Annotated in this window: 50 protein-coding genes, 5 tRNA genes and 2 pseudogenes (1 of these 57 running past the window's edge); 32 read left to right on the plus strand and 25 right to left on the minus strand. The window is 41.8% G+C overall.

The window, feature by feature from the left end:
* The 3 genes from V7L07_RS26440 to V7L07_RS26450 form a co-directional block, all read left to right on the plus strand.
* Positions 1 to 702, plus strand: a 702-nt coding sequence (locus tag V7L07_RS26440; protein WP_335061852.1) for a transposase, incomplete at its 5' end; no start/stop codon positions are given.
* Between the two features lie 391 nt (positions 703 to 1,093).
* The gene (locus V7L07_RS26445) at positions 1,094 to 2,155 is read left to right on the plus strand and encodes a DMT family transporter (RefSeq protein ID WP_335061853.1); all 1,062 of its coding nucleotides are present in this window, start codon (positions 1,094 to 1,096) and stop codon (positions 2,153 to 2,155) included.
* Positions 2,156 to 2,340: 185 nt separating this feature from the next.
* Complete coding sequence (locus tag V7L07_RS26450) at positions 2,341 to 3,507, plus strand: peptidoglycan-binding protein (protein WP_442936088.1); 1,167 nt, start codon at positions 2,341 to 2,343, stop codon at positions 3,505 to 3,507.
* Positions 3,508 to 3,614: 107 nt separating this feature from the next.
* On the opposite strand, the gene V7L07_RS26455 is transcribed toward V7L07_RS26450, so the two are convergent.
* A complete protein-coding gene (locus V7L07_RS26455; protein ID WP_335061857.1) occupies positions 3,615 to 4,070 on the minus strand; it encodes a DUF2141 domain-containing protein in 456 nt (151 codons plus the stop codon).
* A gap of 672 nt (positions 4,071 to 4,742) precedes the next feature.
* Between V7L07_RS26455 and V7L07_RS26460 the strand changes: the two genes are divergently transcribed.
* Positions 4,743 to 7,862: a PAS domain S-box protein gene (locus V7L07_RS26460; RefSeq protein ID WP_335061858.1), complete on the plus strand. Its 3,120-nt coding sequence runs from the start codon at positions 4,743 to 4,745 to the stop codon at positions 7,860 to 7,862.
* Between the two features lie 671 nt (positions 7,863 to 8,533).
* Here the strand turns inward: V7L07_RS26460 and obgE are convergent.
* On the minus strand, positions 8,534 to 9,562 hold the full coding sequence (gene obgE / locus V7L07_RS26465) for a GTPase ObgE (protein WP_334697803.1): 1,029 nt from the start codon (positions 9,560 to 9,562) through the stop codon (positions 8,534 to 8,536).
* A gap of 113 nt (positions 9,563 to 9,675) precedes the next feature.
* Positions 9,676 to 10,353, minus strand: coding sequence for a Mo-dependent nitrogenase C-terminal domain-containing protein (locus V7L07_RS26470; RefSeq protein WP_335061860.1), 678 nt, complete (start codon positions 10,351 to 10,353; stop codon positions 9,676 to 9,678).
* 260 nt (positions 10,354 to 10,613) lie between these two features.
* Here V7L07_RS26470 and V7L07_RS26475 point away from each other — a divergent pair, with 260 nt between their 5' ends.
* From V7L07_RS26475 to V7L07_RS26485, 3 genes are all read left to right on the plus strand, one after another.
* Positions 10,614 to 11,714 carry a glutamate--cysteine ligase gene (locus V7L07_RS26475; protein ID WP_335061861.1) on the plus strand — a complete coding sequence of 367 codons (1,101 nt, stop codon included), beginning with the start codon at positions 10,614 to 10,616 and terminating at the stop codon, positions 11,712 to 11,714.
* 528 nt (positions 11,715 to 12,242) lie between these two features.
* Positions 12,243 to 12,602, plus strand: a complete 360-nt coding sequence (locus tag V7L07_RS26480) for a hypothetical protein (RefSeq protein WP_335061863.1) — start codon at positions 12,243 to 12,245, stop codon at positions 12,600 to 12,602.
* Between the two features lie 767 nt (positions 12,603 to 13,369).
* Positions 13,370 to 13,909, plus strand: coding sequence for a Dps family protein (locus tag V7L07_RS26485; protein WP_335061864.1), 540 nt, complete (start codon positions 13,370 to 13,372; stop codon positions 13,907 to 13,909).
* Positions 13,910 to 13,966: 57 nt separating this feature from the next.
* On the opposite strand, the gene V7L07_RS26490 is transcribed toward V7L07_RS26485, so the two are convergent.
* Positions 13,967 to 14,137 (minus strand): hypothetical protein, encoded by a 171-nt coding sequence (locus V7L07_RS26490; protein ID WP_335061865.1) that lies wholly within the window; start codon positions 14,135 to 14,137, stop codon positions 13,967 to 13,969.
* A gap of 88 nt (positions 14,138 to 14,225) precedes the next feature.
* Here V7L07_RS26490 and V7L07_RS26495 point away from each other — a divergent pair, with 88 nt between their 5' ends.
* The gene (locus V7L07_RS26495; RefSeq protein WP_335061868.1) at positions 14,226 to 14,993 is read left to right on the plus strand and encodes a ChaB family protein; all 768 of its coding nucleotides are present in this window, start codon (positions 14,226 to 14,228) and stop codon (positions 14,991 to 14,993) included.
* A gap of 183 nt (positions 14,994 to 15,176) precedes the next feature.
* Here V7L07_RS26495 and V7L07_RS26500 read toward each other — a convergent pair.
* The 7 genes and pseudogenes from V7L07_RS26500 to V7L07_RS26530 form a co-directional block, all read right to left on the minus strand.
* Positions 15,177 to 15,287 (minus strand): annotated as a pseudogene (locus tag V7L07_RS26500) (TIGR02588 family protein); the annotation flags it as partial.
* Positions 15,275 to 15,682: pseudogene (locus V7L07_RS26505) on the minus strand (DUF2391 family protein); the annotation flags it as partial. The pseudogenes V7L07_RS26505 and V7L07_RS26500, both read right to left, overlap by 13 nt.
* Before the next feature lie 207 nt (positions 15,683 to 15,889).
* Positions 15,890 to 16,744 (minus strand): formyltetrahydrofolate deformylase, encoded by an 855-nt coding sequence (gene purU, locus V7L07_RS26510; protein WP_335061870.1) that lies wholly within the window; start codon positions 16,742 to 16,744, stop codon positions 15,890 to 15,892.
* 26 nt (positions 16,745 to 16,770) lie between these two features.
* Entirely contained in the window at positions 16,771 to 17,394 is a 624-nt protein-coding gene (locus V7L07_RS26515) for a DUF4340 domain-containing protein (RefSeq protein ID WP_335061872.1), read from the minus strand.
* 84 nt (positions 17,395 to 17,478) lie between these two features.
* The gene (locus tag V7L07_RS26520) at positions 17,479 to 19,242 is read right to left on the minus strand and encodes a GldG family protein (protein WP_335062227.1); all 1,764 of its coding nucleotides are present in this window, start codon (positions 19,240 to 19,242) and stop codon (positions 17,479 to 17,481) included.
* Between the two features lie 297 nt (positions 19,243 to 19,539).
* Positions 19,540 to 20,352 carry an ABC transporter permease gene (locus V7L07_RS26525; RefSeq protein WP_335061874.1) on the minus strand — a complete coding sequence of 271 codons (813 nt, stop codon included), beginning with the start codon at positions 20,350 to 20,352 and terminating at the stop codon, positions 19,540 to 19,542.
* Positions 20,353 to 21,363, minus strand: a complete 1,011-nt coding sequence (locus V7L07_RS26530) for an ABC transporter ATP-binding protein (protein ID WP_335061875.1) — start codon at positions 21,361 to 21,363, stop codon at positions 20,353 to 20,355. It abuts the gene before it with no gap.
* 343 nt (positions 21,364 to 21,706) lie between these two features.
* Between V7L07_RS26530 and V7L07_RS26535 the strand changes: the two genes are divergently transcribed.
* A complete protein-coding gene (locus V7L07_RS26535; RefSeq protein WP_335061876.1) occupies positions 21,707 to 22,099 on the plus strand; it encodes a hypothetical protein in 393 nt (130 codons plus the stop codon).
* 192 nt (positions 22,100 to 22,291) lie between these two features.
* Entirely contained in the window at positions 22,292 to 23,551 is a 1,260-nt protein-coding gene (locus V7L07_RS26540; RefSeq protein ID WP_335061878.1) for a tetratricopeptide repeat protein, read from the plus strand.
* A 198-nt stretch (positions 23,552 to 23,749) separates the two neighbouring features.
* Here V7L07_RS26540 and V7L07_RS26545 read toward each other — a convergent pair whose 3' ends face one another.
* Positions 23,750 to 24,163 carry a transposase gene (locus V7L07_RS26545; RefSeq protein ID WP_335062228.1) on the minus strand — a complete coding sequence of 138 codons (414 nt, stop codon included), beginning with the start codon at positions 24,161 to 24,163 and terminating at the stop codon, positions 23,750 to 23,752.
* A gap of 637 nt (positions 24,164 to 24,800) precedes the next feature.
* Positions 24,801 to 24,873 (minus strand) — tRNA-Val (locus V7L07_RS26550).
* A 143-nt stretch (positions 24,874 to 25,016) separates the two neighbouring features.
* Here V7L07_RS26550 and V7L07_RS26555 point away from each other — a divergent pair.
* Together V7L07_RS26555 and mazG are read left to right on the plus strand one after the other, a co-directional pair.
* Entirely contained in the window at positions 25,017 to 25,604 is a 588-nt protein-coding gene (locus V7L07_RS26555; protein WP_335061880.1) for a metal-binding protein, read from the plus strand.
* Between the two features lie 51 nt (positions 25,605 to 25,655).
* On the plus strand, positions 25,656 to 26,480 hold the full coding sequence (gene mazG, locus V7L07_RS26560) for a nucleoside triphosphate pyrophosphohydrolase (protein WP_335061882.1): 825 nt from the start codon (positions 25,656 to 25,658) through the stop codon (positions 26,478 to 26,480).
* Positions 26,481 to 26,766: 286 nt separating this feature from the next.
* Here the strand turns inward: mazG and V7L07_RS26565 are convergent, their stop codons facing one another.
* A complete protein-coding gene (locus V7L07_RS26565; protein ID WP_335062230.1) occupies positions 26,767 to 27,963 on the minus strand; it encodes a transporter substrate-binding domain-containing protein in 1,197 nt (398 codons plus the stop codon).
* 330 nt (positions 27,964 to 28,293) lie between these two features.
* Here V7L07_RS26565 and V7L07_RS26570 point away from each other — a divergent pair, with 330 nt between their 5' ends.
* Together V7L07_RS26570 and V7L07_RS26575 are read left to right on the plus strand one after the other, a co-directional pair.
* Complete coding sequence (locus V7L07_RS26570; RefSeq protein ID WP_335061884.1) at positions 28,294 to 29,355, plus strand: PAS domain-containing protein; 1,062 nt, start codon at positions 28,294 to 28,296, stop codon at positions 29,353 to 29,355.
* Between the two features lie 111 nt (positions 29,356 to 29,466).
* On the plus strand, positions 29,467 to 30,666 hold the full coding sequence (locus tag V7L07_RS26575) for a hybrid sensor histidine kinase/response regulator (RefSeq protein WP_335061886.1): 1,200 nt from the start codon (positions 29,467 to 29,469) through the stop codon (positions 30,664 to 30,666).
* 449 nt (positions 30,667 to 31,115) lie between these two features.
* On the opposite strand, the gene V7L07_RS26580 is transcribed toward V7L07_RS26575, so the two are convergent.
* Positions 31,116 to 33,104: a zinc metalloprotease HtpX gene (locus tag V7L07_RS26580; protein ID WP_335061888.1), complete on the minus strand. Its 1,989-nt coding sequence runs from the start codon at positions 33,102 to 33,104 to the stop codon at positions 31,116 to 31,118.
* Positions 33,105 to 33,510: 406 nt separating this feature from the next.
* On the opposite strand from V7L07_RS26580, the gene V7L07_RS26585 reads away from it, so the two are divergent.
* Entirely contained in the window at positions 33,511 to 34,827 is a 1,317-nt protein-coding gene (locus tag V7L07_RS26585; RefSeq protein ID WP_335061890.1) for a glutamate-5-semialdehyde dehydrogenase, read from the plus strand.
* Positions 34,828 to 34,928: 101 nt separating this feature from the next.
* Here the strand turns inward: V7L07_RS26585 and V7L07_RS26590 are convergent, their stop codons facing one another.
* Positions 34,929 to 36,344: an isochorismate synthase gene (locus V7L07_RS26590; protein ID WP_335061891.1), complete on the minus strand. Its 1,416-nt coding sequence runs from the start codon at positions 36,342 to 36,344 to the stop codon at positions 34,929 to 34,931.
* A 311-nt stretch (positions 36,345 to 36,655) separates the two neighbouring features.
* On the opposite strand from V7L07_RS26590, the gene menA reads away from it, so the two are divergent.
* The 3 genes from menA to V7L07_RS26605 are packed head-to-tail and all read left to right on the plus strand — an operon-like array spanning position 36,656 to position 39,931.
* On the plus strand, positions 36,656 to 37,552 hold the full coding sequence (gene menA / locus V7L07_RS26595) for a 2-carboxy-1,4-naphthoquinone phytyltransferase (protein WP_335061892.1): 897 nt from the start codon (positions 36,656 to 36,658) through the stop codon (positions 37,550 to 37,552).
* A 13-nt stretch (positions 37,553 to 37,565) separates the two neighbouring features.
* Complete coding sequence (locus tag V7L07_RS26600; protein ID WP_335061893.1) at positions 37,566 to 38,564, plus strand: o-succinylbenzoate synthase; 999 nt, start codon at positions 37,566 to 37,568, stop codon at positions 38,562 to 38,564.
* Positions 38,549 to 39,931 (plus strand): 2-succinylbenzoate--CoA ligase, encoded by a 1,383-nt coding sequence (locus V7L07_RS26605; protein WP_335061895.1) that lies wholly within the window; start codon positions 38,549 to 38,551, stop codon positions 39,929 to 39,931. The genes V7L07_RS26600 and V7L07_RS26605 overlap by 16 nt, the downstream gene beginning before the upstream one ends.
* On the opposite strand, the gene V7L07_RS26610 is transcribed toward V7L07_RS26605, so the two are convergent.
* The 4 genes from V7L07_RS26610 to V7L07_RS26625 form a co-directional block, all read right to left on the minus strand.
* On the minus strand, positions 39,924 to 40,370 hold the full coding sequence (locus V7L07_RS26610) for an acyl-CoA thioesterase (protein WP_335061897.1): 447 nt from the start codon (positions 40,368 to 40,370) through the stop codon (positions 39,924 to 39,926). The genes V7L07_RS26605 and V7L07_RS26610 overlap by 8 nt on opposite strands.
* 16 nt (positions 40,371 to 40,386) lie before the next feature.
* Positions 40,387 to 40,845, minus strand: coding sequence for a type II toxin-antitoxin system VapC family toxin (locus V7L07_RS26615; RefSeq protein WP_335061899.1), 459 nt, complete (start codon positions 40,843 to 40,845; stop codon positions 40,387 to 40,389).
* Positions 40,842 to 41,108: a FitA-like ribbon-helix-helix domain-containing protein gene (locus tag V7L07_RS26620; RefSeq protein WP_335061901.1), complete on the minus strand. Its 267-nt coding sequence runs from the start codon at positions 41,106 to 41,108 to the stop codon at positions 40,842 to 40,844. Before V7L07_RS26620 ends, V7L07_RS26615 begins: the two co-directional genes overlap by 4 nt.
* Before the next feature lie 117 nt (positions 41,109 to 41,225).
* Positions 41,226 to 41,441: a hypothetical protein gene (locus V7L07_RS26625; RefSeq protein WP_335061903.1), complete on the minus strand. Its 216-nt coding sequence runs from the start codon at positions 41,439 to 41,441 to the stop codon at positions 41,226 to 41,228.
* A 160-nt stretch (positions 41,442 to 41,601) separates the two neighbouring features.
* Between V7L07_RS26625 and V7L07_RS26630 the strand changes: the two genes are divergently transcribed.
* Entirely contained in the window at positions 41,602 to 43,881 is a 2,280-nt protein-coding gene (locus V7L07_RS26630) for an NACHT domain-containing protein (RefSeq protein WP_335061904.1), read from the plus strand.
* 76 nt (positions 43,882 to 43,957) lie between these two features.
* Complete coding sequence (locus tag V7L07_RS26635; protein ID WP_335061906.1) at positions 43,958 to 44,311, plus strand: four helix bundle protein; 354 nt, start codon at positions 43,958 to 43,960, stop codon at positions 44,309 to 44,311.
* A gap of 51 nt (positions 44,312 to 44,362) precedes the next feature.
* Here the strand turns inward: V7L07_RS26635 and V7L07_RS26640 are convergent.
* Together V7L07_RS26640 and V7L07_RS26645 are read right to left on the minus strand one after the other, a co-directional pair.
* A tRNA-Ser gene (locus tag V7L07_RS26640) sits at positions 44,363 to 44,447 on the minus strand.
* Between the two features lie 131 nt (positions 44,448 to 44,578).
* Positions 44,579 to 45,499: a TIGR04168 family protein gene (locus V7L07_RS26645; protein WP_335061908.1), complete on the minus strand. Its 921-nt coding sequence runs from the start codon at positions 45,497 to 45,499 to the stop codon at positions 44,579 to 44,581.
* Between V7L07_RS26645 and V7L07_RS26650 the strand changes: the two genes are divergently transcribed.
* From V7L07_RS26650 to V7L07_RS26665, 4 genes are all read left to right on the plus strand, one after another.
* Positions 45,479 to 45,634: a hypothetical protein gene (locus V7L07_RS26650; RefSeq protein WP_335061909.1), complete on the plus strand. Its 156-nt coding sequence runs from the start codon at positions 45,479 to 45,481 to the stop codon at positions 45,632 to 45,634. The genes V7L07_RS26645 and V7L07_RS26650 overlap by 21 nt on opposite strands.
* A gap of 14 nt (positions 45,635 to 45,648) precedes the next feature.
* Positions 45,649 to 46,623, plus strand: a complete 975-nt coding sequence (gene nadA, locus V7L07_RS26655; protein ID WP_335061910.1) for a quinolinate synthase NadA — start codon at positions 45,649 to 45,651, stop codon at positions 46,621 to 46,623.
* Between the two features lie 124 nt (positions 46,624 to 46,747).
* Positions 46,748 to 46,833 (plus strand) — tRNA-Tyr (locus V7L07_RS26660).
* A gap of 87 nt (positions 46,834 to 46,920) precedes the next feature.
* Positions 46,921 to 46,992 (plus strand) — tRNA-Thr (locus V7L07_RS26665).
* Between the two features lie 174 nt (positions 46,993 to 47,166).
* On the opposite strand, the gene V7L07_RS26670 is transcribed toward V7L07_RS26665, so the two are convergent.
* Complete coding sequence (locus tag V7L07_RS26670; protein ID WP_335061912.1) at positions 47,167 to 47,862, minus strand: group I intron-associated PD-(D/E)XK endonuclease; 696 nt, start codon at positions 47,860 to 47,862, stop codon at positions 47,167 to 47,169.
* A gap of 39 nt (positions 47,863 to 47,901) precedes the next feature.
* Positions 47,902 to 47,974 (minus strand) — tRNA-Arg (locus V7L07_RS26675).
* Between the two features lie 358 nt (positions 47,975 to 48,332).
* Here V7L07_RS26675 and V7L07_RS26680 point away from each other — a divergent pair.
* The 3 genes from V7L07_RS26680 to V7L07_RS26690 all read left to right on the plus strand — a co-directional run bounded on the left by V7L07_RS26680 (position 48,333) and on the right by V7L07_RS26690 (position 51,008).
* On the plus strand, positions 48,333 to 48,992 hold the full coding sequence (locus V7L07_RS26680) for an Npun_F0813 family protein (protein ID WP_334733798.1): 660 nt from the start codon (positions 48,333 to 48,335) through the stop codon (positions 48,990 to 48,992).
* A gap of 141 nt (positions 48,993 to 49,133) precedes the next feature.
* The gene (locus V7L07_RS26685) at positions 49,134 to 49,985 is read left to right on the plus strand and encodes a hypothetical protein (RefSeq protein ID WP_335061914.1); all 852 of its coding nucleotides are present in this window, start codon (positions 49,134 to 49,136) and stop codon (positions 49,983 to 49,985) included.
* A 21-nt stretch (positions 49,986 to 50,006) separates the two neighbouring features.
* The gene (locus V7L07_RS26690; RefSeq protein WP_179065213.1) at positions 50,007 to 51,008 is read left to right on the plus strand and encodes a transposase; all 1,002 of its coding nucleotides are present in this window, start codon (positions 50,007 to 50,009) and stop codon (positions 51,006 to 51,008) included.
* 297 nt (positions 51,009 to 51,305) lie between these two features.
* Here the strand turns inward: V7L07_RS26690 and V7L07_RS26695 are convergent, their stop codons facing one another.
* Positions 51,306 to 52,247 carry an ADP-ribosylglycohydrolase family protein gene (locus V7L07_RS26695; protein ID WP_335061915.1) on the minus strand — a complete coding sequence of 314 codons (942 nt, stop codon included), beginning with the start codon at positions 52,245 to 52,247 and terminating at the stop codon, positions 51,306 to 51,308.
* Between the two features lie 394 nt (positions 52,248 to 52,641).
* Here V7L07_RS26695 and V7L07_RS26700 point away from each other — a divergent pair, with 394 nt between their 5' ends.
* The 5 genes from V7L07_RS26700 to V7L07_RS26720 form a co-directional block, all read left to right on the plus strand.
* Complete coding sequence (locus V7L07_RS26700; RefSeq protein ID WP_335061916.1) at positions 52,642 to 53,181, plus strand: hypothetical protein; 540 nt, start codon at positions 52,642 to 52,644, stop codon at positions 53,179 to 53,181.
* A gap of 239 nt (positions 53,182 to 53,420) precedes the next feature.
* Positions 53,421 to 55,337 (plus strand): sulfite reductase, ferredoxin dependent, encoded by a 1,917-nt coding sequence (sir, locus tag V7L07_RS26705; protein WP_335061917.1) that lies wholly within the window; start codon positions 53,421 to 53,423, stop codon positions 55,335 to 55,337.
* Positions 55,338 to 55,644: 307 nt separating this feature from the next.
* Positions 55,645 to 56,289 carry a Uma2 family endonuclease gene (locus V7L07_RS26710; RefSeq protein ID WP_335061919.1) on the plus strand — a complete coding sequence of 215 codons (645 nt, stop codon included), beginning with the start codon at positions 55,645 to 55,647 and terminating at the stop codon, positions 56,287 to 56,289.
* A gap of 13 nt (positions 56,290 to 56,302) precedes the next feature.
* Complete coding sequence (locus tag V7L07_RS26715) at positions 56,303 to 57,010, plus strand: 16S rRNA (uracil(1498)-N(3))-methyltransferase (RefSeq protein WP_335061921.1); 708 nt, start codon at positions 56,303 to 56,305, stop codon at positions 57,008 to 57,010.
* 64 nt (positions 57,011 to 57,074) lie between these two features.
* A protein-coding gene (locus V7L07_RS26720) for a tetratricopeptide repeat protein (RefSeq protein WP_335061922.1) crosses the window boundary here: on the plus strand, positions 57,075 to 57,671 show its 5' portion. Its footprint extends 468 nt past the window's final position; 597 of the gene's 1,065 nt are visible here — the first part of the coding sequence; the start codon lies at positions 57,075 to 57,077; its stop codon lies off the right edge, out of view.

A 57,671-nucleotide genomic window follows, 5' to 3' on the forward strand; every position in this document is an offset into this window, starting at 1 on the left:
TGGAAATCTTTATTATCAATTCTGCCAGTAAATGGTTTGTTATTAGTAGATATGGGTTTCTATGGATTTGAGTGGTTTGATGCTTTAACTGATGCTGGTAAGTATGTTTTAACAAGACAAAAATCGAAAGTTGTTTATCGGACTGTGCGTGTATTATGGCGTACCTCTGATTACAAAGATGAGATTATTCAAATGGGACTGCATCATACTAACCCATGTCGCCATCCAATGCGACAAGTATCAGTGTTGTGGGGTAATACTTGGTATAACTATTTAACCAATGTGATTGACCCGGATCTACTTTCAGCACAGCAAATATGTGATTTATACAGACGACGTTGGCGTATTGAAGATGCTTTTTTACTTACAAAACGCTTGCTGGGTCTATCTTACCTCTGGGTTGGGGGAGCTAACGGGGTCAAAATGCAACTCTATGCAACTTGTATTTTTTACGCTGTACTCAACGATCTATGTGCCGATGTTGCTATCGCTCTACAGCAGCCTGTAGAACGTATTTCTATTGAGATGGTGTTCCGCAGTTTGTATTTCTTTAACCGTGCATGCTTGCAGAACCCACAGTTAGAACTTATACCTTGGCTTATCGAAAATCATCGCTCAATGGGACTTGTTAAAGCTGTTCGCAAACGGCATAGGGATAATGCCAAAAGGTCACTTGACATTTGGGAACCAGCCTTAACTTGACGCCAATGGCATCTTGGCTACCCCACAATATTGGGTAATTTAACGTGAGTTCGACTGGTCATATCATGTCCACCCAAAAGACCTCTCCCTGGTTTTACTAAGCAAAACCTGTCCCTCTCCGAGTCGGAGAGGGACAGACTTGAACTAAAGTTCAAGGCAGGGAGAGGTCTGTCGAACTCACGTTAATTTATTTGTGGGAAGTCCCTTGCACCTCAATTTTTTCTTAGTCTGCGGAGGGATAGGGATGCAGAGGTAAGCGCAGAGAATTCGTTACGACACCTGAGTATTCTTTCCTTCTCTCCAAGACGCTATGCGATCGCAAAACTACATAATTCGGTAAGATTGGGTAAAGCAATTTTTGCGCTTGTTAAACAAAGGCATCAGCAAACCCATGCAACTGAAACTCAGTGCATCTCGACTTCCCTTCGCCTCACTCCTGTTAATCGCCCCCTTTTTTCTATGGGGAACGGCAATGGTAGCCATGAAAGGAGTGATACCCCATACCACACCGCTATTCATGGCAGGAGTGCGTTTGATACCAGCAGGGGTGTTAATTCTGATTGCAGCAGCATTTATGGGTAAACCCCAGCCGAAAGGTTGGGCTGCATGGCTGTGGATTGCCTTATTTGCCCTAGTTGATGGGACGCTATTTCAAGGGTTTTTGGCAGAGGGATTAGTTAGAACCAGTGCAGGGTTAGGGTCTGTGATGATTGACTCACAACCCTTAGCTGTTGCATTGATGTCGTTGTGGTTATTCCAAGAACACATTGGTTTTTGGGGATGGCTGGGGCTAGGCTTGGGAGTCACAGGTATTAGTTTAATTGGTTTACCTGATGAGTGGATTTTACATTTTCTCGACTCAGGCGCAAATATTACAATAGGCAACTGGCAAGATTTGTTTGCTAGTGGTGAGTGGTTAATGCTGTTAGCAGCGCTATCAATGGCAGTGGGAACAGTGTTGATTCGGTTTGTGTGCCGATATGCTGACCCAGTAAGCGCTACAGGATGGCACATGATTCTGGGTGGATTGCCACTATGGGGGGTTTCATCAGTTGTCGAATCCCAGCAATGGGAGAATCTGGGAGGATCTGATTTAGCGGCTTTGAGTTATGCTACTGTATTTGGCAGTGCGATCGCCTACGGTTTATTTTTCTACTTTGCCTCTAGTGGCAGTCTCACTAGTCTTAGTTCCCTCACCTTCCTCACACCCGTCTTTGCGCTACTATTTGGCAATCTTTTTCTATCAGAAGTCCTTAGTCCGTTACAGTGGATAGGAGTATTTCTCACTTTAATCAGCATCTATCTAATTAACCAACGTGATGCTTTAGCAGGACAAAACAACACAATTACCGTCGGCGAAATAGCTAATATACAGCAACCAGTTTTAGAAAAATCTCTTAACAAATTGAACCCCATAAGTCTAGTAGTCAGAGAATCTGAACCAGAAACTTAGTGCTGAGTAAAGAAGTGAGATTCCCTACTCAGCACTCGGAACGGGCTAAACCTTAGCTATCCGCTAACGGAACTCGGAACTGTTTTGCCCAATGCCCAATAAAAAATAACAGTTAACATTTGGTCATCAAGAAGCTATTGTGGTATCGAAGACTTCAAAAGCACGTTTAGGCTGAAACTTGCAATATGAGGCTATGCCGTTCCTCAATTCTGATATTTACCTGTTTTTCTTGTGTGGGTTTTTACCCAAGTCGCTCAAGTATAGCCACACCTAACCTAGCACCTAAAATTTTAGAACTTGCACAAGCGAGTTCGATAGTTACTGCTAGTCCGGCTGTTTTGAGATATGGTAGCCGAAAATCAGATGTGCAGAGACTACAAACCCAATTAAAGCAGTTGGGATACTACAGTGGTGCAGTAGATGGACAGTACACTATCAGTACGGAAATCGCTGTAGCTAAATTCCAGAAAGCAAAGGGTTTAGAAGTAGATGGTCTTACAGGTTTGGAGACTAGTAAAAAACTGCAAGCTGCTTTGGCTACCAAAAATCAGATTATCACCTCTCCAATATTTGCCTCTCCTATTGCAACTATTCCAACTTCTAAACCAACTGCAAAACCCAAGCCAAGCGAGAGAGGCTTTGTCTGGTGGTTAATATTTGCCATCGGAGTTATGGGATGTATAGGCGCACTTTTTTACCTACTGAGATGGTTTCGTCAGGTCAAATATGGCAATTTAACCAAAGTTCAAAAGTACGAGATATCTAATACTAAAAGTTTAAGTGAAGCTAACAAAAAACAGATGACACCACCTTCACCAGAGACTATAAGTAACCCACAAATAACTACGCCACCACCTCCCCCACAATTGCTGCTACCAGAAAAAACTTCCCGTCTTGCTAAACTCAATATCGTTGACGAATTAATTCAAGACTTACGCAGTTCTGACCCCACGAAACGGCGTAAGGCTATTTGGGATTTGGGTCAGCAGGGAGATTCGCGGGCAATTCAACATCTAGTTGATCTGATGATTGATGCTGATTCTCAAGAAACCAGTTTAATTTTGGCAGCTTTGGCAGAAATTGGTACTCGCATACTCAAACCGATGAACCGTGCTTTAGCAATTTCAATCCAAGACGAAAGCCCGCAGGTGCGGCAAAATGCGATCCGTGACCTGACACGCGTTTATGACATGATGGGTCAAATGACTCAGATGTTGCGCCATGCGCTGGAAGACCCAGACCCAGATGTGCAAGCAACAGCACGATATGCTTTAACTCAGATGAATCGAATGCGTGGCTTACCAGAACAACAAAGTCTACCGGAAAATTCAGACAAAGATTCACCACAATAGAGTCACGTCGCTTTGCTCCGAATTCAAAATTCAAAATGACGCTTGTGACGCTCGATGACTCGCTAACGCTCTTATGACAGTGGAGTAAGTTTAAATCTGCTGTCAGCCTAAAAATATTTTAACTGGATTTGGATATTGGTATTCGGGCCTGCGACTAAAAATGCTGCTTCGCTAAATTTGGGCGCTCTGGTACGAATTTCTGGGTTGCTAGAAAATCCAAAGCCTTCGCTTGGTATACCCAAGATATTGCGATTAAGAATGCGGTCATTATTTTGATCGTGGAAGACAGCAACGGCGTAACTACCTGCTTTTAAGTTGTCAAAGGTAATTGTTAAGGGATTGTCAGTAATTTTGGTACACTGCTTTTGTAAGACGCGATCGCGATCGCTAGGAAATCCTTCACTGCTTGCAAAGATACTCGCACAGACTTGTCCTTCTTTATTCTTCAAGCCATCTATTTCCACAGTAAGTTTACCGTTAAAATTTGCCTTGGCACTAAATGACCATGCCAGATTTCCCAGAACTGCTAATAGTAGCAGACTAACTCTCAATCCTTTAAGCATAAAATTTTCACAGAATAAAATAAGTTTTTCTGAAATTAAGTTTTCACTTGTATGAAGAGCGCGCAGACTCATCCTGACATTATTCAGTCAATACTTGCAAGCATCTAGCCATATTTCATCTCTTGGCACATCTGTAAATATAAAATGAGTAATGAGTAATACCCATTACTTATTACTTATTACTCATTACTTCAAAATCAAGACAGACACAACGGGAAGAGGGGTTTTTACCTACCTTCAGATACAAGGACTGTTTCGCCCACAAGGGGCGAGGTTTTGAACCTTCACTTTTTCGATAAATATTCTTTGGAAATATTATTCAGAAAGTATTATATGTACTTTTTCAAACAGTCACGTTGCAACTATTGGAGACGCTGCGCGTAGCAAGATCCCCAAAGAGGTACGCTCTACTTGTGGGTCTGACCCCTGACTAATTCGCTAACAACATCATCAATTTAGGGGCTTGTATCATGAGTCGTTTTCGGTCACAGTCGATGAATGCGTTGGCGTAGCCCATCTTTTTGTTCCCAAAGAAAACAAAATTTTCTCAATCCCCAGCCCCAATCCCCTGTTGCATTTGTAGCTAGTCTGGGAATAATAAAGACTACTCATGCTGACACACACACCGCTAAACAAAAGCTGTTTAGCTTGATTTTAGAGATAAATTCGGGTATGAACCATCCTAGATTCTTAGATAACTCTGCGCCAAAACAAAACACGCAGCAGCAAAATTTCTGTCTGGCGTTTCTGCATCAGATAATCAATGGCATATCTGACCCAATTTTTGTCAAAGACCGTCAACATCGCTGGGTATTACTTAACGATACCTACTGTGATTTCGTCGGTTATAGCCGAGAAGAATTAATTGGTAAGTCAGACTATGATTTTTTGCCGCAAATGGAAGCTGATGTGTTTCGGGAAAGAGATGAACTGGTTTTCACCACAAATATTACTAATGAGAACCAGGATATTTTTACCGATCCTCAGGGTGTAACCCATCTCATCTCTACAAAAAAGTCTTGCTTTGAGGATGAGACTGGTAATAAATTTCTGGTGGGTAGTATTCGAGACATCATTTTGCAGAATGAAGTCTGTAAAATTCTCGGTGTGAGTGGCAGAGCTAGTGATATTACTGAACAAATACAAAATAGCGAGGCATTTCGGGAAACCCTCGAAGAACTCCAGATAGTTGAAGAAGAACTGCGCCAACAAAACGAAAAATTTGCGATCGCTCACGAAATGGCTGAATTAGAGCGGCAGCGTTACCAGGATTTGTTTGATCTGGCCCCAGATGCTTACTTGGTGACTGATGTCGCCGGCATCATCAAAGAGGCTAACTATGTAAGTGGAGCCTTACTGTCTGTGAGACAAAACTATCTCATCGGTAAACCATTCATCCTCTTTGTCGCTGAAGCAGACCACCAAATTGTCATGGCCAAATTGGCAAATTTGCAGCAGGTGCAGGATTGGGAAGTCCATCTAAAGTTACGAGTAGGTACAGTTTTCCCTGCTAGTATCAAGATGGTTGCTATGTATGATTCAGAGGGTCAGCAGGTCGGCTGGCGTTGGTTGCTTCGAGACATCAGCGAACAGCAAGCTATGTTGCGCTTACGCCAACAAGCAGAGAAAAACCTACACCGTACTAATGCTTTACTCCAAGCTCAACAAGAAGCTTCCATAGACGGAATTCTGATTATTGATGAAAATCGTACAGTTATATCATCCAATCAGAAATTCTCCCAGCTATGGCAAATTCCTGCCGCATTACTCCAAACACGCGATGCTCGTCAAATTTTGAGATGGGTGCTAGACCAACTAGTAAATCCAGACGAATTTCTCGCTAAAACAGAATATCTTTACCAGCATCCAGAAAAAAGCAGCCGTGATGAAATTTTCCTGAAGTCTGGAAAGATTTTTGAACGCTATTCTGCACCTGTGCATAAACAGCTAGGGGCTTGTGATGACACATCACCTTTAGGAGACTATTACGGTAGAATTTGGTACTACCGCGACATTACCGAATACAAGCAAGCAGAGGCAGAACTCAGGGCTTCACAGCAAAAACTAGCATTGCTGATTGAGCAAACACCTTTAGCCATTATTGAATGGAATACCAAATTTGAGGTTCAGACATGGAATCGGGCGGCAGAAAAAATCTTTGGATACACCACAGAGGAAATGCTGGGGAATTGTTTTGAGGTCATAATACCTGAAAATGCCAAAAAGCACGTAAATGAGATTATCACCGCCCTGCTAACACAACGCGGAGGAAGCTTTAGTATTAATGAAAACATCACTAAAGATGGCAAAGTAATAGTTGGTGAGTGGTATAACAATCCGTTAGTGGCTCCTGATGGGCAGGTGATTGGCGTTGCTTCAATGGTGTTAGATATCACAGAACGCAAACGCGCCGAAGAGGAACAACAAAAATTTGTCGCCTTGATTGAAAACAGCAGTGACTTTATTGGCATTTCTTCAATGGAAGGGCAAGTTACTTATGTGAACCCAACCGGACTCAAGATGTTGGGACTTAGTAACTTGGAAGTAGCCAAAACAAAGTCAGTGGTTGATTTTCATTCACCAGAAGCTTTTGCCGAGTTTCAGCAACAAATTATTCCTTTGATGTTGCAACATGGTTTCTGGCAAGGCGAGTTTCGCCATAGACATTTTCAAACAGGTATAGAAATTCCCACTGATTGCAGCCTGTTTATAGTTAAACATCCTGAAACAGGAGAGCCTTTCTGTCAGGTAGCTGTTGCTAGAGACATTACAGAACGCAAACAAGCCAAGGAAGCCCTCTTAAAGTCGGAAGCGCAACTCCGACAACAAGCCGAAGAACTTAAAGTTGCACTCCAGGAACTTCAACATACCCAGACTCACTTAATTCAAAGTGAAAAGATGTCCAGTTTGGGGCAACTAGTCGCAGGAGTGGCACATGAAATTAACAACCCGGTCAATTTTATCTATGGCAACCTCACGCCTGCCCAGGAATACACCCAAGATTTATTTTTGCTTTTAGAACTCTACCAAAGTCATTATCCTGAACCTGTACCAGAAATTGAGGATTTTGTAGAACTAATCGAATTGGAATTTTTGAAATCAGATTTGCCACAAATAATCAACTCAATGAAAGGTGGGGCCAACCGGATTCGAGAGATTGTGCTTTCCTTGCGAACTTTTTCGCGCTTGGATGAAGCCGAAATGAAAGTTGTTGATATTCATGAAGGAATCGACAGTACTCTGATGATTTTGCAAAGCCGCCTCCAGGGTAATGACCAACGCCCAACAATTAAAATCATCAAAGAGTATGGCAAATTACCCCTGGTTGAATGTTACGCTGGGCAGCTAAATCAAGTATTCATAAATATTTTGTCAAATGCGATCGATGCTTTAGAAGAGGGAGCGGGGAGTGGGGAAGAAGCAGGGGAGCAGGGCGCAGGGGGTAAGGGGGAGAATAAAAAATTACCTCTTTCCCCTCTGCTCCCTGCTAAGTGCCCCTCTGCCTCTTCTCAATGCCCAATTCCGACAATTTACATTTGTACCCAACTACAAGAGCCAAATCTGGTAACAATTAAGATTGCCGACAATGGATTAGGAATAACAGAAGATGTTCAGAAACAACTATTTAATCCTTTCTTTACCACCAAGCCCATCGGCAAAGGTACGGGAATGGGACTTGCCATCAGCTATCAGATTGTTACACAAAGACATGGCGGTTTCTTAGAATGTATTTCGCAGCCAGGACAAGGCGCTGAGTTTGTGATTAAGATTCCCTTGAGCCAGGATACTTAAAAAAGTAAAAAGTAAAAAGTAAAAAGTAAAAAGATAATTCCCATAAATAAATTTAACGTGAGTTCGACAGACCTCTCCCTGCCTTGAACTAAAGTTCAAGTCTGTCCCTCTCCGAGTCGGAGAGGGACGGTTTTGCGTAGTAAAACCTTCTTAGAGGTTTTTTGATTGAGCAAATTGTGTAGATACAGCGCTTCCCGCTATTATGCAATACAGTTTTTATCCTTGCCCCCTCCTAGCATAGCTTTTAGTTTTGAGGATGTACCTCATAGCTGCCGGAAGTGCTGTATTATATGAGCAATCGAATTCACGTTAAATTTAGAGGATTTAAGAAAGACGTATTAGGGAGACATCGACTTTTGGCGGATCGCCCTGCGCTAAGACCCACGCTACGCGAACAGACTAGAAGTCTGGGGCTATACAAACTAAACCCGCGCAGACGGGTTTCAGAGAGTCCGCGTAGGCGGACTTCGTTTGTGTAGCCGCGATTTCCAATCGCCCGGTGTTTCTTCCAAAAGTGGATGCTCCCACGTATTATTTCTCGCGCTGCACGTCTCGAAATAAATGTTTTTATTTCGTTCCATAAATAAATTTAGGGGCTTCTCTACGAGACGCTACGCAAACAAACCATTTTTCTTTTTTTTCTTTTGCCTTTTTACTTTTGCCTTGTTCGGTCAGCTAAATACCTCCACTGCTTCAGGAACTTTCATTTGGTCGAGAATTCCCCAAATTTCCTGTAACATCGGCTCTAATCCGGTGCGAGTAACCGCTGAAATTACAAAAACTGGGGCGTAGGAGAGATGATTTAGTTGGGTGGCTAACGCCTCCAAATCAACAGTTTCCCGATCGACTGCATCAATTTTATTCAGTGCCAAAATTTGCGGACGTTCTGCTAAACCCTGTCCATAAGCTTTTAATTCTTCCTTGATTGTGTTGTAATCTCTAACCACATCATCACTAGTGGCATCAATCAAGTGAAGTAGCACCTGTGTGCGCTCGATATGGCGCAAGAAATCATGCCCCAGCCCAGCCCCGTGAGCTGCTCCCGCAATTAATCCGGGAATGTCGGCGAAAACAGTACCATCGCCAGTAGGTTTCCGCACTACACCCAAATTCGGGATGAGGGTAGTGAAGGGGTAGTCTGCAATTTTTGGTCGTGCTGCTGATAAAGATGAAATTAGAGTGGATTTACCAGCATTGGGTAAGCCAATAATTCCCACTTCTGCCAAAAGTTTTAACTCTAGGCGCAGCTGCTTTATTTCCCCTGGTAATCCTGGAAGGGCGTATTCTGGGGCGCGGTTACGGTTACTCAAGAAATACTGATTTCCTAGTCCGCCTTTACCACCTTGGGCAATCAATAAAGTCTGCTGAGGTTCAATTAAATCCCCCAGCAATTCACCAGTTTCAGCATCATAAATGGTTGTACCGCAGGGAACTTCGATCATTAAATCCTTTCCTGCGGCTCCAGTGCAGTTCTTTGGCCCACCACGAGTACCTTTTTCTGCCTGAAAACGATGGTTATATCTGAAGTCCAGCAAGGTTTGTAGGTTTTCATCGGCAACGAAAAACACCGAACCACCTCGCCCCCCATTACCACCAGAGGGGCCACCAGTGGGCACGTACTTCTCTCGCCGGAAGGCGACAATACCATCGCCACCTTTGCCAGCTTCAACTTCAATTTTTGCTTGGTCGATAAATTGCATATTTTTAGAGTGCTGAGTTTTGAGTTTTGAGTTATAAATTATAAGTTTTTAATTAACTTTAACTCCTTACTCTTTACTTTTAACTCCTAACTCTCCAACTCAGCACTCAGCACTCAAATATATGCTGAAATATCTTCACCACATTTGTCTGCTAGATAAGAGAGGGCACGAAAACGTAAGCCTACCAGTTGCTCATACAAGGGGTTAATTTTACACATCGGTGGAATATGCACAATCTTGCGTCCAAATAAGGTGACATCCCGCTCAAAGGGACATTGGGAGGGAATCATTTTACACAAAAAGCGGGCTACTCTTGGGTCTTGGATATCTAACCCATCCAGCCAGTCACGGAGGGGGTGTAGTGCATTTATTTGACGCTTTGTAAGTCCAGTGCTGGGGATAGTGGAGGTGATTCGCTCTGGGTGTTCTAGGGTGTGGCGAAGGGCTTCCAGAAAATTCTCTGGTTGTTCTAAGGCTTGGCAGAACTGTTGCAGAACCTCATCTTCGCTGGGAGAATAAGTACCATCTGCGATCGCTACCATCACTGCTGTCCTTAAAAAATTTTCCGCTGCTGGCGTACCTTTACCCAACACTGCGGCTAATTCCTCTGGCGTAATTACCTCTAGTGAGTCCCATTTTATCCCAAGAGCTAATTCATCTTTAGTGATGCTGGCAATTAATTCCTGTTCTTGATCGTCAAAATTACCATCTGCCCAAGCAATGGTTAGCAGTCCACGCAACCAAGCGGCAATCTGTTCGCTGCTGTAGGGGGATTGAACGGTACTTGTCATAAACTCACGTCTCAAGCTTTCCTCAGTCACTACTAAGCTACCCTAACCAGTGACTATGAAGGTAGTGGGAGGAGTAGGGAAAATTCACAATTGAAAAATAAATAAGATTCAAGACTGAAATTTGCGTAACACAGTGATGGAAGTTTGTCAGGATACAAACCTGCTTGTTATTTCCTCCTGTATCGCAATCCTATCTGATTTTCACAAATGATTTAGGATTACTATTATTAGGTTAACTCTAAACAATTAAGGTATACATAATGTTTTTCTTTGGCATTGAGCATGAAGTCGCTTTCTTAAATAAAGAAGGAAAATTTGCTGATTTTTCTCACACAAAATTTGCTGATTTCAATCAAATTATTGAAAGGCTACCTACATACCCCAGCGACTATCCTCAATTACGTGTCGGGGATGCGGGGATTAAGATGAAGAGATGGTATATTGAGGGATTTGAAAGATTTGCAGATTCCGATGAGGTGATAGACTGTCATGTTAAAGGTATTGAAATTAGAACAACTATCCATTCTCATATTCAAGGCGCTATTAACGAATTATCAGAAAGTTTTAACTTACTACGTGAGGTTGCTACTGATTTTGGGTTATTACCAGTTTTGGTTAGTTTCAATCCCTACAATCCAGCCTTTGAGCCTCAACCCCCATTAAACAATTATGAAATCAAACAGCTAGAAGCTTATCCTGACGAACAAACTGCTAATATTCACATGGTATCTTATGGGCCAGACTTAAATATTTCAGTGGCAGATTTGTCTATAGAAAGAGTGATTGATATTGGTAGAAAATTAACTTATTACAGCCCATATATTGTTCCTTTTAGTTATAGTTCTCCTTTTTATCAGGGAGGTTTATGGAATGGTTTATCAGTACGAACATTTATCAGAACTGGAAAAAGACCAGCAACTTTAGTTTTTGTTCCGAAACAGGAACAACTGATTAAGAGCATACCTTCTTTGACAAAAATCGCCCGCATTCCGGCTGAAGTAGGACGTATTGAATTTAAGGCTTGTGATAGTTGTGATGATTTTTTAATCTATGCGGCTTTGCTGACATTATTGAAAGGCTTGGTTTTAGATGAAACTTTGCTGGGTAGAGCAACTGTACCTGATGCTGCACTACATCAACTTTCTGCAAAAGAAGGTTTTGACAACGAGGATATTTTCGTAAATGCGACAAAAATCTTACAAGCAGCCGAAGTCGCTTTGGGAGATGATTCAGATGTTCATTATTTAACACCACTAAAAGTGCTGCTGGCAAAGCGAAAAACAAGATCCCATGAATTAATAGAAATGTTCCATCGCGTAAGTTCAATAGAAGAGGTAATAAGGCAGACTTATCAAGTTTAAAGGAAAATATTTTGTGTATAAATTAATACTTCAAAAGAAGTGTCTCAGGTGCATAATCCTTAAAGCAATACGCTTGGGTTAAGAATTTGTAGTACTGATTTGAGACTTTTAGAGACGCAAAGCTTCGCTTCATCAAGCTAACGCGTCTCTAGCAGGGATTTTGGGTTTAACTGAACCGGATTAATCCAAAAAGTTCTTTGATTGGATAAAGTTGAGCGAACTGAACATCAATAGCAGAGCCATGAAAGATTAAGTCGATATACCTAGAGATTGATTTTATTATAACTAAAGATGTAGTAAACTTCATTCTAGAGATTGATGCAGACATTCGCATTCTCAAAGTAAAAGTATAAGCATGGAACCTGAAAGGAAGAGCTTAAATTTGAACTTCAGGTTCATTTTTCAAGAACTTCTAGATTGAAGCGCGGCTGACAATTTTTATGATTGCTCAAATTGCTAAATAAGGGTATGTGCTTCGCTCTTTCGGTGAAAGTTCTGCGTTGTTAAAGCTGTTAACGAGGATTTCAAATGAAGACTATTGCTTCTGTTTTATCTATTTTCCGTCCAGTACGTTTTCTAGTCGTAGCTTTTACTTGTGCCCTAATATTATTCTCTAATGCTTTTCCTGCTTTTGCAATCGATAGCTACCAAAGCAAGCCTACCGAAGGTACTACACAACTACTTGATATTCAGCGCAAAACTGACGAAGCTGCGAAAGAACCACCAGCGGGACTGGAAAAGGTTCAAAAGGAGTCTAACAAAGGACTCAATGAGGTTCAGGGAGATGCTGATATTGACCAGCAAAAGAATCCTGGAAATTCGCAGAGCGCAAACTCAGTAGAAGAAAATGTAAAGAATTTGTTGGATAAAGTTACAGGTAAGAAATAGAGTTAATACCTTGGTAATTTATCGGTAATAATGGGTGATTGCGTAAAAGCGATCGCCCATTATGATTTGTTAAACACTTAGGGAAAATAGGCTAGTACAAAAAGGCAAAAGTAAAAAGGCAAAAGTAAAAAGAAAGAATGCATATTTTGTAAGCTTTCTGGCTATTTTAAATGGGTGGTTTATTTACGCCGTGTTGCACTAGATACTTTGCGGAGTTTTGCTTATAACTGTCTTAATTGACTACTATAGGACTAATATTTGATTTCTAAAAAAGCTCGGTACAACAACTCGAAAAGCCTAATTCCCTACTCCCCGACTACGTAGATAATTTCAAAAATCAAATAGGATTCCTATATATCAATAAGCTGTTACGTATACAACTTACATTATCAGGGCGCTCATTTTACCCACCCTACAATCATATTGAAAAAATATTAGTGCAAATTAAAGACGCAACAGCTGATCATGATTATTTTTTTACCAAAAATAAATAAATCTATGTTAATTGTTAAAACTCCTATTATCTGAATAGTACTACTACAACACGGCGTAAATAAGCTACCAATTCAAAATCAATGAAATGCTTACGCTGTAATATTTTTGAATTTTGAATTTTGAATTTTGCCTTGCGCTACTACCTATTAAGACATAGGTATAACTATGTAATGTGATAATTAATTTAAACTCATAATGCTTCCTTTGGTTGATGTGGATTAGGTAGAAAATTTGGGAAGTTAATAAATAAGTTTGCTTAGGGATGAAAAATAATGCGCGCGATAAACATTGGTTTGACTGAAGAACAGCGTGAAGGTGTAATTAATCTGTTAAATCAAGATTTAGCAGATGCTTATTTATTGCTAGTGAAAACCAAAAAGTACCACTGGGATGTCGTCGGCCCTCAGTTCCGCTCTTTGCACCAGCTTTGGGAAGAACACTACCAAAAGTTGACTCTAAATATTGATGCCTTGGCAGAGCGGATTCGTGCTTTGGGCGGTTATCCAGTTGGCACTTTAGAGGGATTTCTCAAGCTTGCTACCCTGAAGGAACATGCTGGTAATGTTCCCACAGCTACGGGCATGGTAGCTAATCTAGTGGATGACCACGAGCAGGTTATTCGTAACTTGAGAGATCATGTAGATCAGTCTGGTGAGAAGTTTCACGATCAAGGAACTGCTGACTTTTTAACTGGACTGCTGGAACAGCATGAGGAGATTGCTTGGATGCTGCGTTCATTTATTGAAGGGGAAGCATTAGATCCAGATGGTAGAAAGCCAGCATCAAAGTCTAAGACTCCTGTAGGTGTATAGCTTTTAACTGAGGAATGTCTGACTGTGAAATTAGTTGAGGGAGGATTGATTTTTCCCTCAACGAAAATCGGCGGGAATCCTATCCCAACAAGAGAGGTGTCCAGGATAGCCGCCCGCCGATTTATTTATTAGGTTCAGACAAGAGACGCGATGAATCGCCGTCTCTACAAGAATCAGTCTTTCGTATTGGCGGCAATTCATCGCATCTTTGTGATTTATAGTTTTCATTAAAAAACCTTAGCCAAAGCGTATTTGAGCTACATCTACCCATTCATCATATTCATTCAAAAAACAACATAATACAAGGATTATTTATATGCCAGAAGTATATAAAGCAGAACGTACAATATCTGCTGTATTCAAAGATCAGAAGCAAATTGATGATGTGATTCGGCGTTTACTAGATAGGGGTGTGCCTAGAGATCATATTTCGGTTATGGGCAGAAATTTCCAGTCGGAAACGAGAATTGCTGGCTTTATTAGTAAAAAAGATGTGATTCTGGGAGGTTTGAGAACAGGAGCAGTTTTTGGTTCCTTGTTTGGTTCCTTTCTCAGCTTGCTTACGGGTGTAGGCGTATTGTTTATTCCCTTTGTCGGCCCAATTGTGGCAGCGGGGCCTATTGGTGCAGTGCTGTTGGGGGCTGCCAGTGGTGCGATCGCAGGTAGTGCAGGTGCCGGTCTAGTATCGGTTCTAACTACTTTGGGAATGCCAGAAGATAAAGCGGCTATCTACCAAACTCGCTTACAAGCTGGTGAATTTTTCGTGATGGCAGAAGTTCCGAGCGATCGCTCTGGCGAATTTCAATTGCTGCTCGAAAGTGCTGGTGGCGAAGAAATTCACACAATTGAAAAAACTCTGGCTCGTTCTTATTCTGGACAATGCAACAGTCCAGAAGACTTATCTCCTGAAGTTCGCGCCCATCTTTCTGCCGAAGCTCAAAGGACATTCATTGAGCGCTATAACGTTGTACTCAATGAGAAAAGTGACGAGTTTACAGCCGAACAAGCTGCTTGGGAAACTATTCACCAGCAATATGATGAAGATGAAAATGGTGTCTGGTCAAAAGCTAAAGTCAAAGCTTAAGCTACTGTGCGTCATTGAAGAAGAATGCAGAATCCAGAATTCAGAATTCAGAATCAAGACGCTCTCTACGAGACGCTGCGCGTAGCTTGCTTCTCTGTAAGAGTACGCGGACTCGCTAATGCTGCGCTATCAGTCGGGGCTAGATATCTTTGCAGGTTGTTGGTAATTTATAACCACACGCTATTATGGCAATTTATAACTACCAACACGCAGATTTAACTGCCCTTGGCGCGGGTTCTGGCTAAATATAAATGCGCCTTCTTCACTTTCCCCACTCGATAAAAAGTCGATCTGAATGCTACACCGATAACGAAAGGCACACTTTCAAAGATGATTTTACCTAAAGATTCCCTTAAGGAAGTTTCTGGTGTCAATTCTCGTAATAGTAACAGCACAAATGTAGAGCAAGCGATTCCGATCGCGATCGCTTCAACGGTATCCATTGCAGCTTGATGAGCTATCCAGCTATATCTGCGTTTCCGAAAGCCTTCTATCTGATTGAGCAAGTAAACCACAATAAACATCAATGCGATCGCAATCATCATCAGTTGTGGTTTGGCCCGCGATCCAATCCACCAGACTTCCATTGTGTACAACAAGGGTATGCCAAATAAAAAACCTCCACAAGCACCTCTGATGATGTCATTAATCTCACTCCTCCATACATTTTTTTGACGTTTTTTTGGCACTCCTTTACTTTCCTTTTATTTTAAATTTGCTTTACGCTACATCGATACATAACTGGTTAAGAACAGCATAAAAAATCCAAGTGGCAAAAATCTAGATTTGTACACCATTATTAAAAGCTCAAAATATTGCATTAGACGTAGGTAGGTAGGGTGGATCGGAACGCAACCTACATTTTTTTACTCTATTGTATTACTTTGGATATAAAATTACTCAAATACCACTGTTCTATTACCATAGACTAATACACGATTTTGTAAGTGCGATCGCACCGCTCTTGCTAATACAATTCTCTCCAAATCTTTGCCTTTTCTCACCAAATCATCAACTTCATCACGGTGACTAACTCTCACTACATCTTGTTCAATAATTGGGCCTGCATCTAAATCAGCAGTGGCATAATGCGCTGTTGCACCAATAATTTTCACACCACGTTCAAAAGCTCGGTGATAAGGGTTTGCGCCGATAAAAGCTGGTAAAAATGAATGATGTATATTAATAATTTGCGGAAATTGACTAATAAAATCTGCACTGACAATCTGCATATATTTTGCCAATACAACTAAATCTATTTTGTACTGGCGGAGTAATTCTAGCTGTTGGGTTTCTTGTTCTGATTTATTATCTTTATTGATAGCAATGTGCTGAAAGTCAATATTAAATTGCTCTGCCACTACCTTTAAATTAGAATGGTTGCTAATAATTAAAGGAATTTCAGCGATAAATTCTTTGGCGCGTTGTCGCCAAATTAAATCAAATAGACAATGGTCTTGGCGACTTACCCAAACAGCAATGCGTGGTACTGTATCAGAAAAACGTATTTCCCACTTAGCATCTAAAGGTTGAGCAATGGCATTAAATGCAGGAGCAATAAATTCTCGCGGCAAATTAAATCCATCTAACTGCCATTCAATGCGGGTGAGGAATAACCCAGCAGCAAAATCTGTATGTTGATCTGCATGAATAATATTACCACCATTAGAATAGATAAAATTGGCAAATTTCGCTACCAATCCTCGTCGATCGGGGCAAGAAATTAGCAATGTTGCTGTGGGACTTGTCATAAAAATATCGCCAGATTTGAAATTAATTATTTGCTGTTTGTCGGACTCGGTTTAGGAATTATCAGCGGAGGAAGTTTCTGACTATTATCTATCGGTTGTTTCCACTCTGATAGTTCCCGATTCACGGCATTGGCAAAATCTGTAGATACCAACAGCACATTTATATTTCCATCTGGTTTAACAGCAGGATCAGCTTGAGCGTACAATAAACGACCGTTAAAGTTAGATTTACCTAAAATCAACTGATGGCTTTGTCGATTTTTCAAGGTGATATTAATAGTTGCTTGGGGTTGATCTAAGGCAAATTCTCCAAGCTGTTTTGCTGGAATTGATAAAGTGCTATCGCTATTACCCTTGACCAACAAATCCATTAAATAAGAAACAATAGCGTCATTTGCTGGGCCAGATATCGGAGATTTGATTAACCACTTGGGGTTACTAGATTCAGGGCTACGTTCCAGGTTCAAGGTGAATTTTTTTGTCTTGACTGTTAGAGACTGTACATCATCTTCTCCAAAAGAGAAAATTTTCTGTTTTTGCTCCTTGATTTCTTCTCGCTGAGTTGCACCTCGAATTTCATAGAAGTAAACAAAACTACCTAAACCTAGTGCTAGCAGTATCAAAATTAAAGTCGTTCGCGGCAATTTCATTTTTTAATCATTTGTCATTTGTCATTGGTGAAGAGTTAGTATTTATAACTCTTAACTCCTAACTTCTAACTCCTAACCCATTTCTTACCGTCGTTTCCACCAGATAATAACTGCTGTCGATAACCCAATTAAAGGCAAAACTAACAAAGAGGACAATATTAAAAGATTGGCTTGGGTGGTTGTCAGGGTTATCCGACGGTTTTTCGGTTCTTTGGGGCGAATAGAAAGGGGTTGCTGGTCTTGTTTACTCAGCCAAGTAACTGAATTGAGGAATACATCTCCGTTTAGTTGCTGTTGAAACAAACCATCGGTGGCGAAATTAGAATTTCCTAAAACCACTAAGCGCGACTCAGTGCTTGTTTGAGATGTAGGGGGAGATGAGGGAGTGGTGGTTGGTGATGGAAGTGGTAAAGCTTGCGGAGTTTTGGCAGAAGGATTAGGACTAGTTTTGCCTTGGGTGGTTGGTGATGGAAGTGGTAAAGCTTGCGGAGTTTTGGCAGAAGAATTAGGACTAGTTTTGCCTTGGGTGGTTGGTGATGGTAGGGGTGAAGGTGTAGGTAAGGCTTGGGGAGTAGAAGTAGATTTGGGTGTTTGTCTTCTGGTTAAGGCAACACCCAAAGTCAAAGGCCCTTTAAGGTCTTTATCTGCATTAAACTCTAATTTTTCGCTTTGGAGATCGCTTTCTGCCCAACTGCTAGGATAGGGTTTGGTTCGCAGCAAAGGAGTAGCTTCAACACCAGGTACAGAGGTAATTTCCAGTGGTCGGGAAATCGGATAAAAAGAGTTACCGTTACCGAAATCTTTGGTAATTGGATGTTGACCGTATTCTGTTACTAGGGGGGCAGCAGGGCCACGTCCCACGACGCTTTCTCCAGAAACATCTACGGCTAAACGATTATCCAAACGAACACCCCACTCTTGTAGCAAGCTATTAAGTTTAGGATCGGTATTAGGATCAATCATCAGCAGTAAATTACCGCCTCGATTCAGATATTCTTGCAAGGCTTTGACTTCGCCCTGAAATAACTCTCGCTTGGGACCAGCTACGATGACGACAGCTGCATCTTGAGGAACTTTCGAGGTTTCTGCTAGATTCAGCGGTGCTGTTGTGAAATTTTTGTCGCCTAATCCCTGAACTGCTTGTGACATTGCACCTTTACCAGGTGAAAGTTGGCGTTCGCCATGACCTTGGAGTAAGTAAACTTTGGCTGTGCTTAAATTTGTTAGTTGTTGCAGGCGACTAGTTAATCTGATTTCCGATAGACGCTCATTTTCATTTATTGTCTGTACTAATTGCCGTTTATCCCCAGATTCTAGGTAAACTTCCCCATAATTTTTGACGCCAAACTTTTCTGCAAGTCCTGGTCTAGCTTCGGGGTTGATGTATTCATATTTAAATTTTGAGCTTTGCCGCTGATAATTTTCCAGCAGTTCTCGGTCTTGGGGATTCTGGTTAATATCAAACACCCACACTTTAACTGGCTGTGCTAAAACGCTTACTAATTCACGCGACTGAGGCGCAAGGGTAAATAATTGAGATTCTGTTAAGTCTGCCCGCAGATGGTAGCGAGTTCCCAAAAAATTAATCAATCCCAAAATTGCCAATATTGCCAGAGTCACCACTAAGGCATTAGTCCCTGCTTGGGTAGAACGACGGTTCCACCAATTAGTTTGGTAGCTTTGCCATATTATCCCCAATCCACTGATGATAATTCCCGCAATTATAAATACTAATGGAATTAGTCCCCACTGTTCAGAAACTAATCCAACTGTTAAGCCGACAGTAATTAGGAATGGGCCTAACCAAAACAGATATTTCCAAAGTTTCTTTTTTGCAACTATCTTCATATAATTTGTCATTTATCATTTGTCAAAAAATAGTGACAAGTAAAAATATATGGACGAAAATTGAGTGACTAAAAATAAGCAAGACAACTGAGCAAAGTTCAAAATTAAAGACATTTCAGACGGGAATTTAGCGAGAAACGCGGTCTTGGGCTTTGCCCAAGTGGAGCGATTTCTCAAGACAAACCCCGACTGAAATGGGTGCTAAATGTAGATTGCAGGTTCTTAAACACTTTAATTTACGATAAGTTTAGGGGGATCATTAATTTTGAATTTTGAATTCGGAGCAAAGCGACGTGACTATTGTCTTTGAAAACGCAGTGCATCAATTGATTGAGCGGTGAGAAAGATGCCCAAAAAAATGTAACTGGCGAATAAAACCAAGGTGCTGGTATCGAAAATCCCTTGAATTAAGGTGCTGTAATGTTTTAGCAATGATAGATAACCTAAAGCTTCGCCTACGGGGCCAGGGACAATTTTACCGATTAAATCAATCAATAACAATAATAAAATGACTGCAAAGGTGAGAACGGCAGACAGAATTGTGCTGTCTGTTAATGAGGAAATAAACATTCCAATAGATAAAATTGCTGCTGCTAGCAAGATTAATCCAAAATTACCTAGTAAGGGAATTGAGAGCGACATTGGTGGATTTGAGGCGCTGATAGCGATCGCTTCAAACACTATCATGGGTACAACCATTGTGGTCAGAAATGTTAGTACGCCTAATAATTTACCTACAGCTACCGCCCAATTGGTGATTGGTGAGGTGGCTAACAGTTCTAAAGTGCCCCGCTTACGTTCTTCTGCATAGAGTCCCATTGAGAGGATGGGCAGAATAAACAACAATAGCCACTCCATACGTTCCAAAAATATTCGGACAAATTCGTAGGGGACATCTATGGGTGGTACTGGTACTCCCAACTGTTGCCCTTGTGCATCTATTGCCGCCACTCCTACCAAAATGCCATCTGGCCCTAGCAAAATCATCACGAAGAATAACCCGGCAAGGAACCAAAATATGCCTGCGATCGCATAAGCTAAAGGCGATACAAAATAACTCTGTAACTCTCGCCGATAAATGGCAATAATATTACTCAGCACTATACCCATTTAGGCTGCCTCTCCTTCTTTGTCTGCTGCTAAGTCTACCTCAGGATCGAAATTCTTTTCTTCTGTGGTCAGTTGCAAGAACACATCTTCTAAGGTGGCGTTAACCCGCCGCAGCTCATGTAAACCGAATCCTGCACGCACTAATGTTGTGGCAATATCCTTTCCTGGTTCTTTTCCTGGTTGCGATATTACCCGCAGGTAAGCGCGATTTTCTTGGGATTGATGACCGTGGATTCCGGCTGTGGGAATTGATTCTATCAGACTCACACCCGCAACTTTTTGCAATACCTGTTTCGCGAGAGCGGCTTCTCCTTCTATTTCCAACTCATACCCTGAGCCGCCTGTCAACTGAGTCATTAGGTTTTCTGGTGTATTAGTTACCACAACTTTACCGCGATTGATGATAGCAACGCGGTTACAAGTCATGCTCACTTCTGGCAGAATGTGCGTGGAAAGAATAATTGTGTGCGTACCAGCGAGGCTTTTAATTAAATTCCGCACCTCAATTATTTGTCGAGGATCTAGTCCAACGGTGGGTTCATCCAAGATGATTGCTGGGGGATCGTGGACGATCGCTTGAGCAATTCCTACCCTTTGGCGGTATCCTTTAGAGAGTTTGCGGATAATCACCCGCCGCTTATCTTCTAAGTTACAGCGTTCAATAGCGGCTGTTACTTTGTTGGGGCGATCGCCTCCTGGAACTCCCTTAATTCGGGCGACAAAATCCAAAAATCCCTCCACAGTCATATCTGGATATAACGGCGGTGTTTCGGGTAAATAACCAATGCGTTGGCGCACAGCCAGAGAATTTTCATGGACATCATAACCAGCAATTCGAGCATTTCCACTGGTTGCCGGTAAATAACCAGCCAGAATCCGCATGGTTGTGGTTTTTCCAGCGCCATTAGGGCCCAACAACCCTAAAATTTCCCCAGGTTCGACGCTAAAAGTGACATCAGTAATCGCTGGGGTAGAGCCGTATATTTTACTCAGATGTTCAACTTCGATCATCGGTATAGTGGCGATCGCAATTTATAGAATACCCAATAATCTTAGATCGCAATATTGAGTATGTATGGGGGACTGACACTAAGATTCGCCGACAATGGGTAAAGTTCCTGAAAAACCTCTTTGTCTCATCGCCTCAGTTAAGTACTTGAAAATTCCAACCAATCTTTTCTGTGTCTGGAGTTAACTGAGTCTCCATTCCTCTTTGTGTCGCTCAATTAGCTCACCCTTTTGGGTGAGTCATAGATCAACCGATCAGATGACCTGGACGAAGGAAGCTGAGATTAATAATAAAGAGGACTCTATTACTAAAGAACACCGATTGCATTTTACCTAAGTATAAGTTATGAAACTTGTTACCTTAATAAATTCTGCACTTATTTTTACTTCTATTGCCTTTGTACCTGGAATCGCTGGCGCTCAAACAGCTACTAGCAATAGCAGTGAAACAATCGCGATTAACTCTAACAATATATCCACTAACTCGACTGCTGTGAGTTACCTACAACCTTTGAATCTAGTAACTTTTGCTTATCAAGGAGGTCTGCAACAACATGGTATTCCAAGCGGAGAAGCCCTAGTACTTGGAACTCAAAACAGAAATATTCTGGCGAAAGATGTGGTTCAAGCTGCTGTTAATGCAGATAAATTACCATCACAAGTTTTAAACGACCAAAATTATCTCAGTGCTGTTAATTTAGAACTCAATGTATTACCCGACTACGCTGCTGCTGATTGATTTGGTTTTTCTGATATTTAAAGTCTTTTATACACAGAAAAGACTGGGTATAAAATAAGGTTTAATATTTAAGAATAACTTCTAGGTTTTTAAGAGGAGTTGTACCTATAAGTTTCAGTTATCCTGTGCTAAAGGTACAGAAAATTGTATAATCAACAGCTTATTAAGCAAAAATTGCGTTTTCTATAGAGAATGACAGAAGTAATTAGATCCGGGAGCCTAAATAACATTGAAATAGGTACTGGGGATTGGGGACTAGGGATTGGGGACTGGGAAAATTTGGATGGGAATTCAGATCCCAACGAAATCTTAAAGGAATTTCCTGTCCAATCTCGTTCAGACTTGGGCGTGAGCGCTACTTCTCTACAAGGGGCTGCGCCCACGACACAGCTTAATACAAGTCAGTCGAATGCTGACGCTTACGGTATCAGCCCAGTACCCAGTACCCAGTCCCGGAACGCCGAAGATTCCTCAACTTTGGCGCAGCAATGTGGGGAATTATGGACGCAACCTGTTGAGTCCATTGCGTTTGACAAGCGGTGCTTAGAAGAAGCCAGAGAAACAGGCGATGCTGACGGTGGGCAAAGCCAACCCAATGAAGAAGTTATTTCTTTGGGAAATTTGGGCAATGCTTACCAGTCATTAGGCGAGTACCACCTAGCAATTGAGTTTTATCAGCAGTGGTTGGATACAGCGAGAGAAATAGGCGATCGCTTGGGGGAAGCCAAAGCTTTATCTGGGTTGGGTAATGCTTACCAATCACTGGGAAAATACCAGCGAGCGATTGAATTTTATCAGCAGTGGTTGAGTATTACTAGGAAAATTGGCGATCGCACAGGAGAAGGCATTTGCTTGGGAAGTTTGGGCAATACTTATGAATACCTGGGCAAGTACAAGCAAGCGATAGAGTTTTACCAGCAGTGGTTGAGTATAACCAAGAACATAGGTGATTGGACTGGGGAATGCCTAAGCCTGGGAAGTTTAGGCAATACTTATGAATCGTTGGGAAATTACCAACTGGCAATTGAGTTTTACCAGCAATGGTTAGGGGTGGCAAGATTCATCAGCGATCGCAACGGCGAAGGTATGGCCTTGAGTGGCTTAGGTAGTGCTTATAAGGCTTTGGGACAGTACCAAATGGCTTTTGAGTTTCATCAGCATTCATTAGAAATTAGAAGGAATCTCGACGATCGAAATGGGGAAGCAAACGCCTGGTTTAATTTGGGTTTGGTGTTAGAAAAAATCAATCGAGAATCAGAAGCGATCGATGCCTTTTGCAATGCTCGCGAAATCTACCACACAATGGGACTTGATGCCAGCCTGCAAGATTGCAACCATGCCATTGAGCTTCTTTCTCAAAATGTTGCAACCTTCACATCTGGCTTCTGGTTTGGGAAATGGTTAAATAATTTGTCGCAGTTGATTAAATCTGGTTCTAATAGATATCTCTAGAAATTAAATATGCGTTATCTAGAACCCTTGTAGAGAAGTGGCAGTGCTGCGTCTCTACGCTCATTTTCATTCATATCTCTAATCAGTAATATCAGAGTACGTTTTAGTACCCTCCTTGTCTTTTTTGGTGCGCGAGGGTGGGACGCGAAAACAACTAAATTAACGCGATCTGCCAAGTCTCGAAGTATGTTGGTCAGTTCAATTAGATTCATTTTTGCTAAAAACCTTCCATTCTGAAGGGGGAATTGCAATCATCATGCCACGGTAAGTCCCGCGAATTTCATCAGCGAGATAATAGCTTGACACTTCTTGCTCAATTTTTTTAATGCCATGAATACTTCTCAGAGCAGCTAGGACAACAGAAAGGATATTGTAGGAAACCAAGGCAACACAAAAAGCAAACACAGCAGCTTTAGGATAACCGAGGGTTTTAATTTCGCAATTAAATATTTTAGTTAAAATCTGGAATAAAGTTTCTATAGTCCAACGTTTACGGTAGATTTGAGCCACAACTAAAGCATTAGCAAGCTTTGTGGGGAGATTAGTCAAGATAAAGATTTCTGAGTCTCCATCACGGGTAGTTTCATCTAAAATTATTTTTACACGCCGAATATTCGATAAATAGCCCTCATCATCGCTGACTTTAACTGTTTGTTCAAAAACTGTTTCTGCTTCTACTTAACCAATATGGCGAAATTCTGAGGCATCATACCAAGCAAAACATTGATGCTCTCGGATGATTCTATCCCATGTTTTAAGTCATAGACATCTCCAAACCTCTCCCCGAAACGGAGAGAGGCTTTAAAACCCCACTTCCCTTGTAGAGAAGGGGGGAAGGGGGGTTAGTAGGTCTGCGTGCAAATTTGTGGTCTCTAAATCTTTTCCGGAGATGTCTAATGGAAAGCGATCGCACTCCCTGAAGCCAAACACAAAGAAATTTCCCTACCAGCAAAATACTCCTGAAAGTTTCGGGACGCTACCCTAGTCGCAAGATGGGAGTCACGATTCAGAAGGTCGCGTTTGTGAATTAATGGCAAATCCGGGGTGTTTTACATATAAACAAGTCCGCGCTGCTTTTAATGATGCACGACGTGAGTTTAATTTGTAATCTGTTATGGATAAAACTATAACAGCTTACAAAACTGGAAGGATAACCTTGCCGCCATCTATTGGAATCATAAGCTTGCCGTAACGGCAAAGTTATGGGTAAAGTCACAAAAAAAGCCGCCAGGTGGCGGCTTTTCAAAAATGGGCAGTACCAGACTCGAACTGATGACATCCTGCTTGTAAGGCAGGCGCTCTACCAACTGAGCTAACCGCCCGTTTGACTAATCCTTAACTAATATAGCAAAACATTTCGCGTTGCGCTAGTGGTTTCAAGAAAATCTTTTTTTCTCTTATACTGACTCAGTATTCAGTTATTCAGCACTGGCTCAACGCCCCGCTATCGCTAACAGGATTTAGGATGCCCTCTGGTCGAACGCACGATCGCATTACTATGTATGCTCTGCCATTGGTGGCGGGCGTTACTTTTTGGCAAACTCGCAGTAGCAGTGCGACTTTGTTGGTTGCAGGTGGGTTTCTCTTTGGCGGGCTGATGTTTGGCCCCGATTTGGATATTTACTCTGTGCAATTCCAACGCTGGGGCTTCTTGCGTTGGATTTGGCTACCTTATCAAAAAAGTCTCCGGCATCGTTCTTTTTTATCCCACGGGCCGATTATTGGCACGATTCTGCGGATACTTTATCTGGGGTGTTTGCTTGCTATTTTGGCAATTTTAGTTTTGGCGATCGCTCAAAGGTTATGGAATCTGAGTTTTACTTGGCAAGATTTGGGACAAACTGTGGGGCGATCGCTCGTGCAATACGATACTGAATATATCGCCCTGTTTTTGGGGTTGGAACTCGGTGCTATGAGTCATTCTCTCAGCGATTGGGGGGGATCGGCTTATAAGCGGGTAAGAAAACAGGGGGTTCGGGGGTTGCTTCCTAGTGGCAAAATTAAGAGGCGGAAAGTGAGGGGTGGTAGTCGTCGGGCGAGAGTGAAGAAATAATTTTTTTAAACGCAAAGGAACGCTAAGGGAAGCGCAGAGGTACGCAGAGGTATGGAAAAGCAAGAAGAGAGTTTGGCGGCGTTGCAGGAGTTGATTGAGGTGGTGGCAAAATTGCGATCGCCTGATGGTGGTTGTCCTTGGGATTTGGCGCAAACTGCCGAAACTTTGACGCCCTTTGTGATTGAGGAGGCTTATGAGGTGGTGGATGCGATTAAGAGTGGGGATAAGGGTGCGATCGCAGAGGAGTTAGGCGATTTATTATTACAGGTGGTACTTCAAGCCCAAATCGCTAGCGAATCGGGGCAATTTTCTCTTAAGGAAATAACTCAGGGAATTTCCCAAAAGTTGATTCGCCGTCATCCTCATGTATTTGGTGATGTGTCGGTTGCCAGTGTGGATGAGGTGCGGCAAAATTGGGAACAAATTAAAGCTGCGGAAAAAGGTGAAGCATCTCCAGACGCGCAAAAATTTAGTGCTAAACTCGCTCGTTATGGGCGTACTCTTCCCCCACTGACGGCGGCGATGAAGATTTCTCAAAAAGCTGCTGCGATCGGGTTTGAATGGGAAAATATTCAGGGCGTGTGGGATAAGTTTCATGAGGAGTTGGGAGAGTTCCAACAGGCTTTAGCTGAAGAAACACCAGAACGACAAGAAGCAGAATTAGGTGATTTACTATTTGCAGTTATTCAGCTAGCCCGTTGGCATAATCTTGACCCCAGCACGGCTTTACAAGGCACAAATCAGCGCTTTGTCCAGCGATTAGAAAAAATGGAGGCGATTGTTGACCGTCCCCTTTCTGATTACAGTTTGAATGAGTTAGAAAACTTGTGGCAGCAGGCAAAAGCTCAACTTGCCAAAGAAGGGAGTGGGGAGTAGGGACTGGGGACTGGGTACTGGGGATTTGGTACTAGGGATTTGGTACTAAGTAAGTCGGCACAATAAAACCAAACTGTGTAAAGAAAAATAAATAAGGCTCAAACCCTCTCTTCCCCTGCTCCCTGCCCCCTGCCCCCTGCTTTATCCCAACAATAATTATTTACGCCGACTTACTTAGGCTAGGGATTGAGAAGAGATAAGGAAGAAACTTGTTTAAATTTCTCCCCAGTCCCCAATACCCAGTCCCCAGTCCCCAGTCCCCAATCCCCAATCCCCAATCCCTTCTTCAAGATTTTTGAGCATCGAACCACTTATCATATAGCGATTGATAAGTGCCATTTTCTTTGAGATTCAGCAGGGCTTGATTAATTGGTTTGCGGTAGGGACTATTGTTAGGCAGAATGATGCCGTAGCTTTCTTCACGCAAGATACTGCCAACAAGTTGTACCTTACCCTTACCTTCATTGGCAGTATAGAAGAGGAGTACAGGCGCATCAAACACCACGGCATCAGCCTTTTTTGTTTGCAGAGCATCGTAAGCTTGCTCTATCTTGGGAACTTCTAAAATTGAAATATGATGTTCTCGCAGGTATGTGGCTGCTGTGCTACCCGCAGTTGTGGCCACTACCTTGCCGGGTAAATCGTCTACACTCCTGATATCGCCCTGAAGCTGTTGTAGTGTCAATGATGTGGTAGCGCTGGCTGTAAAGTAGGCGACGAAAAGTACTCCAATAAACATCCAGATTACAGCTATTAGACGTCCTATTACTCCTTTGGGCATTTCATCAGCTTGGGTTGCTAATGTGGCAGCTGCCCACCAACAGGCTTTAAAAATTCCCGGAAAGTATGATTGAGAAATCATCCCATCTTTGTGGTGGCGCTCAGATAACCAAATAATATGAGCTGCTACGACAATTAGCACTAGGGCAATGCCTATTACCTGCAAAAGGCTAGCAGAAAAAAACAATTGCAAAATATTTGGAAAGGCACTGTTATTGTTCTCTGGGTTTCTTACCATAATTTGCAGTCCCCCAGCAAAAATAGGTAATGAGAAATCAAAACTCTGCTCGCGTTCGGCTGTAATCGAGATGGCTGCAATCCCCAAATTAGCTTTTTTGTTCTTAATAGCAGAAAGCAGTTCTGGCACAGAGGAATATTCAATAAATTTCGACTCTGCACCTATTTGATTAGCGATGCTGTGCCAGAGATCGATACTGAATCCTGATAGCTCACCTTTGTTTGACAGTACAAAAGGCGGTATAACTCGTGTAGCAACTAATAACGGTTCTTGGGGTTGGGGTTGAGGTTTTTGAGTTAGTCCTGGAGATGCCATTAACAACAATGCCAGAATTGTGCCCACTAACCCTATGCAGGTATACAGTGCTAGGAAACGCTTGGTTTTGTTTTTACGTTCATATCTGCCAATCAGGCTGTTTCTCCCAGTCATAAGTTGGTGAAATTGACTAGCGATCGCATTTATCATCAGAATTTTCTTAGGGTTATGTGCAATGTTCATTTATCATGCCCACCCTATATCAAATATCACGTTCACGATCGCCCAATTTTTTCAAATTTAGGGGGACTGGGGACTGGAGATTACTTTGCCTATATTAGGAATCGTATTTTATTGCGTGAAAAAACTCAGCATACGTCTATTCCCTTTTTCCCTATTCCCAGTTCCCCGTTCCCTATTGAAACAAACCTCTATCTTTTGAGCAATAGTTTTAAGATCAGCTTTTAGCGTACATTTGGGTTTATACTCGCCTGATGTTTTCTCTGGCGCGCGCTTTTTAGTCTTTGCAAAGTTAGCAACATGGATGTAGACGATTTTAGTCAACAAGTAGAGACATTGCGCTCACGAGTGACAACATTACTCCAAAGTCAGTCGTATTCACAACAAGAACTGACAGCAGAAGCTTTTGAAGAACTTCAAATCACTGTGGAAGAACTGAAAATCGCCTCAGAAGAACTACAAGCAACACGAATGGTAGTAGAGAAGGAGCGTCAGCGCTACCAAGAATTATTTGATTTTGCACCTGATGGTTACTTGGTAACTGATACATTCGGCACTATTCTGGAAGCTAACCGGGCTGCTACATTACAACTCAATGTTTTACAGCGATTTTTGATTGGCAAACCGCTGCTAACTTTCATTGCCAAGTCAGATCATCAAGCTTTTTTTAATTACCTAACTCAGTTGCAGCAGCTTGACAGGGGTGGGGAATGGGAAATGTGCATACAACCACGGGAAAAAATCTGTTTTGATGTTGCGTTGACAGTAGTTACCGTCCGTAACGAGTTAGGTAAGGCAGTTGCCCTGCGCTGGTTAATGCGCGACATTAGCCAACGTAGGCGTTTAGAATTGCAGCGCCAGCAGTTATTTGCCAATGAACAAGCTGCCCGAATTGCAGCCCAAGCGGCAGAGAGGCGCTCTAATTTTTTGGCTGAAGCAAGTCGTATATTGGTATCTTCTTTGGATTACCGTACTACCCTAACCAGCGTCGCCCAATTAGCAGTGCCTATCCTTGCCGATTGGTGTATTGTGGATGTCGTCGAAAATAATTTGGCAGTTTTTAGTAACTCAATCATTGCTGCGTCTGAACCCACGAAGGAAGCACTAATCCGAGAACTACAACAATGCTATCCAATTCCTGTTGATGCTGATTATGGCCCACCGAAAGTTTTACGGACTGGTAAGCCAGAACTACTTATAAATATTCTTGAGTCTTCATTACAGAAAAAGGCCTCGAACGAGGAACACCTAAATCTGCTGTGCCAACTCCAGATTAAGTCTCAGATGGTAGTACCACTGTTGGTGCATAAACGCAAGCTGGGGACAATTCTATTTGCGTCTGCACAACCAGGACGACATTAGACATCTCCAGAAATTAAATATGCGTTACCCAGAACCCTTGTAAAGACGTAGCAGTGCTACGTCTTTACATTCTTTTTCGGAGATGTCTATTACACTATTGCAGACTTAGAAATGGCTGAAGAACTTGCTCAACGAGCAGCGTTCGCCATCCAAAATTCACAGCTTTATCAGCAAGCCCAAGAAGCTAACCGGATTAAGGAAGAGTTTTTAGCGATCGTTTCCCACGAACTTCGTACACCTCTCAATTCTATGCTGGGTTGGGTTCAGTTAATACGTAATCGAAAATTGGACGAAAGAACTACTTCTAATGCATTAGAGACAATCGAGCGGAATGCCAAACTTCAAAGGAAACTGATTGAAGATATTCTAGATATTTCACGGATTGTACAAGGTCAAATCCGCCTAAATATCCATAAAGTTGACCTTTTACCTGTAATTCAAGCAGCAATAGAAGCTGTACATCCCACTTCTGAAATTAAGGGTATTCAAGTTGAATCTAATCTTGACTCGTCAGTAGGTCAGGTTATGGGTGATGCAGAACGCCTCCAACAAGTTGTCTGGAATTTGCTCTCTAACGCCGTCAAGTTCACACCTAGCGGTGGGCGAGTTGAAGTACATCTGGAACAGGTAAACTCAAATGTGCAGATAACCGTCTCAGATACAGGTAAGGGAATTAGTACTGACTTTCTACCTTATATGTTTGAGCGTTTTCGTCAAGCTGATAGCACAACTACTAGAGTAGACAATGGTTTGGGGTTAGGGCTGGCAATTGTCCATCACTTAGTAGAAATGCACTCAGGTACAGTCTACGCAGTTAGCGAAGGAGAAGGACAGGGAGCAACATTTACAGTGTTGTTACCTTTATTAGAACCGCAAGCAAAGCAACTAATCAAAGAGAGTGAAGTAAAAATCGATAACCTCTCATTGCTCGACGGTTTGCAAATACTTCTTGTAGATGACAATGCCGATACGCGTGAGTTAATAGCCTTCATTCTTGAACAGTCTGGAGCTAGGGTAACAGCAGCTAGCTCAGTCAATGAAGCCTTAGAAGCACTAGGACGATTACAACCGGATATTCTAGTCAGTGATATCGGAATGCCAGATGAGGATGGTTATTCTTTGATTCGTAAAGTGCGGGCGCAAGAAGCAGAGCAAAAGGGTAAAATTCCAGCTGTAGCACTAACGGCATTTGCTAGAGATGAAGAACGCAGGCTAGCTCTGCAAGCTGGATTCCAAGTGCATCTATCCAAGCCAATCGAGCCAGAAGAGTTAGTGAAAGTGGTAGCGAATCTTGCTAAAGGTAGTAAATAAGTTTAATGCCCAATTAAGCTTTTGGTAGCAAATGCGAACCCCAAATCAATAAATGCGAACCCCGAATCAACAAATACAAATGCCAAAGTAGCAAATGACTTAACTCCAGTAGGGACATTTCCTCGTTTCCAGTCTCCAACTGGGAATGCATTCATTGAGTCTCTGACTCAATGCAATACTGGAGGCAGAGCCTCAACGAGGGGCATTCCCATGCAGAGCATGGAAACGAGATAACGAGATAGATGAGAACAAATGCGATCGCCAAAGTAGCAAATGACTTAAACTCCAGTAGAATTGCATTACCAATGCACCTACGGTAAATCTATGTATATCAAGGTTTTCGTGAATTGATATGATTTATAAGTTGCATTAAAAAAAGAGGCAGTTACTAACTACCTCCTGACAAATAAAAGCTTGGATGGACTGAGAAATGCTTTGACAGCAGTCAGCTATCTACTGCTCAAAAACATAGTTAAGACCACTCCCAGGATAATCGATCCACCGCTAAGGATGAATGACCAGAAGCGATGGTAACTGTTGACAATAGTCCCATTTTCACTCTGGAGTTGAATTAAATCCATCCAAGGCGCAACACCTCGACGGAACCAACCCACAGCGCCAACTTGTTCGCCTATCAAGCTTTGGACTCGCTTCATCCCAAACAAGAAATTGCCGATGGGGCCAAAGCGTGAGGCGTAATGCAGATAAAGCATTCCACTACGATCCTGAATTTTTAAATCGGAACCAAATTTATAACCAGCATCGCCACGACCAATTAGTTGACCTTCAAGTTTTGCAGGTTGTCCACGTAATGGACTGGCGTAGGGGTCTGACATGAGGGTGAGAATGTCGATTTCTGGTGCTTGCTTGTAGTCGGGGAACATTACCAAGGCTTTGACCAGAATTCCAATCCCTAAGCCAATTAGTGGCGCACCCAATACTAAACCTGTGTTTGGGGAACTTGACCACAGAATCACACCCATTACCAAGCCAACAAAGAAACCAATTGTTTCAGCGCCGTACAGTACAACATCTAAAAAGAAGTTGCCGTAAAGTCTACTCTTATTCAAACTTTTACCTTCTCCAATAACTCGCCCCATATCAAACTCAGTCGGTAAACCCAATTGTTCGGCGTATGTACTTAATGCACGAACTCGTTTACCTGTCAAGGGATGAGTAGAATTTAACTCCATCCACCGGCCCCAAGGGTTAAACATATCCCAGAGAAAGACGCGACCAATTTTTTGGGTATCGGATGCAATGCGATAGGCGGTTCCTGTGGAAGCGGCGGCTTTATGGTCATAGATCCCCAAGGCGCGAGTTCCTTCAATTAAACGGCTGGGTTCTTGTGTCCGTGAACCTTCTTCTAAAATTCCGTAGGCAATCTTCACTAAAGCGCGGGATAATGCATTGGGATTACCTGTACTTTCGGCTGCAAAGTGGTCAGCAAAGTATTCTCGTGTGCGGGAGAGGTACAGCAGTAAATAAGTACCGATGACATAAAACACGTAGGCAACTAGGGCAGCAGTTTGCATGGCATCTTTGATTTTGCTATCACCACCACCACGCCCAAATCTTCTGGCTGTGCTGTAAATCAAGTAACAAATTTGCACTAGGGTAGAAGCTACTGTCATCACTGCAAAGTCCCAGTGGACGATGTGCCCCAGTTCGTGAGCGTAGACGGTAGCAATTTCATCGTCATCGAGGTATGTGAAAAGTCCCTGACTGACGACTAAACGGGCGCTGTTCGGTAATGAACCATAAGTAAAAGCTGTGGGGTTTTGGTCGTTAATGATTCCCAAACGAGGCGTTTTCAGCTTTTTCTGTTCACAGACTTGGCGAATAACTTTAGCTGTCTCTGGACTGAGGGTTTCAACTTCTGCTAACTCTACCCAGCGAGTTTGGTAAAGCCAGCCTTGGGTTAAGTCCATGATGAATGGAGACAGGAAAAAGGCGGCGATATTAAAGACTAGGGTAATACCAATAGCGATCGCTAATCCTTGGAGTGGATTGTCGCTACCCAAAATAAATACTAAGCTCAAACCTAAAGCCAAAACCATGCCAAAGAGCAAGGTCATGGTGACACCAGAAGCTAATGCCAAACTACCACCCACACCCCCCATTGCTAATTTCATCCCAGTGGTAGCGGCGCGACCAGCTTTTTGACTGGCGTTAGATGGCGTTTGGCGGAAGGATTGACTAGCTTGTTCTGCCCAACTTCTAGCTTGTGGGTTTTCACTCATGATTAACTTTTGACACAGGGCTTTGGCTTTTTCGGTTTCGCCTGTGGCTTGATAGGCTTTCATCAGCCACATCTGTGCTGAAAGATAATCTGAGGAATTGTGTTCAGCGCAATTGCGGCAGAATTGTTCGAGTAATTCAACTGCTTCTTGATAACGCTTTTCTTTTAAGGCATCTAATCCAGATTGCAATGACATAGGATCTCCCTAGTGAAGGAGTGGTATTTAATCTATCAATACTCAATAGATCCAGCGATCGTCACTGCAATTTCGTAAAAATTTAAAGAATAACAGTATAAAATATCTACTTAAGTAAAAGACTAGAGAAACATACATTACTATGTCTATCTAGCCTGGGGAACGCATAAATCATATTTAAAATTTTCAAATAAACCTGTAATAATACTTACAATATCCTTGCTGCTGTAAACTTACTACCTTTTTGTCCGTGTTTCATATTTAGAGAATAAATGTTTTAAATCAAGTCTTCTTCACCCAATCAGAGTAACTATTTATTACCCAGATGGTTCACCCGATTGGAGGAAGACGAATGATGAACATAACCTGAGATTGATAAGATGAGGAAAATGTAAAGATTTCTACTATGACTATTTTTGATATTGCTTCTCCCCTAATTACGATCGCAGCGCAAACCCGCCAAGCTGCAAGTAAGCTAGCGATTCTCTCCACTAAGGCAAAAAATCACGCGATTGAAGCGATCGCACAAGCTTTAGAATCAGCTAGAGATGAAATTTTACAAGCAAATATTGCTGACTGTAAAGCTGCTACCGCCGAAGGGATTCCCAAACCGCTTTATAAGCGCTTGCAGTTAGATGAACATAAATTAAGAGATGCGATCGCTGGGGTACGAGATGTTGGTGAGCTAGCCGATCCAGTCGGGAAAGTACAGATTCACCGCGAACTTGACACTGGTTTGACTCTCAAGCGCATCACTTGTCCTTTAGGTGTTGTGGGGATTATTTTTGAAGCCCGTCCAGAGGCGGCGATTCAAATTGCTTCCTTAGCGATTAAATCGGGAAATGGTGTCATCCTCAAAGGTGGAAAGGAAGCTGTACGTTCTTGTGAAGCGATAGTTAAAGCAATTAAACAGGGATTATCTCAAACTGCTGTTAACCCAGATGCAGTACAGTTACTCACAACTAGAGAAGAAACTTTAGAACTGTTGAAATTAGATAAATATGTGGATTTAATTATTCCTAGAGGTTCTAATTCCTTTGTTAGATTTGTTCAGGAAAATACACGCATTCCGGTACTAGGACACGCCGACGGGATTTGTCATCTTTATATAGATAAAGCTGCCGATATTTCTAAAGCAGTTCCGATTACTGTCGATGCCAAAGCCCAATATCCTGCTGTTTGTAATGCAATTGAAACTTTGCTAGTTCACCAATCAATTGCTAGAGAATTTTTACCAAAAGTTGCTGAGGCTTTGCAAGAACGCCATGTAGAATTAAGAGGCGATCAACGCACCTTGAAAATTTTACCTAACATTGTACCTGCAACAGCAATAGACTGGGAAACAGAATACAGCGATTTTATTTTGTCCATAAAGATTGTAGACTCTATAGAAGATGCGATCGCTCATATTAACGAATATGGTTCTCGTCATACCGATGCGATTATTACTGAAGATTTAGCATCTGTAGAAACTTTCTTTGGACTGGTAAATTCAGCTAATATATTCCACAATTGTTCTACCCGATTTGCTGATGGTTTCCGCTATGGTTTTGGTGCAGAAGTAGGGATTAGTACGCAACAAATGCCTCCCCGCGGCCCCGTTGGTTTAGAAGGATTAGTGACATATAAATATCAAATGACTGGCGATGGTCATATTGTCGCTACTTACACAGGGGAGAATGCAAAGGCTTTTACTCATCAGGATTTTGAGATTACCTTTTAACTATACGATAGTGCGAAAATAACTCCTTCAACTTAACTAAGTTGCTTTCTAGCATGGCGTTACTCATGGCGTTTTCCATATCAACTACTGAAAAATTAACTTTAAACTAACGCCTTAAGTAATGCCTGAAGCTTAAGTTGTACCTCTGCAAATTCTTTGTCAGGATCAGAGCCAGCCACGATACCAGCACCAGCATACAATCTCGCGCGATCGCCATCAATCAATGCTGAACGAATTCCCACAATAAACTCGCAGTTTCCCTGAGAATCTATCCAACCCAGAGGTGCAGCGTATAAACCTCTCTCAAAGCTTTCATAACGACGAATTTCGGCACAAGCAACATCTCGTGTTGCACCAGCAACGGCTGGTGTAGGATGCAGTTGTCCGACAATTTTTAATGGGTGTATATTAATCGGAACTGTCGCGCTGATTGGTGTCCATAAATGCTGGATGTTAGATAATTGTCGTAGGCGGGGTGCTAATATTTTAGGTGATAAACCTAACTGAAATAGACGTTGAGTGATGAAATCAAGTACTAGCGAATGTTCATGCTTTTCTTTTTCACTATTGAGTAAGCGATTGGCATTAGCTGCATCTTCAGCAGGGGTTTTGCCTCGTGGTGCAGAACCAGCTAAAGCGTCAGTAATTAACTGTTGATTATTAATACTAATTAATCTTTCTGGACTTGCACCAATAAAGTTTTGCCCCTTGCCATTGCTTGTAGAGAAAATATAACAATTAGGATGTATTTGCCTAAGATTACTTAATGATTTAACTAAGTCAAAGTGGTTGCTTGACTTTACATCTAATATATCTGCTAATACAATCTTACTTAAATGACTAGAACTAATTTTTTCCAAAACAGACACTACTGAACTTTTAAATCGAGCAGCATTTGTGACAGATTTTTTGTATGATTTTGCTGAGAAAAAATCGATATTAGCAGAGTAATCTTCTAAAGATTGGATAAATGCAATTTTATTTTGCACATTATTTAACAATCTTTCAATATTTACATTTGCATTAATAATTATATTTGTTACTAATATGCAGCGCTGATTTTTTACAGCTACTTGCCAACGTGGAAGAAAAATGGTAGCAGATGGAAATGGATAATCTACTTGGGCGTTTTTATCAAAAAAACTGAAATAACAAAAAAAGTGAGGGCCAGAAAAAGGTTGGTTCGCGTTACCAAAATTAATTATACTTTTTAGACAAGATTTGATAAAATATTCTGCTTGACTAAAACGGTCTGCGCCATCAATCTGTAATTTTGCTACAGCATCAATTGCTGCGATCGCTTCTCCTTTACCTCTGTCCTCAAAGTAAAAATTTATTTCATTTGCTTGTGTAAGTTTATCCAATACAAGTAAAGGATCAACTAAATCGATCTCTTGGGAGATACTGACAATTTGCCGACAATTGTTGTTGACGCACTTTTCTTGCACCGCTACCAGAAATTGATATAAATCTTTGTGTTCTACAAAGAAGTTGTTACGACATGGTGAAACTGTCATGGATTTAACGATAGTAAATTTTTTTTAAGTTAACTTTCTAGAGTGTAATTAATCGTGGTCGTATTTTTACAGGTAACATATTAAGTTGTCATTTCACCAGCGTAGGATTTGCCTTGTTCATGGTGTTCCTAGACCCTGACAAGCTAGTTCCAGCCTTGGGCTGCAATGTGAGGGTGGGGTGTTAACAACGCAAGTTTAAGAAGCCACAGTAAAAGCGGCAGTTATTTTGATCTCGTGAATATCTAACGTCTCTTTAAATTATAAAATCTCAAGTGTGAGTAATATTCTGGCAATTTAATTAATCACGACTGATGACTACCAACCAAATTTCATATCCAAACACTAAGTTATGGATGGCAGCAATTAAACCGCCAATGTACAGCGTTGCCATTATGCCCATTTGGGTAGGAACCGCAGTGGCTTATGCCGAAACTAAAATTTTCAATGGTGTAGTATTTTCTACTTTTGTAGCTGCGGCAATCTTAATTCTCGCCTGGGAAAATATCAGTAATGATGTCTTTGATTCCGAAACAGGTATCGATCAAAATAAGCACCATTCTCTGGTGAACTTAACAGGCAATAAGCCATTAATATTTTGGATAGGAAATTTGTGTTTAGGTTTGGGGTTGCTGGGCATAGTAGCGATCGCCTTTTGGCAACATGACCTAACTGTGATCGGCATCATTCTACTATGCTGTGGTTTAGGCTATACGTACCAAGGGCCTCCCTTTCGCTTAGGATATCAGGGTTTAGGTGAGATTATTTGCTTTTTTGCCTTCGGCCCCTTAGCAGTGGAGGCAGCCTACTATAGCCAAACCCAAACTTGGTCTATGACAGCTTTAGCAGCTTCAGTGATTGTCGGCATTGCCACAACCTTAATTTTGTTCTGCTCACATTTTCACCAAGTTAAGGATGACATAGCCGCAGGCAAGCGATCGCCTATCGTCCGTCTCGGAACCCAAAAAGGGGCCAAACTCCTAGTTTGGTTTACTGGTAGTATTTATCCTCTCACCTTGCTATTTGTGCTATTGGGGATTTCTCCAGCTTGGACGTTACTTAGTTGGGTAAGTTTACCATTTGCTGTCAAATTATGCCGCCACGTTCAGGAAAATCATAACCAGCCCGATAAAGTTAGTAACTGTAAATTCATCGCCGTAGCCGTGCATTTCTGGGCTTGCTTGCTGCTTGGACTGGGATTTATGCTTTAACAATTATTAATTGATGCGTTATCAATTTGAATTTCGTCCGTATCAGCGAAGATTTTTGCGATCGCTTACCACCAATCATGGTAAGTGGGATATTCGTGAAGGTATTATCCTTCGTCTTACCGATGAATCAGGTAAAGTCGGCTGGGGAGAAATCGCCCCCATTAGCTGGTTTGGTTCCGAAACCCTAGAACAAGCCTTAGATTTTTGTCGCCAACTCCCAGAAGAAATCACAGACGAAACGATTTTTTCGATCCCAGATGAGTTACCTGCTTGTCAATTTGGCTTTGAGTCAGCCCAAGGGTGGGGGAGTGGGGAGTGGGGAGTGGGGAGTGGGGGAGATAATTTTATAACTCCTAACTCTTCACTCTTCTACAGTGGCTTATTACCAGCAGGGGAAGCGGCTTTAAATCAATGGGAAACATTGTGGCAGCAAGGATATCGCACGTTTAAGTGGAAAATTGGTGTGGATGCGATCGCTGATGAACTAGAAATTTTTGAATCACTCATACACACCTTACCAGCCTTTACCAAACTGCGATTAGATGCTAACGGTGGACTCAGCTATGAAGAAGCTAACTTATGGCTGCGGACTTGCGATAATCTCAAGGCAAATGGAGAACTACCCCTAGAAATTGAATTTATCGAACAACCGCTACCTGTTGAACAATTTCAGCAAATGTTGGAATTGAGTACGAGTTATGAAACTGCGATCGCAATAGATGAATCTGTCGCCACACTTGGGCAACTCGCCGCCTGTCATCAACAAGGTTGGCGAGGGATTTTCGTCATCAAGCCTGGGATAGTGGGATCGCCATCTCGTCTGAGAAAGTTTTGCCACCAGCATCAAATTGATACTGTATTTTCATCAGTATTTGAGACTGCGATCGCTAGACTTGCAGCACTCCAACTAGCAGCAGAATTATCCCGAAATAACAGGGCAATTGGTTTTGGCATCGACCATTTTTTTGAACAAGAAGAAACGTGGTTTCAAACTTTATGGAACGACCTTTAGACTATCTTAATAATCTGGCTCAGGATGATTGGCTTATCGGTTATGACAGCCGTCAATTTAATCAAATAGCTCAAGAATTATATTTAGAACTAACACAATTATCAGCGTGCGGAACGCCACCAAAAATCATCTTAGCTGAACGCGAACCATTACGATTTCTAGCAAGTTTTATTGCTGCTTGTGCAGCTAATTGTCCAGTTTTTCTTTGCAACCCCGACTGTGGAACACAAGAATGGCAACAAGTCTTTAATTTAGTAAAACCAGACATTATTTTGGGAATAGGGAATAGGGAATGGGGAATAGGGAATGGAAATAATTACCAATGCCCAATGCCCAATCACATCATGATTCCTACAGGTGGTTCATCGGGACAGATGAAATTTGCAATTCATACTTGGGAAACTCTCACAGCATCAGTACAAGGGTTTACAGAATATTTTCAACTAAAACAGGTCAATTCATTTTGTATGTTGCCGTTATATCACGTTAGCGGTTTAATGCAATTTATACGTTCTTTCACCACCGGAGGCAAACTAGCTATTCAAGCATTTAAAGATGTAGAATCTGGTAAAATATTTAATATTAAACAATCAGAATATTTCATATCTTTAGTACCAACGCAGTTACAAAGACTCCTGCAAAATCCAGAATTAACTGAATGGCTATCCCAATTTAATACAGTACTTTTGGGAGGTGCGCCAGCATGGAACGAACTACTAGAAAAAGCCAGATTTCATCGCATCCGGTTAGCACTAACCTATGGCATGACAGAAACCGCTTCTCAAATTGCTACCCTCAAACCAGATGATTTTCTGAGAGGTAAAATTAGCAGTGGTCAAATTCTTCCCCATGCAAAAGTAACTATTCGCAATCAGCAAGGCGAAATTTTAAATTCCAATCAAATCGGAAATATCACCATTTACGCTCAATCTTTAGCCCTTGGTTACTATCCGATAACTAGAGATAATCCAACTGATTTCCAAGTAGATGATTTAGGTTTTTTAGACGAACAAGGTCATTTAAACATAGTCGGACGTAACAGCGACAAAATTATTACAGGTGGAGAAAATATTTATCCAGCAGAGATTGAATCCGCAATACAAGCAACTCAAATGGTTGCTGATATTTGTGTCATCGGCATCCCAGATAAACACTGGGGACAAGCCTTAACAGCAATTTACATCCCCAAACAATCAGATACCTCTGCCTTAAAAATCCAAACCCTACTTAAAGACAAACTCAGCAAATTTAAAATCCCTAAATATTGGATTCCCCAGCAAAACTTACCCCGCAACTCCCAAGGTAAAATTAACCGCCAACAGTTACAGCAAATAGCCACAGAATTCCTTCAAAATTCCATTACATAATCTCTCTATACTTTCTTCTCTCTGTGCCCTCTGCGTCTCTGCGGTTCGTCTCCAACCATTGAATAATCTCATCAGGTAATTCCCGCTTACTTCTACTACTCACATCAATACAAACATGACGAGTTATAGCCTTAGCAACTACCACCTCACCCACAGTAATTTCGTAAGTAATTTCAAACTTCTCAACACCTATTTTTTGGGGAATTAAGCTAATCAGTAACTTGTCCCCAACAAACATAGGGCGCAAAAAATCGACACTAGCATGAACAATCGGAAACCCCACAGACGGATTAGTAAAAAAATCTTTGAGATTAATACTTGATGCTTCTAAAGATTCTTCATAAGCTTCATGGCAAATAACCAAAACATTAGCAAAATAAACTACCCCAGCAGCATCAGTATCTTGAAAGCGAACCGTGCGGTTATAAGTAAAAGACATTTTTGACAATTGAATATTAAATTGACTCCAACGGTGGAACCTCGAAGTCATTAAACGAGGAAACATTGTAAGACGAAGCCGCTATTGCTTTCACCAGCTTACCGTCGAGAGTCAGCAAAGTAGCACCTACCTGCTGTGAAAGTGCAACATAAGAGCCATCGTAGGCAGAGATTCCATAGTTTAATGCGATCGCAACTGCATCCGCCATCAAGTCAGCCGTGGAGACGACACGCAAGGGGAAAGCTTTGAGAGTAGCTAAATCTGTCTCAACCTCAGCAGCAGTGTACATCCTTGCACGGACGTACTTCAATAAGGCGTTAGCACACTCAATGTAAAAGAGGTCTGGAACAAATATTTCCGTCTGTGGATTGGCAAAATGGTCAAAAAGTTGATTAACTTTGGTAGTTAGTGGATCAGCAATAAAATACTTGATACACACACTGGTATCTAACACGCATCTTAAAGGGGTAGTCATCTGTCGCGGTCTTCTCGAATCATTTCAGTACTATCAGGTAATCCGAAATCTGCTGGATTCACACGGCGACGCTGACGACTTTCTTCTAGGACTTTAAGTACATTCTGTTGTTTTTGGTCTTCTATTTGCTGTGCTTCAGTTTTTAAAGCTTGTTCTAACAGAGTTATAACTTGGGCGTTAATTGAACGGTGCTGAGATACCGCTAACTCTTGCAGCTTTGCATACAAATCATCGGGTAAATTTCTTACATAAAGGGTAGCCATCGGTTTACCTCAAAGTAGAATTTAGCAAAATGATAGCATAATGCAAGCATAAGGGGGTGCGATCGCATTTGGTTTGTGGGTGCGATCGCTTTATTATCTCTAATACCCACCTGCTTCTTAATCCTTCTCTTCTGATTCCTCCGACAGAGATTTTAGTGATGTTTTTCGTAAAACCCAATCAAGATAAAGTACAAGAATCTGCATTTTCAGAAAGGTGTTAGTACTTTTGATATTGGTATCACTCAGTAGCCATTTACAAAACTTTTCCAGCAGTATTCCAACAACAACTTCAACAGACTTATTTACAACCAGAGGGATTAGTGTTTCTAGCATTGCGATTGCCTCAGTAGCTTAACTGAGTACAATGTCGCAATTTTCTTTTGTAGTTATTTATCTGACTTACCTTGACTTAGCCTGACTTACACTGATTTAACTCCACATTTTGATAAAAACTTTGGCTACACTGGCTTATAAGTAATTGTGGGAGTGGTCAATGTCTATACCAGAGGACTTTTTTAAGAACCTGGAGCAATACAGTGAATTGTCGCACCGAGAGAAAGAAGTCTTTCTGGAAATATTCGGTCGTAGTAAGAATCGAGTCAACGTAGCTCAAGAATTAAACATTTCTGAAAGTAACCTCGGCACTTGTCTTACAGGCATTTACAAAAAATTTTGTATCACTGGTAATGGCCCTGTTAAAGAAAGCCGCTTACGGGAGTATCTAAACAAAAGATACTCACTGCAAAAACCCTCTGGCGATTTAACTACAGATGACGTAGATGATTCTATTGATACCTTAGTGCAAGAAATCCGCAAACAAATCAAACCCTACATCAAAGAAAAGTGCGGAACCATGAGGGTATTAGATATGCCTAAGCCAATTGAGTTAACAGGAAAACAAGGTATTTACACAAATGTCAATATTCTGGAGGCAATAACAGGACGAAGACGGCTAAAAGTTGCGGAACTAATGCAAAGCTGTGACCATGATAACTTTGAGCGACTTGGACTTAGCGGAGTAAAACAGAAACGAGTCTCAGGACTAGAGGTTGTACAGCGTTATAGTAAGCTGATGGTTTTAGGTAAACCAGGAGCAGGAAAAACCACTTTTTTAAAATATCTAGCAATGCAGTGTATTGAAGGGACATTTCAAGCAAGCAGAGTTCCCTTGTTTATCACTTTAAAAGATTTTGCAGAAGCAGCTAAAAAACCAGATATTTTGAAATTTATTGTTCAACTATTATCAAGTTGTGGGGAAACTCATGCCAGTGCGGAAGTAGAGAAACTTTTAAAACAGGGTAAGGCATTGGTATTACTGGATGGGTTAGATGAAGTACGAGAGGAAGATACTAAGCGTGTTTTACGACAAATTCGGGAATTTTCTGACCTGTTTCATACCAATCAGTTTGTAATTACCTGTCGTATTGCTGCGAAAGAATACACTTATCAAAGTTTCACAGAAGTAGAAATGGCAGATTTCGACGAAAAACAAATAGCTATTTTTGCTCAAAATTGGTTCCAGTTAACTGATCCAGTTAAAAGTCAAAGATTTATTCAAAAACTAAAAGAGAATGAACCAATTCAAGAACTAGCTAGTAGTCCTTTACTTTTGACACTACTGTGTTTGGTGTTTGGAGATAGTGGAGATTTCCCAGCAAACCGTTCTGAACTTTATCAAGAAGGATTAGATGTCTTGCTGAAAAAATGGGATGCCAAACGCAACATTGAGAGAGAGCAGGTCTATAAAAATCTATCTTTGCAGCGTAAGGAAGATTTGTTGAGTCAAATAGGCTTAACTACCTTTGAGCAGAAAGACTATTTCTTTAAGCAGAAAACTGCCGAAGCGTACATTGCTGATTTTATTCGCAACTTACGCAATGCTGACACAGATCCAGAAGTATTGAAACTCGATAGTGAAGCTGTTTTAAAGTCTATTGAAGCACAGCATGGGTTATTAGTAGAACGAGCAAAAGGTATCTATTCCTTTTCTCATTTAACGTTTCACGAGTATTTTGCTGCAAGAGAAATAGTTGCTAACTCTGCTTGGGAAAGTCTGGTAGAGCATATTACAGAGATACGTTGGCAGGAAGTATTTTTGCTTGCTGCTGGAATGATGCGGAAGGCAGATGATTTATTAGTTTTGATGAAGTCAAAAATTGACTCAATTGTAGCTTTTGATAATAAGTTACAGTATATTTTGGATACAGTATATAACAAATTTTTATCAGTCAAATATAACAATAAAGGAGCAGGAGTAAGAGCCTTTTACCTAGAACACGCTCTTTTTTTTAGTTACTCAGCTATAGATTCCTGTGGTGAATTTGCTAGAGCGTTTGGTTTTACTGATTATATTGATCCAGAGATAGATTTTGATGATGCACTCACTGATGCTCTTGAAATGACAGACTATGATTATCAAGAGTGTTTTACCTATGCTCTTTCTCTTAATCTGAACTTAGAACCTGAATTTCAGAACTTACTTCAAAAACTCAAAGAACAAATTCCTTTTCAGGATAATCCAGAAAAGAGGATAGAACGGGAAGACAAAATTATAAAGAAATGGTTGAATCAACTGAGAGAGTTGATTATAAAATATAGAAAAATTTGTTATCGAGAAGAATTAAATGATGAACAAATAGAATTAATATGGAATTACTATAACGCTAATCTATTACTTAATGATTGTCTAAATAGTGATTGTTACGTTAGCCGTGAAGTCAGAGATAAAATAGAAAATTCACTGTTTTTACCAATAAAAATTAAACCCTGTTAAATAAACTATTTATATCAAGTATAAAATTATTAAAGATTTAATTATTAATTTGTAATTTATTTTTTTAATATCATTTGTGAAAAAAGATATTTGCGATCGCACTTTTACTTTTTCAGTTCGCATAGTCAAATTGTGCCAGTTTTTAGATGACAAACCAGGAGTAGCGCGAACCCTTGCTCAACAGTTATTAAGGTCAGGAACATCGATTGGAGCTAATGTAGAAGAAGCGCAAGCTGCTCAAAGCAAAGCAGATTTTATCAGCAAGCTCATGATTGCACTAAAAGAATCCCGTGAAACTCGGTATTGGTTAAGATTGCTCATTGCTGCCGAAATAGTACCTCAAGAAAGAATTAGTCAACTCCAAACCGAAGCCGAAGAACTAACAAAAATTCTTGGTGCCATCATTATCTCCACCAAAAGCCCCACCTAACCTCATTCTCCCCAATTTTTAATTTTTAATTTTTAATTTTTAATTCCTAAACGGAGAGGGGGAGATTCGAACTCCCGGAGGTTTTAGCCTCATCCGATTTCAAGTCGGACGCAATCGACCACTCTGCCACCTCTCCAGTAAATCTGTCAAACTTGTGCTGATCCTAGTTTCAGACGCTATTCAGGCGCTTTTGTTGGTTAGCACTAAACTTGACAGATCATACTATACCCTATTATCTACGCAGATTGCACTACTGGATGCGAATGTCTACGACACAATACGCGATCGCTCATACAAAATTTCCTCTGAAGCCACCTGAAAGTCATTCCCCACCCAAACTAGGGAAACTTGCGAAACCACACCCGCCTCTAGGGTGACAATGGAAAAATTACGCAACTTCTCGCCGTCATTTTCCACAATCCTGGGGACACTAGCCGCATTTAAGTAAATTGTCCCCTCTGGACTTCTAAAAATGGGCTTGCGCTGCACCTTCTTGGTATGGCGTAAATCTCGGTGCATGTGACCAAACGTTACCAGAGGAATGGTTTTACCAGCAGTCAAGGCATGAGAAATCGCCTCGCCAAAATCTGGATCGCCAAAATCGCCGCCAATTGGGTGCCAGTCTTTGCCGCAGGGGTCTTCGGGGCGATCGCCTAACCCACTCGGCCCATTGTGACCCAAAAATATAATTGTCTCATAAGCGGCGCTTTTGATCGCTTTCACGATGCGATCGGCGGATTCTTCCAAACTCGTCACACCGTAACGTTCTTGACAGATTTCCGCGAATTTCCACTCTGGGCCACCCCAGGTAAAGGGACGACCCCCCACTACAGTTAAATTCCAAGCGGGAAAATCCAACTTACCGTAACCGACATGGGACGGGCCTAATAAATCGAGTTGTTCCTGTACCCAGTCTTCCTTAGAGCGGTCATAAGGAGCCTTTTTGCGTCCCCATTCGGTGGCGGTATACCAGGCATCGTGGTTGCCCATCACGGCTGCTTTGGGAATATCGAGAGAGGCGATCGCTCTGACCACTTCCACCGACTCGTTGCCAAAATCCCCGACAAACAGCACTAAGTCAACACCCAGATGCTTGAGTGCAACGCCATCTTCCACTTCCCATTGGTCGTGAATATCTCCAACTACAGCAATTTTGAGGTTTATCGATTGAGTTTTCTGACTGGTCATGCCACTTTCCTTGCCGTCTATCTCCAGGATATGAAACTCAGCCCGATTTGGACACAACCCCAAAATATCAACCGTCCACTATTTTTGGTAAAAACTACTATAATTGAATCCACAGAACATACATTTGCAACATAAAGCACCCCTAAACTGTGTTTACTACTGCATTAGCTCAACAAGAAAAAACCCAACTGGGTGAACTACCACTAGATTTGTTTGCCGCCATTGAGAGTCTCAAAAAAGAACTCAACGCAGTTATCCTGGCACATTATTATCAAGAGCCAGATATTCAGGATATTGCCGACTTTATTGGGGATTCATTACAACTGGCAAGAGCCGCCGAAAAAACCAATGCGGATGTGATTGTCTTTGCTGGTGTTCACTTCATGGCAGAAACAGCAAAGATACTTAATCCCGATAAATTAGTACTTTTACCAGATTTGAATGCTGGTTGTTCTTTAGCAGACAGTTGTCCAGCAGATGAATTTGCAGCTTTTAAAGCCGCGCATCCGAATCATTTGGTGGTATCTTATATCAACTGCTCTGCTGATATCAAGGCGATGAGCGATATTATTTGCACCAGTTCCAACGCTGTGAAAATTGTCCAGCAGATACCGAAAGAACAGCCGATTATTTTTGCCCCAGATCGGAATTTGGGGCGGTATGTCATGGAACAAACTGGACGAGATTTGGTGCTATGGCAAGGCAGCTGTGTTGTCCATGAAACCTTTTCGGAAAAGAAAATTGTCCAGTTAAAAATTGCCCATCCCGAAGCAGAGGCGATCGCCCACCCAGAATGTGAAAGTAGTGTATTGCGCCACGCCAGTTTTATTGGCTCCACAGCCGCTTTACTTAAATATTGTCAAAGCAGCCCCACCAAAGAATTTATCGTTGCGACAGAGCCGGGAATCATTCACCAAATGCAAAAACTAGCTCCTGACAAGCATTTTATTCCTGCACCGCCGATGAATAACTGCGCTTGTAACGAATGTCCGTTTATGCGGTTAAATACCCTAGAAAAGCTCTACTTGGCAATGAAAAATCGCACTCCCGAAATTACCATGTCGGAGGATATTCGCCTTGCTGCACTGCGACCAATGCAACGAATGCTGGAAATGAGCGTGTAACTAGTACTTTTTATACTGATGGTAGAGACGCAGTTTTATTGCGATCTCTACCTACAAGTTATTTTTTCTAATAACTTGCTATTTCTAAAACATGATGCTAAGATTTTAAATCGTGAGACAAATCGGGTCGGTGTCCGAGTGGTTAATGGAGACGGACTGTAAATCCGTTGGCTTGCGCCTACGCTGGTTCAAATCCAGCCCGGCCCACCACTTACGAAGTTATAAGTTATAATGACTGGGTAAGCATCAAAACTCCCAGCATTTTAACTTCTAGCTGAAAAATCAAAATCACATTTCGCCCGTGTGGCTCAGTGGTAGAGCACACCCTTGGTAAGGGTGAGGTCACGAGTTCAATCCTCGTCACGGGCTTTTTAAATTTATCAAACAACCAAGCTAAACTTAAGGGTTTCAGCGTTTTTAAGAGATTTTGATATTCAAAAGCTAATTCTCTTGGTTGCATTAGTGGCTATTCTGACTATGATTTGGCTATCAGAACAGAATTTTGGGTATCATCTTTTTTTGGCTATGATTTTCAAGAGTATATTATGTTAACTGTCCTTCTACTTTTCCATAAGCTTTCTTAACCCAATACCCTCTGGGTGGCTTTTCTACCCCATAAGCCTTACACCACTTTTCTACAGCCTTATCAGACACGCCAAAATCTCTGCCAATTTGTGCTGTTGGCTTTTCCCAAACTAGTTTTTCTAGTTCTTCTTTTGATGGCCTTTCAACTTTTCTAGTGTGAATTCTAGAATCTGGGTTAACCTTTCTGGTTGTTAAATCAACGCCAAACTCCTTGTAGGTTCGCTTGGAGGCTGCTTCAGTAAAGTCTATAAAATCCTCCCACCAGTAAAACGGTGTAGCTGAATTAGGTATCTGGGTAGTTATGTAGCAACCATTAAAGTGAACTGATGGATAAACAACTTTATCTATGTCAGGCAGATAAACAGCATAAAAGTCAAAGTCATTTACTTTGTACTTCTTCTGATGAGTCCCATTTCTATCTACCCAAATAGTTTTATTTACGACCCTGTTATCTCCCGCATATTTAGCTTGGATTTTATAAAAATTATCGTCTTTATAAGCAACAAAATCAAAAGGTAAATGCTCACAAACAAGTGGTGTGAGAATCAAGTATCCTTTAAGCGTTAGGTCAGCGATCGCTTTGGTAGCAGCAATATCGCCTTTGTTCTTGGTATGATGCAGCAATAACGAACCCTCAAATGTGAAGGTAATCATATCACTTCACAGTGCTTGAGGGTTCGTATTGAGTTAAAACGAGCGCGGCAGGGTTCGAACCTGCGACCGATTGCTTAGAAGGCAATTGCTCTATCCACTGAGCTACGCGCCCAAAACAAAATAATGGCTCCTGAAGGAGTCACCTACATTATTATATCGTCTTCACCTACCAAGAAGCAATCAAAAATTGCAGATTTACCACTAGCAAGGCTAAGATGCTAGTCGCTAGTTAGTGTAATCTACACCGAAAACGAAACAGATGGGGTATTGGTTTAGATATATTGTGTTGTCAAGGGGTTATTTGCCCGTTAGCGCTAACGTCCTCTGGGCGGCTACCTTCGGGAAGCATCTGGCGATCGCGAGGCTCATTTTCACAGTATGCTAGGTAATTTCAGCCTTGGCGATACTGCCAAATGCCATTGTATATTCCATATTAAGAGTGCCCCTGTGAGGAGTTATTTGCTAGTGCCATGTTTATTCTCAAACGGCAGGATGTTGAAATATCAAGCATTCAGCACCCAAAAAAGGATCAGCAAGTGCCGATTCTCAGTTATCAAGGGCAAACTTTTCGCTTGATTAGTGTTTTCAAAGCTAGTCAAGAAGAAGAAGCTAGAGCCTTATGGAGAGAATTAACGGATAACCGAGGTAAAGCCTGTGTTTTGCTGGAGGAACCGGAACGCTTTAGCGTCTGGGGTAAAATCCGTTTAGAGCAGCTGGATAGTGACACAGGTGGTCATGGCAAAACGGCGATTTTAATCCAAGCCAGTATTTTGCTGTTACAAGGTGTTTCTATCGATATTGAAGAGTTTTTAGGTGCTAGGCAAGTTGCATTATTTGAAAAAGATATTGCCGAAGTATTACAGCAGAAGCAATTTCCTCAAGCGTCTTCTCTAGAAGCAGTTAAATATTTGGTGTCTACTAATCCTTTGCCGACAGCCAAAATACCTGATTGGCAAGAAAATCATGTAGTTATTCTGTTACAAGAACTGCATCGATTAGGAAAAGCCTATTTTGGCAATGGTAATTTTACCAAACAAGTAATTTATAAGCTAGAAGATATGCCCGAAGCCGAGCGAGCGCTGTTTATAAATTGGCTAAATCAATCGCCACTGGGTAAACTATGGCAGTAGCATGGAAATTTTTTCAGAAAATTCCGGCCACTGGTACTTGCTTTTGGTGTCCGATTGTGTATTACTTGGCAGACACAATGCTACATATACAGTCATTTAACTCAAAATACCGCCAGAGTGCATCTACATAAGTCAAGTCCTATGAATAACTCTTACGAGAATTCGTTCCTTTCTAAATCTATTTTCAACACTCAGAACATTGTCTTAGCTAATATTGGCTGGGCTGTACTGGCACTGCTATACTTTTTGTTGTTTAGTGCCAAAGTTCCCGGAGCCGATGGCATAGAAAGCCGGGCTGAATGGTATGTGATTGGCACAAATATTTTTGAAGCTTTAGCTTATTTGGCTGCCAGTATCTTATGCTTGAGGAACTGGCTGAGTCCACAAATCGTCAGTGGCCGGAATGTTTGGCTCTTAATTGGGCTAGGTATGCTTTCCTATTTCGTTGGGGGGATAATTTTCGGCTATACCGAGATAGTTTTAAAAGATGAACCGGATGTGTCTGTAGGCGATATATTTTTTGTACTGACTTATCTATTACTTGGCGCAGGCATGATTTTAGCTGTGGCTTCCAGGCGAATCAATCTGGAAAAATGGCAGTGGCTAATTGTGTTAGCAATTGCAGTATTCGGTAGTTTGTTGGCATGGTGGATTTCTATGCAACAGGAAACATCCCCGGAACTGCTAGTCGCTATTTTGAACTGGTTTTACGTAGTTAGCGATGTGGTTCTGTTAATTATTGCTACCACTCTGCTGTTAGCCTTTTGGGGAGGAAGGGTTTCCCAGTCTTGGCGAATGATTGCAGCGGCGGCCTTTTCGCTTTACATTGCAGATATGTGGTTTAAATATGCCCAAGGCCCCAATTATCAAAGTGGAGAGATATTAGAAGTGTTTTGGGTGTTTAGTGGAGTGTTATTTGGTATGGGCGCTGCCTTAGAATATGACGCATCACTAAGACGAACGCGGCGTACCAGCACAAGAAAACGAGCTTAGTAAGGATTTTTGGTATCTACCGTGAGAAAATTAACTGACTCTGACAAGCAAGAAATTCTGAAGTTATATCGAGAGACTGCCGAAACAACCTCAACTTTGGCAGACCGTTACGGTGTGAGTAACTCGACAATTAGTCGCCTGCTCAAAAGTACTTTGCCAGAGGATGAGTATGAGTACTTAGTCTCTTTAAAGCGGGCTGCGAGAACTCCTGAGGGAAGGGCACAGGTTAGCTACGAGCAGTTACCACTGCTGACTCAACCTGAGCCGGAGATAGAAGTTCCACCCATTGAAAGCCCGCCCTTGGAAGTGCCAAAGGTTGAGCCACTACCACGTAAGATAATTCGTGTAGAGCAGGAACTTTACTCAGAGGAAACGGCGGAGTCAATCGCCGCTAGTAGACGGGTGCGGCGACGCCCCTCGGCGGCGGAAAAACCGAAACTCCGAGTCACATCTGAGAAATTAGAAACTCCAGAGCCAAAGCCGCCGGAAATAGTCAGCATCTCCATCCCGCCTCTAAAGGTTGAACATCCAGGAGCAGCCGTCATCGCGCACATGCTGGGCGAAGATTTGCTAGACGAATCAGAGGATTTGGATGATTTAGATGATGATGATTTAGAGGATGACGATTTTGAGGAAGAAGACTTTGATGATGATGACCTGGACGAGGAAAGACCTTTAGTCACAAAACGCAGACCAGGTGAAGCATCAGTTCAAGTTTTACCCCTGTCAGTAGCGAATTTGCCGAAAACTTGCTATTTGGTAATTGACCGTTCCTCAGAATTAATTACCCGTCCTCTGAAGGACTTTGGTGACTTGGGGCAAATTCCCAGCCTGGAAACTCAGCAAAGAACTCTGCCGGTGTTTGATAACCATCGTGTGGCAAAGCGTTTTTCTACAAAGCGCGATCGCGTGATTAAGGTTCCAGATAGTAAAATGCTCCATAAGGCTCGTACTCATTTGGAAGCCAAGGGCATCACACGACTGCTGATTGATGGTCAGGTCTATTCTTTGTCTACGGTTTAAGATTGGGCGATTCCATTTTGGATTTTGGATTTTAGATTTTGGATTAAATTTCAATCTAAAATCCAAAATCTAAAATCTAAAATTATTATTCCTTTCAACTGTAGACAGCCCTTGCAAAACGTTCTGCTAAGTAGATAATGTCTTGTCTACGAGCAATTTGGTTTATCCATAACCCATCAAACCAGACAATGTTTTTGCATCGGTTAGCATTGTTCAACCAGTATGAAACTTTTCTACTACTGATTTTACTTGCGAAAAGCCGCTTATCAAACACTTGGTATAATTTCTAATTCCAAACTAGCTATAGACAGCCCTTGCAAAACGCTCTGCTAAGTAGATAATGTCCTGTCTACGAGCAATTTGGTTTATCCATTGTTTGGGAATATTTTCCACGCCGTAGTAAATTCCGGCTAACCCACCGGTGACGGCGGCGGTAGTATCAGTATCTCCGCCTAAGTTGACAGCTTTCAATACTGCTTCAGAATAAGACGAGCTATTTAACAAACACCAGAGGGATGACTCTAAGGTGTCAATTACGTAGCCACCAGAGTTAATTTCTTCTACTGGTACTTTGGCAATCTCACCACTGAAAATTCTGCCAAAATGCGGCTTTTCTAACAAAAATTCTCGGACAGAATAAATTGTTTGGATGTCTTGCAATCCTTGTAAATAAGCTGTTTGGGGGTCAGCACCTTCTAAGAGCGCCACTGCAATACTAATATAAATACCACAGGCCATTTGCGATCGCGCATGAGCATGAGTAATCGCCGAAACATCATGCACTCGCGCCAGCAATTCACCTAAAGTTAAGTTTCTATGACAATAAGCCATCGGCAAGATTCGCATTAAAGAACCATTGCCATTACTATTTTCAACCTTACCGCCCGCCTGATGGGGAACAACTCCCTGTTTCAGGCGCATAATCGCTGTGTGGGTAGTTTGACCAATATCAAAGACATCACCACGGGGAGTCCAGTAAGCCTCCTTGTACCAACGCCAAAAGGAATTGGCTATAGCCTCTAACGAATACCCTCTACAAAGACATTCTGCCAAGCAAAAGCTTAAGGAACTATCATCTGACCAAGTTCCTGGTGGTTGATTCCATGTGCCATAACCCAACATCGTTGTCACTGGAGATTTTACTCGTTCAGCGCGGCTAGTAAACTCTACTGGCACACCCAACGCATCACCGACACATAAACCCATCAAACCAGACAATGTTTTTGCAGCGGTTAGCATTATTCAATCTCCACAAAAATTGCTCAAAATTAACTTTATAGATTCCCTCTATAGCTTGTTGCAACAGATGTTACAGCCTACTTTTTCATCCTCTGTGAAAAGCTCGGCAAAAAATTGTTATTCGGGTATTTTATTTACCAGATACTTACTAAGTTCTAGTTCCAAATATTGTGCCACTTTTCAAAGCGTCTATTTTGGGAACAAAGAACTACGATCAAAAGACATTGAATGTAATTATAACAGCTAATTTATTATTTATAGGGATAGTTAGCTTGTAAATTTTAAGCATCAATAGAAACATTCATTTAACAAAATCTGGGGAAACTTTGGAACATTCCTACATGATTATCGACCTGGAATATATAAGTAAAAAATACAAAATTGGGACAAAGTTATGAAACGCTTACTCAAGTCTTTCGTGACAATTTCTGCATTGTCTTCCTTAATAGTTGCTCCTTTTGTTCTATCAGTTGGTCAAGCTTCTGCTGAAACCAAAAAGGGCACTGATGCTAGTTATGTTGGCGCTGGTGTTGCATCTGGCATTACTAGTGGCGGACAAGGTATCAACGACGATGCTACATTTGGCGGTAATGTCACAGGTCGCGCAAAATTAGGAAATACGCCGTTTTCTGCACGCGGTAATGTCCTCTGGAGTGATAAGACAAGTGCTATCATCCCAGAACTTTCTGTGGATGTGCCTATTGCTAATAGAACTAACGCCTATTTAACTGGTGGTTATTCTTTTGTAGAGAAAGATGGCTCACCAACTCCCATAGGTAATAGAGATTCAGTAGTGCTTGGTGCTGGCGTTGAATCGGAAGTTGCTAACAATTTCCTCGTCTACACTAATGCCAAAGTCGGACTCGGCGCTTATCAAAATAGCGATGCTTCTGCTGTTAGCATCAATGGTGGTATTGGCTATCGCTTCAAATAAAAGATTATTGAGTCCTTATTCACTCTATACTTTACTTAAGTACTCAGGACTCAGCACACAAAACTCACTACTCCTAAAAGCTGGTTTTGTTAAGTGTTAAATCACTGATAAAGCCGGCTTTTGCCGTGGTAAAATTAAAATATTCCTCATTATTCCGGCCGGATTACCGGGGATCAAGTAGCCGAAGGGTGCTGATTCGGCGTCTACTAATGCTTTATTGAGAATCCTATACAAGTCTAATGGTTAAATCTGCTCCTTCCCCAATCGCTAGCCGTAAGCCTTCCAAAGTCGAAGGAATCAAGGAAAATAGTAATTTTTTGCGTGAACCTGTAGCAACTGAGATCCTTCAAGACACTACTCATTTTACCGAAAATGCGGTGCAGCTTTTGAAGTTTCACGGCTCTTATCAGCAGGATAACCGCGACAACCGCACCAAGGGACAGGAAAAAGATTACCAGTTTATGCTGCGGACAAAAAATCCGGGTGGTTTAGTACCGCCAGAGCTATATCTGGCTTTAGATAAACTAGCTGATGAATATGGCAACCACACCTTACGAGTAACTACCCGTCAAGGTTTCCAACTGCACGGAATTTTAAAGAAGAATCTAAAATCAGCGATCGCTACAATTGTAAATAATCTAGGTTCAACCTTGGGAGCTTGCGGCGACATCAACCGCAACGTGATGGCACCACCAGCCCCTTTTAAAAATCGCCCAGAGTATCAGTATGCTTGGGAGTATGCCCAGAATATTGCCGACTTGCTGTCACCACAAACAGGCGCTTATTACGAGATTTGGTTAGATGGGGAAAAGGTAATTAGTGCTGAGGAGAACCCAGAGGTGAAGGCGGCACGACAGCGCAATGGTAATGGCACAATTATCCATGACACCGAAGAACCAATTTATGGCACGTACTATATGCCCCGAAAGTTTAAGGTTAGTGTGACAGTGCCAGGGGATAATTCGGTTGATTTGTATTCTCAAGACCTAACATTGGTAGTAATTACCAATAAAAAGAAGCAATTAGAAGGATTTAATATTTTTGCTGGTGGTGGTTTAGGTAGAACCCACGGTAAAGAAGAAACTTTCGCTAGGTTAGCAGACCCCATTGGTTATGTAACGAAAGATGACGTTTACGACGTGGTGAAAGCGATTGTTGCTACCCAGAGAGATTATGGCGATCGCACCGATCGTCGTCATGCCAGATTAAAATATTTAATCAATGAATGGGGTGTAGAGAAATTCCGCACTAAAGTTGAAGAATATTTTGGTAAGCCAGTCGAAGCCTTCAAACCACTACCAGAATTCAAATATCACGACTTCCTCGGCTGGAATGAACAAGGTGATGGCAAACTATTCTTAGGAATTTCCATTGAAAATGGTCGAATCAAGAATGAAGGTTCGTTGCAACTGAAAACCGCCTTGCGCGAAATTGTCGAGCAGTTCAACTTACCCATCCGCCTCACACCTAGCCAAAACCTGATTTTTTACGATATCGAACCAGATACCAAGGAAGCTATTCAAGACATTCTCAGCCGTCACGGTGTCGGAGACGACCCTAGTAAAATCGAACCTTTAGTAAGGTATGCAATAGCTTGTCCGGCTTTGCCTACTTGCGGCTTGGCAATCACCGAATCAGAACGGGCAATACCAGGTATTTTGGAACGGGTTCGCGCTCTATTAGATAAAATAGGTTTACAAAAAGAACATTTTGTGGTAAGGATGACAGGATGTCCTAACGGGTGCGCTCGTCCCTACTTGGCAGAATTGGCCTTTGTTGGTAGCGCTCCAGAATCTTACCAATTATGGTTAGGAGGTTCGCCAAATCAGACTCGACTGGCACAACCTTATACAGAAAAGCTGCACCATAATGACTTGGAAAGCTTCTTAGAGCCGATTTTTGTTTACTTTAAGAAATCTCGGAAATCAAAAGAAAGCTTTGGTGATTTTTGCGATCGCGTTGGTTTTGATGCCATCCGCGAATTTGCTGCCACCTACGAACCCAAAACAGCCAATGGTGCAAACAAATCGCGCCATCGGGTGAATTTGAAAGAAGAGGTTTATAGCAAGTTGAAGGAAGTAGCAGAAAGCCAAGGTAAACCGATGACTCAGTTGGTAACTGAAGCACTAGAGGTTTACTTCCAGAATCTTTCGTAAGCCGAAAAATTGAAGATAATGAAATCAAAGAGAGGCACAGATAAATCCATCTGTGTCTCTTGCGTAAGTCCTAATACACTTAGTACACAGTTTCGTAAATTCGTGGCCAATTGAGGGTTTAAGTTTAAACGCATAGGCGCTTCTCTACGAGACGCTACGCGAACGCCTTCCCGCAGGGTAGGGGCGCTGAGGTAAGCGCAGAGGAGAGCAAAGTTGTTTTTGGAGCTATTTATTCTTTCCCCCTGCTTTTCTTCTTCCCCTGCCTCCCCTGCTCTCTTCGGTGACACATCCACAGGAAACCTGAACTATGGTAACGACAGCAAAATTCGCAGAAACTAGGGATGTGCTGCAAAACATTAGCTGGCAGACATTCAAAGCGATGCTGGCAGATATGGGATCTGAGCGAAATAAAAGGCTAGCTTATGACAACGGCATAGTAGAAATTATGACCCCGTTGATGCCACACGAAAATTCAAACCGTCTCATTGAAGGTTTTGTGATTGTGTTGTGTGAAGAATTTGGTTTGGAAGTTAAAAGCGCTGGCTCGTTGACTATGACGCGGGATGATTTGGAGCAAGGAGGCGAACCGGACAGTAGCTACTATATCCAAAACGAATTATTAGTCCGCAACAAAGAAAATATTGATCTGAATACAGACCCACCACCAGATTTAGTATTGGAAGTGGAATATTCTAGACCCAAGATAAACAAGTTGGCTCTTTACGCTTCAATGGGAGTCCCCGAATTCTGGCGGTATAACGGAAATGTGTTGCGCGTTTACACCCTCAATAGTGAACAATACTCGCAAAGCGATCGCAGTCCAACTTTTGCGCCTGTGCTGGTGACGGAAATTCCGCGATTTATTCAAGAAAGCAAGAAAATTGGACAAATAGCAGCAACTCGTGATTTCCGTACCTGGGTTAGACAGCAGATTTCTACAGCAGGGCAATAATTTATTAAGAAAAATGTCTCAACTGCAAAGAATTGCGATCGCACCCTCCCAACTCCAGCAAGGGCAAATTTTACTCACCAAAGAACAACAGCATTATTTAGGGCGGGTGTTGCGCTTGCGTGAAGGCGATCGCTTTATTGCAATGGATGGTATGGGGAAATGGTGGTTAGCGCAGCTTATAGGGGAACAAGCACAGGTTTTAGAACCGCTTTTAGTAGAAACAGAATTACCTATATCAATTACGCTGATGGTGGCGTTACCCAAAGGCAATGGATTTGATGAAGTGGTACGGTGTTGTACAGAGTTGGGAGTAACTTGTATTGCACCTGTATTGAGCGATCGCACTTTACTTCAGCCTAGTCCTCAAAAGCTCGAACGCTGGCGGCGCATCGCTGCGGAAGCCGCCGAGCAATCAGAACGCTCATTCGTGCCGACAATTTTAGAGCCTGTTGCTTTTAATACTGCTATCACCGCAAATCAGACAAGTCGCCGTTACATTTGTGAGGCTCGTGGTGATTATCCTCATTTAAACAAAGTGCTGAATAACATCTCTAGCGAGATTGTTATTGCGACTGGGCCAGAAGGGGGATGGACAATACAAGAAATTGAGAATGCAAAGTCAGCTGGATTTCAACCTGTTTCCCTTGGTCGTCGCATCTTGAGAGCAGTTACAGCCCCAGTAGTAGCATTATCCTTGATTTCAGCAGCTTGTGAAGTATAAATGATTTATAGCTCACGCAAAAGTAATTTTGGGTGAGACATCACTCCAGCGTATATTTAAAGTGATGATTGAGCAAGTTGCGATCGCCTTTGAGCATAAAGACTATCAAACAGCGGCTAAATTACTCAAACAGCTGCAAAAAGAATCACCAGACAATCCTTGGGTACAATTTTATCTTGGTCGGCTGCATGAAGTATCTGGAAAGCGTCAGAATGCAGAAAAAATTTATCGGCAACTGCTACGAGATACGACAAATACCAAAATAGTGGCGCTAGCACGTCAAGGTTTGCAACGACTACAAGAAATGGAACTAGAAGAAAGACAAAGAGCCATTTCTCAAGCAAAATCTGAGCCGAATAACACCGAACTTGGCGTACTAGTATTAGAGCCACTTAGTAACGAACTGAAAACAGAAGCCTCTCGAAAATTCGCCCAGATTATGCAGCTAGACCCCTACACTGCAAGGCTATTACTGCCAAGTCGTGGCTGGAGGTTATACCGCACTGGTCAAATTGGAGAACTAAAATTTTATGGAAAACAGTTACAGCAAGCTGGTATTCCTTGCTTTTGGGCAACAATAGCTCAAATTCAGCAAATTCAAGTTTATCAAGTCAAACATTTCCAAGAATCTAGCCCACAAGCTACTATTGTTTGCCGTAAT

Source organism: Nostoc sp., from assembly GCF_036916985.1.
GTDB lineage: Bacteria > Cyanobacteriota > Cyanobacteriia > Cyanobacteriales > Nostocaceae > Nostoc.

Excerpts from the sequence above, each read along its gene's own strand:
- V7L07_RS26670 (WP_335061912.1), bottom strand. The coding sequence starts at position 47,862 with ATGATTACCTTCACATTTGAGGGTTCGTTATTGCTGCATCATACCAAG.
- V7L07_RS26615 (WP_335061899.1), bottom strand. The coding sequence starts at position 40,845 with ATGACTACCCCTTTAAGATGCGTGTTAGATACCAGTGTGTGTATCAAG.
- V7L07_RS26445 (WP_335061853.1), top strand. The coding sequence starts at position 1,094 with ATGCAACTGAAACTCAGTGCATCTCGACTTCCCTTCGCCTCACTCCTG.
- V7L07_RS26610 (WP_335061897.1), bottom strand. The coding sequence starts at position 40,370 with ATGTCTTTTACTTATAACCGCACGGTTCGCTTTCAAGATACTGATGCT.
- V7L07_RS26485 (WP_335061864.1), top strand. The coding sequence starts at position 13,370 with ATGCGCGCGATAAACATTGGTTTGACTGAAGAACAGCGTGAAGGTGTA.
- V7L07_RS26480 (WP_335061863.1), top strand. The coding sequence starts at position 12,243 with ATGAAGACTATTGCTTCTGTTTTATCTATTTTCCGTCCAGTACGTTTT.
- V7L07_RS26475 (WP_335061861.1), top strand. The coding sequence starts at position 10,614 with ATGTTTTTCTTTGGCATTGAGCATGAAGTCGCTTTCTTAAATAAAGAA.
- V7L07_RS26600 (WP_335061893.1), top strand. The coding sequence starts at position 37,566 with ATGCGTTATCAATTTGAATTTCGTCCGTATCAGCGAAGATTTTTGCGA.
- V7L07_RS26470 (WP_335061860.1), bottom strand. The coding sequence starts at position 10,353 with ATGACAAGTACCGTTCAATCCCCCTACAGCAGCGAACAGATTGCCGCT.
- mazG (WP_335061882.1), top strand. The coding sequence starts at position 25,656 with ATGGAAAAGCAAGAAGAGAGTTTGGCGGCGTTGCAGGAGTTGATTGAG.
- V7L07_RS26645 (WP_335061908.1), bottom strand. The coding sequence starts at position 45,499 with ATGACCAGTCAGAAAACTCAATCGATAAACCTCAAAATTGCTGTAGTT.
- V7L07_RS26495 (WP_335061868.1), top strand. The coding sequence starts at position 14,226 with ATGCCAGAAGTATATAAAGCAGAACGTACAATATCTGCTGTATTCAAA.
- menA (WP_335061892.1), top strand. The coding sequence starts at position 36,656 with ATGACTACCAACCAAATTTCATATCCAAACACTAAGTTATGGATGGCA.
- V7L07_RS26590 (WP_335061891.1), bottom strand. The coding sequence starts at position 36,344 with ATGACAGTTTCACCATGTCGTAACAACTTCTTTGTAGAACACAAAGAT.
- V7L07_RS26455 (WP_335061857.1), bottom strand. The coding sequence starts at position 4,070 with ATGCTTAAAGGATTGAGAGTTAGTCTGCTACTATTAGCAGTTCTGGGA.
- V7L07_RS26620 (WP_335061901.1), bottom strand. The coding sequence starts at position 41,108 with ATGGCTACCCTTTATGTAAGAAATTTACCCGATGATTTGTATGCAAAG.
- purU (WP_335061870.1), bottom strand. The coding sequence starts at position 16,744 with ATGACAAGTCCCACAGCAACATTGCTAATTTCTTGCCCCGATCGACGA.
- V7L07_RS26490 (WP_335061865.1), bottom strand. The coding sequence starts at position 14,137 with ATGAAAACTATAAATCACAAAGATGCGATGAATTGCCGCCAATACGAA.
- V7L07_RS26460 (WP_335061858.1), top strand. The coding sequence starts at position 4,743 with ATGAACCATCCTAGATTCTTAGATAACTCTGCGCCAAAACAAAACACG.
- V7L07_RS26530 (WP_335061875.1), bottom strand. The coding sequence starts at position 21,363 with ATGATCGAAGTTGAACATCTGAGTAAAATATACGGCTCTACCCCAGCG.
- V7L07_RS26535 (WP_335061876.1), top strand. The coding sequence starts at position 21,707 with ATGAAACTTGTTACCTTAATAAATTCTGCACTTATTTTTACTTCTATT.
- obgE (WP_334697803.1), bottom strand. The coding sequence starts at position 9,562 with ATGCAATTTATCGACCAAGCAAAAATTGAAGTTGAAGCTGGCAAAGGT.
- V7L07_RS26685 (WP_335061914.1), top strand. The coding sequence starts at position 49,134 with ATGAATAACTCTTACGAGAATTCGTTCCTTTCTAAATCTATTTTCAAC.
- sir (WP_335061917.1), top strand. The coding sequence starts at position 53,421 with ATGGTTAAATCTGCTCCTTCCCCAATCGCTAGCCGTAAGCCTTCCAAA.
- V7L07_RS26585 (WP_335061890.1), top strand. The coding sequence starts at position 33,511 with ATGACTATTTTTGATATTGCTTCTCCCCTAATTACGATCGCAGCGCAA.
- V7L07_RS26540 (WP_335061878.1), top strand. The coding sequence starts at position 22,292 with ATGACAGAAGTAATTAGATCCGGGAGCCTAAATAACATTGAAATAGGT.
- V7L07_RS26695 (WP_335061915.1), bottom strand. The coding sequence starts at position 52,247 with ATGCTAACCGCTGCAAAAACATTGTCTGGTTTGATGGGTTTATGTGTC.
- V7L07_RS26565 (WP_335062230.1), bottom strand. The coding sequence starts at position 27,963 with ATGATAAATGCGATCGCTAGTCAATTTCACCAACTTATGACTGGGAGA.
- V7L07_RS26450 (WP_442936088.1), top strand. The coding sequence starts at position 2,341 with ATGAGGCTATGCCGTTCCTCAATTCTGATATTTACCTGTTTTTCTTGT.
- V7L07_RS26520 (WP_335062227.1), bottom strand. The coding sequence starts at position 19,242 with ATGAAGATAGTTGCAAAAAAGAAACTTTGGAAATATCTGTTTTGGTTA.
- V7L07_RS26630 (WP_335061904.1), top strand. The coding sequence starts at position 41,602 with ATGTCTATACCAGAGGACTTTTTTAAGAACCTGGAGCAATACAGTGAA.
- V7L07_RS26680 (WP_334733798.1), top strand. The coding sequence starts at position 48,333 with ATGTTTATTCTCAAACGGCAGGATGTTGAAATATCAAGCATTCAGCAC.
- V7L07_RS26625 (WP_335061903.1), bottom strand. The coding sequence starts at position 41,441 with ATGCTAGAAACACTAATCCCTCTGGTTGTAAATAAGTCTGTTGAAGTT.
- V7L07_RS26700 (WP_335061916.1), top strand. The coding sequence starts at position 52,642 with ATGAAACGCTTACTCAAGTCTTTCGTGACAATTTCTGCATTGTCTTCC.
- V7L07_RS26575 (WP_335061886.1), top strand. The coding sequence starts at position 29,467 with ATGGCTGAAGAACTTGCTCAACGAGCAGCGTTCGCCATCCAAAATTCA.
- V7L07_RS26605 (WP_335061895.1), top strand. The coding sequence starts at position 38,549 with ATGGAACGACCTTTAGACTATCTTAATAATCTGGCTCAGGATGATTGG.
- V7L07_RS26525 (WP_335061874.1), bottom strand. The coding sequence starts at position 20,352 with ATGGGTATAGTGCTGAGTAATATTATTGCCATTTATCGGCGAGAGTTA.
- V7L07_RS26570 (WP_335061884.1), top strand. The coding sequence starts at position 28,294 with ATGGATGTAGACGATTTTAGTCAACAAGTAGAGACATTGCGCTCACGA.
- V7L07_RS26715 (WP_335061921.1), top strand. The coding sequence starts at position 56,303 with ATGTCTCAACTGCAAAGAATTGCGATCGCACCCTCCCAACTCCAGCAA.
- V7L07_RS26580 (WP_335061888.1), bottom strand. The coding sequence starts at position 33,104 with ATGTCATTGCAATCTGGATTAGATGCCTTAAAAGAAAAGCGTTATCAA.
- V7L07_RS26515 (WP_335061872.1), bottom strand. The coding sequence starts at position 17,394 with ATGAAATTGCCGCGAACGACTTTAATTTTGATACTGCTAGCACTAGGT.
- V7L07_RS26555 (WP_335061880.1), top strand. The coding sequence starts at position 25,017 with ATGCCCTCTGGTCGAACGCACGATCGCATTACTATGTATGCTCTGCCA.
- V7L07_RS26710 (WP_335061919.1), top strand. The coding sequence starts at position 55,645 with ATGGTAACGACAGCAAAATTCGCAGAAACTAGGGATGTGCTGCAAAAC.